Here is a 57671-nt window from a genome sequence, read left to right as displayed (position 1 = left end):
AGACCCTGACAAGAAGCTTAAGGAAGCGTTAAACCTAAAAGATGCGCTTGTTTTTGAATGTTTGGAGATGGCTTTAAGTGTTCATAAAGACGATAAAGGTAAAAGCAGCTTAAAAGTCTCTTACATTGGTGAGAACCAAGCCCAAGTGAGCGAATTTTGGTCGTTAACTACCAAAAACCAAAAACAGCGATTCAAAGATCAGTTTGTACGACCTCACCTTGCCGACAAACATCGCCCTTTTGATGACGCTTCACCCACCAAGGTCGTAAACAATCAGCATCGCTTTCGTCCTCCGCAGTTTGTTATTGCGAGAAAGTCTGGCCGCTTTTGGAAAATGAGAGATAAGATTTTTGAAGATGAGCTCTCGAACTAACCATTCATTTGGTGTTCATTTTTGATTCTGTATACTGAACTACAGAAAATCTAAAAGGTATGATTATGTTCAAGCATCCACTGATTGGTACCTCCACATTACTTATGTGCCTACTGGTCGCCTTTCCCAGTTCAGCAAAAAAACATGACCACCATGAACAAGATGGCCATGCGTTAGTACAAGACGAACATCGACCAGGTGCTAAGATTGAATTTGAAGAAGACCAAGATGAAGTCTTTGAGGCCGTCAAAAAGGGCTATATTCGCCCATTTTCTGAAATGTACGCGGCTGTCGAACGCGACCTTTATGGCCGAATTATTCACGTAGAACTCGAAGAAGATGACGATGTTTGGGTCTACGAACTCAAGCTCAATTACGACAACAATATCATCAAAGTCGAATACAATGCGGAAACGCTTGAGATGATATTGATTAAAGGACGTAACTTTAAACAAGCATTAAAGAATTAAACTAATAAGAAGAAACGCTGATGAAAATTTTAGTAGTGGAAGATGAGCCTCGTCTAGGTGAACAGATCATTGAATCGTTAGAACAAACTGGCTGGGTACCAGAATTGGCGCAAGATGGTATTGACGCGCTTTACCGAGCAACCTCTGAAGAGTGGGATGCCATCGTTCTTGATCTTGGCTTACCAAAGATTGATGGCTTAACGGTGTTAAAAGGCATTCGAGATGAAAATATCAATACACCGGTGGTTATTCTGAGCGCACGAGACACGTTGACTCAACGTGTTGAAGGTTTGAATGCCGGTGCGGACGATTACCTGACCAAACCTTTTGAAATGGTTGAACTTATTGCCCGTCTTCGCTCTCAGTTGAGAAGAGCGTCAGGCAACGCTTCACCAGTGATGCAGATTGGCAACTTAAGCCTTGATACCCGTACCTCTAAAGTGATGTGGCAAGGTCAAGCGATTAGCTTAACAGCCCTTGAGTATAAAGTTGTCGCGTACTTTATGCATAATCCAGAAAAGGTCATTTCGCGCACTGAACTGGTTGAACATATCTACAAACAAGACTTCGACCGTGACTCAAACACTATTGAGGTGTTTATTGGCCGTATCCGCAAAAAGATAGCGCCTAAAGTGATCAAAACCGTCCGTGGTTTAGGGTACCAACTGAATGCCGAATAGTAAGCGCTTTATACTTAAGCGACTCAGTCTCAAAAGCCGCCTTGTTCTGGCGGCTATCGTTTGGTTGACCGCGATGGTCATAGCCGTTGGGGTGTCCGTCCCCAACCAAGTGTTTAGCTACATGGTAGGCGATACGAAATCTCAACTCTCAATCTATATGGATGAGATTTCAGCCTCGCTAGAAGCGGATGAAAAAGGCAATTTAACCCTAACCACTAACCTTTCTGATCCTCGCTTCAATCGACCATACAGTGGCCTTTATTGGTCTGCGAAAACCGATTCTGATCTTCTTCGCTCTCGCTCACTTTGGGATCAAAAAATCGCCGTTAAGAAAGGAATCAAGAAAGAGTACCTCGGCGCTCGTGATGAGAAGTTGATTTATCTCCACACCACGCTGTATTACCCTGACTATGATGGACCCATTGAGGTGTTGATCGGTATTGATGAACAGCCGATTGAAGACACGGTTCAAGACCTAATGGGGCAACTTTGGGTTATTCTTGCGCTACTCTATTTTGGTGTCCTCGCCGTCATCATGCTTCAAGTTCAATGGTCTTTGCATCCGCTGACTAAAATGCATAAAGAACTTTCTCAATTGCGTTCTGGGGATAAAACTCAGCTTGATGAAGAATATCCAAAAGAAGTCGCGCCTGTGGTCTCTGACTTAAATGCACTCATCTTTCATTACCAAGAGCTGTTAGAGCGAGCACGGCATCATGCAGGTAACTTATCTCACGCCTTAAAAACGCCTTTGTCTGTGTTAAAGAATGAGATAACAACGTTCGATGATGAGCACCGTCAGCGATTGCAGCCCCCTGTCGAGCAGATTCAAAGCCAAATTGATTATCATCTTGGTCGAGCCCGCATGGCCGGATCTAAGAACATCCTCGCCGTAAGAGCAAACCCATCTGAACGTGTGGATGCGATTTCGATGGCATTTGATAAAGTTTACGCTTCTCGTGAAGTGACGCTTATTAACGAATTAGATTCCGACATCGAAGTTGCGGTCGATAAAACCGATCTCGACGAGATGGTAGGTAACTTATTGGAGAATGGTTATAAGTGGGCCTCTTCCATTATTCGAGTTCACTCTGAGCAAACCACAACAGGTGAGATCAATATCATCATTGAAGACGATGGCCCGGGGATTCCCGAGGACAAAATTCAGCAAGCAGTCCAACGTGGAGTCCGTCTTGATGAAACCACTCCTGGCACCGGTCTTGGTTTGAATATTGTTAGTGAAATGGCGCACAGCTATCGAGGCATCTTAACCCTTAGCCGCAGTTCGATGGGCGGGTTAAGAGCTCAACTGACCTTCAAGTTATCGTAAAAACGGCTCCGTATAACAAAACACCTGACCATTAAAGTCAGGTGTTTTTGCATCAAGATAAACCTAATTTATTCCACTTGAACAATACATTGCTCACTCAGTTGTTGATACTGGGACTGCATGATTGTTACGAATTCATCTGCATTGGCAAATCCGTTTATCGCCTCTCCCAGCACAACATCGCAGTTAAAAGGCACAAACATCGCCGTCCCTTTTGGTAAGGATGCCCCAAGGCCTCTCATGACCACCGGAACAACTTCGCATTGAGAATGGTCTTTGACTAGGTGATAGATGCCCTTTTTAAGCCCACTCATTACTTCCGGTTCGCCCCGGCTACCTTCCGGAAAAATAAGTAGAATCTCCCCTTGTTCTAAAGCTTTGTGGCACTCATCAAAAATGGCCTCTTTTTGCGCTTTAGAGGGCGCTCTGCGTATGGGAATAATGCCAATAACGTTCAGTGACAGCCACGCGACAACGGGGTTAGATAAAAAGTAATCTGCCGCCGCTACAGGGCGAACCTTGTGGATTAAGCTGATTGGAAACAGAGCCAACAACACCAATGTATCTAGATGACTGTTATGGTTAGCGGCTACAACAACTGGCCCTTTTGTTGGCAAGTTTTGTCTATTAATGATGTTTAAACCTAAGCCAACAAACACCAGTGGTTTTACAAAAAAGAGTATAAACAAGACTCTGAGTATCCTTGTCATAAATCCTCAATAGTACAAGTAGTAGATGTAGTGAAAAAACAGAGGTGCGGTAAACATTAAGCTATCAATACGGTCAAGAATACCACCATGACCCGGTATGAACTGGCTCGTATCTTTAATCTTCAAATCTCTCTTCACTGACGAAATGACCAAATCACCAATAAATCCACTAAAAGCAATGATGATACCTGCGACTAGGCCTTGAACACCTGTCAGAGGCGTTAGGTACGGGGCAACAAAATAAGACGCGCCAATAACCGTTAATGCCCCACCAATGAACCCCTCCCAGGTTTTATTCGGACTGACTTTCGGGACAATCTTATGCTTACCGAACGATTTCCCCCAGACGTATTGGCAAACGTCGTTAAACTGCGTGAAGATCAGCAAAAACAACAGCATTCCCATTGAGCCAGCATCTGGGTTCAAGCTTGGCAGAACGAGCAAATACGCCATATGACTGATACAAAAGACCGTAAGCATTAAGGCCCAATGAATAACACCCGCCGAGCGAATAAAACCTTTCGTATCCCCTATCAACACTGCAACCATTGGGAGGTATAAGAACATATATACAGGGATAAAGATGATGTACATACCGTACCAACCTATTGATAACCAATAGTATTGAAACGGAATGGATAGGTAAGCCCAGAAGATTACTCGGCGGTCAGTCATTCGAGTGGGGACAATAGAAAGGAACTCTTTGAGTGCCATAAAGCTCAAGAAACCGACAAAGAAGAGCGTATATTGCAAAGGCAGGTAGAGGACGACAAAGACAATGCCAATCATCCACCACCATGAACGAATACGTAGCTTCAATTCAAGATAATCGCGTTCTTTATGTCTCCTAGATAGCCACAAGTAAACAAGTGTACCGATAACTAGAACCAAGACGATTACGGCCATGATATACAGCGAGTGTAACGGAATACCTAACATTGTGACCCCTTCTCATTAGGCTGAACGTCTTCACTCGGACTTCTTGTTTTGTAATCAGAGATAAACGCAAGGCGTCGCCAAGTCGTGTAAACGCTACCAACTAACATCACCAATAATGCAGCATCCATGCTATACACGAAGATGTCGGGCAGCCCAACGAATGTATGCTGCAGGAACAGTAGTAGATACGTTACCGTTAATAGGGCCATTCTGTGCTGCTTTGCCATGGGTCCTCGAAAATCAGCAGGCGTCCCCATAGCCACACCCAAGACTCGAACATAAGCGGTCAAAACCGCCACTATTGCACTACTCCAAGCGAGTGGCATACCAAATACCGATTCTGTCGCGAACCCTGCGGCAATGATAAAGAGAGGATCAGCAATACGATCGGGGACATCATTATAAAGCTCCCCCGCCGGAGTTTTCTTTCCACCTTCGATCGCCACCATGCCATCAAATAAATTACACAACAAGCGCATCTGAATGGTGGCCGCCGCAATAAGTAACAGATAGCTTATCGGCGAAAAATGGTAGGTAAGCATCACGCCATAGCCAACTACGGCGAACACAATGCTCATTAGTGATATTTGATTTGGTGTGACGTTTTTGTTGCTCAGCCAAATGGCTACTTTTCGGGTGAGAGCAACATCACGAACGGCAAGCGGTCTGCGGTTGCTTTCTTCAACTGGGTCCTTGTCCATAAAAGCCTCATTGAATTGGATAATTTTCGTTCAGCAATACTTGATTCAACGCCATTATAGCTAAGTATCCTGAATTAAAAGGGCATAAAGAATAGGATGAAGTGTTATTCCCATCGCATCTTAAAAATTTTTGGAAAGAGTGCAATTTTCAGCCAGTCACATTATTCGAGTTGGCTCATCACGACTTAAGTATACGTTAATTCAACTCTGTCACTTTCTCGTTTGAATACACTTTATTCACTTTATCCCATGGGATTGGATCTAATACTGCTCCAATCTCGTCTGCCCTTTTTTGGATTCTTTTAAAGTACGAACGTTCTCGATAATCTTCTGCATTAAAGCCATGGGCATCTTCTCGCATTACACTTTCGGGCTTTAACTCTGTGACGTAAATTAATTCTCCACAACCTTTTAAAAAGACTTTCGCTTGACCGTTTGGTAAAAGTCCAAAGACAATCTCAGAGCGATAACAGCTTATTTCATCTCCTGAACGCCCGACATATGAATCCTTACTCACCATTAATCTTTTTATTTCTACATTTAAGTCAAATCGGGTTACATAAAACTGAATATTGGCAAGCGAGGTCCAATATAGGTAAACGTCATCAGGTAATGACTCTCTTTTTGAAACCTGTGCCCCCCTTACCATAGTAAAAGTGTGAAGGGGTAAGCCATAGCCATCATAACTGTTTATCCATTTCATCACGTTATTCATATCAGTCTTAGACATGAATTGACTAAATGCATGTAGCTGAGATATCCAATTTTCTTGATGATTTACCCCATATACACTGGTCACTTTGGCTGGATAAAGAGATGGTGAAGAAATGCTAACTCGCCATTCCGGCAAGATATTTTTTTCTGTAGAACCACTAACACTCGTGCTCATAGCAGGCAGAAACATAGCTAAATATAATAGCGACCTTTTAAGTATCTTTTTTACACTCATAACTCGCTCTTTCAAATTGTTGCGTTGATTCATTTAATAATGGCTTCATTCCAACAGTATCACTCGAAGAATGGTGATACAAATCGGAGTCCATAAACTCTTTTAACCTCTGCGATGTACTCAATGAGTTAATAATACCCTCATAATCACCACTTTTTGCGAGCTGTAATATATTTGCATTTAACTCAGTATATTTTATCGGACGGCCATTATTCTCGTTAGGTATATCTTTTACTAACAAATAGGCATCATCTGTCCATACATACCCATCGTCATCTGTTAGTGGGACTCCATGAAATTCCGCTAAACCATACATTACCCGTAGATACAATCGCGATAAGTCTCCTTCTACTTTTCGCTTGATGAACAACTTTCCTGTTACTTTCGTCCTGTTCTCGCCTAGCTTAGCTTCCTCTAAAACAACTGGAGCATAATCTGATTCTTTCCATCCACTTTTTAAATCTAGTTTTTTGTAGTCATCCAACGCCTGAAGAATATGCTTAATAACTCTTGTCTTTTCGAACCGACCAGAATAAGAGCGACTCACTTTCTTCACTAATTTCTGTTCCAACAAAGGCAGTAGATAGTCTTCTTGAGAATATGAACTCCTCGAGTGATAACCTCCTCCTATATCTGAATGAGCGCCTGGCAAGGTCAGTTCAGCAAATGTCTCATGTTCATTGATCCTATTTAAACTAAAATTCTCCCTACATTCAGTTTTTGAATTTGCGGTTAAATGAACAACTCTTCTGACTCGCGCAGGATCAAGCCAGAGCTTTACATCTCCGTTGTCAGTATGTGTGCTAAAGTCAAAATCAAGAATTGTTTTCGAGTCTAATGAGACGAGATGGACAACAGATGCCACCGTATCAAACACCCCAACAAACGTAACCTCGCAGCTCGCATCTTCCTTATCGGCTCTGTCCCAATCAAATGTTCTAGACAATCCAATTTTCTGCTTTGCACATTCCTCCGTAAAAGCTTTCGCAAAGTCACCTTTACAGCCTTCAAGAACAACATTGACAAAATGCCTTGCAGAAGCAGCTCCTCGGCTAAACCCAAATACGTCAAATTGAAGCTTCGATATTCCGTCAACTACAAGTGGTAAATCGTTTTCAAAGATGCTTTTAAGCACTGACAGTTGATCAACCAATTTTTCGGTCCCAACATTCACCTTTTCCACAACACCATACTTGCCTATTCCACTACCTTGACCAAATATCGACTCTTTTGCTGGCTGCTCATCAATCTCATTGCCTGTACCTATACCGGTAATATAATGAGCAAAGGAATATACATTCTGGTTTTCGAAATACTTATCTTGCGAATAACGCTCGAACAATTTCTGAATATTAGTAAGCTCATTGGTCGCACTGCCTGCAACCGTTTCTACATCATCGTCCTTGCTAGAAAACAGCTTTTGAAAGAAACCCTGCTCTTCTGGAAAAGCAAAACACTCATCGGATAGTTCGGTGACTGGAATGTTGTCTTTAGATAATCCTGTACGCTCTGAGATAAGCTCACATTCCGCCTCATACTTCGGTCGCCATTTATAGTAGTACTTATCAAGCTGTTTCTTTCCCCACTGAGCACTGAAGGTATTGTTGCCTGTGCCATCAAAGAACATTCCTATGCGAAGAGTAATAAAGTTGAAACCTCGTACCTGAAGAACATAGCTGTTGTCGGTAATGAGTTTGAATGGATCGGCCTTGCCTTTTTGGTGCCTGATCGGCAAGGTTTGCCCTTGGGTAAGTTCTGTTAAGTCACCAGCGGTCACTTCTAGGAAGGTAGGATTGTCGCCCTGTTTATTTGAGTATGCTTTCGCAAAATCGGCCGTAGGTTTCGAGTCAACATTAGGTTTGTGTTGTTCCTTTTGAGACTCGAGCAACCATTCATCACTGTCCAAGTGAAGAAGCATTGGCCCAGGCGCTAAACCTTCAAGGAAAATGGGATCTTCATTTAAGCTTATAGAAAACTCGTTTCCGGCTGAATCAACCAAGATCCCAGTTACATCGAGGAAGGGCTGGTTAAACTCATCTCTGACGAATATCTCGATCCAACGAGAGCAGTTCTCACACGGCAGAAAATACGGGCTGCTTCCAGTATCTAAACTCATGATATCCATACCTTGTTGATCGTTTCTAGTGTGTTTAACTCATCAAATGTCAGTTGAAAGGGCTGGGTAAGATCGCTCAGTTGCGTTTGTGTTCGCCTAGCAATTTCGACCATCACACACGCCTCATGAATCTCTGGCTCATAACCTTGCGTTTGTGCTTTCTCCAATGTCTCGACAATCAACATCTGAGGGTTATTCAGTCGAGCCATCATCTGCGGAAAGAGATTCCACCAGCGTCGTTCGATAGATCTTGCATGGACCTCAGCATTGTAGAGTGCTGCTAGATGATGCTCTTGGATTTTCCACCAAGGTTGTGTTTGTAAGCTGTAGGAGGTGACGGAGCCATTGACATAGCACTGAAGTGCATCCGCACTCACGGCTAATTGGTCAATATTGCCAAGAAACCGGTTTCGTTCGTCCTCTTCCATTGCTCTTAACATTGGCTCAATGACGTTGTTATCGTAATAACGAAACATGACCTCTTCACCGTTAAACGAAGCAAACAATAGGCTTCGAAGGTGGTCGACAAGAGAGTTGATAGAAGCCGTGCTCGCCAAACCAATCCCTTGACCCAATGTTTCTTCTTTTAGGTCGAGGAGCTCATTTGATACCGGAACGAGCCAAGGAGAAAGGCTTGTCACTTGCTCAAATAACGCTCCAGAAAACAAAGGTAATGACTCTTCAAAACCGAAACCAAATTCCTTTACAGCACGTTGATGAGCTTGACAGTCTGCAAGCCAATACGTTTGTATTTCGCAGGATCTAAACCAACCGGACAACATGAGTTATTCCTCTTCCAATGAACATGGTTTTACCAGTGGAATGTGACTCTCTTCTGCGACAAGCAGCGCTTGATGGCGCACCGCCTTTTTGACCTCAGGAGAGTCAGGAGGAATGATCCCTTTCGGCAAAGCTGCCATCACTCCATTGTATGCCGCCCCACTGCCAGCCGAGCCACCCGCATTTAAGTTGATGGCAGGCCCAACTAGGTGAACACCACTTCCGTCAACGCTCACAAAGCTACCGCCAACCTTAAGTGTCACTTCTGCCCCGGACTCAACCACCAGTTTCGCCCCAGACTGCAACACAATTTCGCGCCCAGATTTAGCACTGAACCGGCCAGCAACTTTTTGATTGAAGCTCGCACCGATTTGCTCACTTAAGCGATCTTTTATCGTTGTGTAGCTATCAGACGTGACCTTTAAATGAGCATCTTGCTTCACTTGCGTATATTGGTCGTTTCCTACTAGCAAGTGAGCATCATGGTGAACGTGCGTTGTATGATCATTGTTGACTTGTGCTTTCAAGTCTTTCTGAGCATGCATATAAACTTGCTCTGCTCCGCTGCTATCTTCAAAGCTCAACTCGTTAAAGCCAGAGCCTTGATAGCTTTCTGAACGAATGACCATTTTGGTTTTGTGCTTAGGGAGAGAATAAGAAGGTGAGTTATTCGCGTTGTGGGTTCGACCGGTCACCAATGGCTGATCAGGGTCACCATTAATGAAAGAGACAATCACTTCATGGCCGACTCTCGGTATCGCCATGACGCCATACTCGGAACCTGCGCTACTTTGAGAAACTCGTACCCAACAAGAGCTCAGTTCATTGCCATTTGAGTATCTATCCCACAGAAAATGGAGTTTTACGCGACCATATTCATCAGTATAGATGTCTTCATTTTCTGGCCCCACCACCACCGCAATGGTCGCGCCATCAGCTACTGGTTTTGTTAATGGTTCGCGCTTCCAAGCTTTATTGGCCGGTATAAGCAATGCCTCATTGTGGTAAGTTGTGGCACCTACACCGCCCTCTTCTTCAAGCGCTTGTGGTTGCGTTGCGGTGATTGAGAGTGCGACCACTTGCCAATCTTTCGTCACCCTTTCGCCTTCGCCGTCACCGAGAGTGAAGCATAACCCTGCTCCTAATCTCATTTCGTTGCTAAGCACTTGGCCTATATGCTGACTGCGTTGCAAATAATCTAACTGAGACTGACTGCGTATCTTTCCGCTTGCTTGATTATGGTAGCGACCGGGAAAGACAAAGTGTTCATAAGGCTGCCCATCATTATTGGCCGCCTTCTGCATAAATCGATGCTCAGGCTTTTTAAAACTGTATTCTTGAAGGACAGTATCACTTGAGGTGATCTGATGAGACTCAATCAGTTGAGAGATATAGGCTGCGCCCTCACTAGAGCCGGAATTGGGGTTGTATTCAATAGGGTGTGATAAATGCTCTAATCCCACATTCGAATCAGTAAATACGATCGTATGTTTCGAGACTTGATGAGAGAAACTATAAACCATGCCTTCTTCAGCCATCAAGCGATGCAGGAACGCTAAGTCTGTCTCTCTATACTGAACGCAGTAATCTCTTTTTTGATGGTCATGTTTTAGCGAAAACGCATAATCGAATATACCCATCTCTTGTAGAAGGATTGAAACTATTTCTGGGACAGAGACACCTTGAAAAATACGACTATTTTGACGTAGAGAAAGCCGCTCTAAGGAAGGAACAAGCACCATCGAGTAAAACGTATGATGATGTCCAGTATCACCTAAGGTGCAACAGCGAACCACCCCATGAACCACACGTTCTAAGATTCCGTTGCGATACAGCGCTAAGCGAGCAGTCCGATCAACTAAGTCCTCTGGCGTAATATCATGACGCCGACTGGCAAGATCGATGGTGTAGCGATAACCAATACAACGAGCACCGAGTTGGCTAATGTCATCAGATAGGGATTCTTGACCACGGAACTGATGCACGACAAACGTATTTTTTTCTATGCCATCAACTTCAACGTTAAAGTGCAATGTTGACATACCACTCCTTTGCGCGATTCTTTCGCTTTCCCGCTTTAATGAAAGAAAAGTAATCAACGCAAAGTTAGTGCCAAATGAACCGCGCTCCATATAGCGCCACATTGAAGGCATAGGGTGGCGAAATCAGGCAATCAACTGCCCAATTTAAAGCAACAAATCACCTGCAGGCAGAATTTTATTTTCCGCTAAATCGGTAATGATCAGGAGTCGACCATCGGTAAAGTAATCGTGCTCTTCATCTAAAACCACGGGCGTTAATGCTTCGCTCAACGACACTTGATGAGCACTAAAACCTCCCGCGACTTGCGCTAACAGCCTATCTCTTTCGGCATCAACGTTAGGGTCAACACTGTGCAATACCGTCACAATTCCAGAATACGGCGTAAGCTGTAATCCATCGTCATAGCTCAATGCCCCTAACCACAACTTTTGCTTCGTTTGTGGATCTCGCCCTGCTTGCCACCAACGAATATGGCTACGCTTTACTAAGTTCCCCGGCAGCTGAAATGCCATTTCTTGTGGGATATGATTCCAATAGAGATCAGAGACTGGCGGTGTTTTATCTTTGAGCAATTGAACATAGTCCATCAACTCTAAATCGTTGCGGGAGAAAGTTTTGTTTTCAATCCAACCTAACTCGTTCATTAACGTTTTTGGCGTTTCACCGTAGTAGACAACGTTAACGGCCTGCGCATCAAACACCGAAGATTTTCCCGGATAAACCTTAAGCGTCAAATGAGCAAGTTCTGTCTCTCTTTGAGCTAACTTTTCTGTTTTTGCTACCGCTTCGAGTTGATTATCATCCGCATAAAAGAAAAAGTGTGTGTAGTTGACATAGACCATCGATAACACCACAGCGAGCGTGAGCTTCGTAAACAGAAAGCGCCAGCGAAGCTTCTTCCCTATCCAATAAAAAACAAGGCACCCACCCAGTGCAAGTAAGGTCGGGATATGCTCGATGGTAAAGATCTTCGCTTGCTCAATGATCGGAAAATGTTCGACCCCATAAGAGAGCAAATAGCCCCACGCGACAAACTGGCCGACGCCCAATATCAGACCAATGGTCGAAAACAAAGTAAAACGTTGCCATGTCACTTTCTGACTTCCAGCGATAAACGGAACAACCCAAGCCACAGGCCCTAATAAACGCGCAAATGACAAAACGTAATTTCCTTTCTTAGTCATTAAATGACGACACTTTGCAATCGGTCGTCGAACTTTAGGTTGCCACTTCACCAGTTTTTTCTGAGCAGAAAAGCCAAATTTACGCCCGATCACGTAGCTCATTTGATCGCCGAGAAATCCACCCAGCAGCACGGCAATGAGCCCGGTGTATATCCCTTGATGTAACTGATACCCAGCAGCAATAAGAAATGGCTCACCGGGCACAAATAAGTTGGGGCCGATCAAAGCATCAAGTAGCGCCCCAACAAACAGACTGAATCCTTCAAACATCTCCAATCACCTAGCCATTATTGCTCTTTGTAGTGACCGAATTTGTATTCCATTTCGTTGTTTCTCATCTCTCCGAAGAACAGACGACGTAGATTCGCTTTAAGATACGTTGCGCCCATTTTGAACACCCCATCTTGATCAAGACGACGGGGATCAAAGCCGAATGTCAGTGGTAAAAAGCGGAAGCGCCATGTTTTGCTTGCACGTTTTACGTAATCGCAGTCTTCGCAGAGTACGATCTCTTCATCGAAACCGTTCAGTTGTTCATGGACTCGTTTTGTCGAGAAAATACAGGCACCCACTGCTGTTGGGAAAACGAACTGAGTCGTGAACAAGCCCAAATTAAACAGACCGTAACCAAACTTGTGTACCAACGGCAAATCTTTCGCCCCCATGTACACACCGGCGACCTCTAGCTGCTTTTGATCTAGCTGACTCACCGCATTGGCTAGAAAGGTTGGATCAAGTTGCACGTCCGCATCTAAAAACAGTAAGCGTTCGTGTTTTGCTAATGAAGCCCCCGTGTTTCGACCTAGGCTCACGCCGCGTGTCTCCATTTTGTGAACAGTAAGTGCTGGCAAAGAGGATTCATAAGCCGCAACCACTTCTCTTGTTGCGTCATCACTGTTTGAATCAACAACGATCACTTCAAATTCTTTGTGAGTCTGCTTACTTAGATCTTCCATCAAACGACCGATTCTCTTTTCTTCGTTTAGTGTGATAACTACAATGCTAACTGGGCTCATGGTGGGCTCCTCAATTTGTTCTGAATAGACGTTTTTCGTTATGTTGACGACTAAGTTACACTCCCCTGACTTAACCGCGGGTGAGCGTTCTATTCAGATTGAGTTCATAGAGTGAAGAAGGTAGGCGAGACGGCAACTGAACTAAACTTAACCGTTTGATTCTATATGCGGTTAAATTGGCTCAGAACTGCGAATATCAGTTGCGAGTATAGGTAGAGAGTGGTAGTATCCGCGCTCGCTTACAGAGTTACTACCAATTTCTCTTGAGCGTTTACCACACATGACAAGGTCGCATTGTTAGTGTGAATATGAATATCTTAAATTTTGAGAGTAATACTATGAAATTTGAAGCAGTAGTACGTACTGAACTAGGTAAAGGTGCGAGCCGCCGCCTACGTCACGCTGGTAAATTCCCTGCAGTTGTATACGGCGGTGAAGAAGCAGCAGTTTCTATCGTTCTTAACCACGATGACGTTATGAACCAAATGGACAAGCCAGAATTCTACGAAGCAATCACTCTAGTGATCGACGGCGCAGAAGTTAAGGTTAAGCCACAAGACGTACAACGTCACGCGTTCAAGCCAAAAGTTGAGCACATGGACTTCATCCGCATCTAATTCCCTACCAGGAATTAATTCGGATTAAATCCAGCCTTTTGCATATAAGATAATCGGCCTTACCATCCGAGAAGTCTAAAAATTCGAAACCCCGATGCTACCAACATCGGGGTTTCACCGTTTTTGAAGCCTCAAAAACGCTCTCAATTTTCTTCAAATTACGGTCTCACCTAATTTGTTCTTTAACTCTAGAACATATCTGAAAGTGCCTTCAATACCAAAGTGTCCGGTTTGCACTTCCTTAAGTTGGCTACTTAAAATATTCGGAGAATCAATTTCACAATTCGCTACAACTTTGCCATAGGTCTGTACTTTAAGGCTGTCGAAGTCGATAGCTAGATTGTTCTTATAGATAAGACAATCTATTGCATACTAATTTTACGAGGAGTTTACCAAGGCCATCACACCTAACAGTATAAAAATACTACCGGACCACCTTGAGAAAAAATCAACCCAGTTACTTCTTGCTTGAAACTTTTTCTGTAGATGACTCGCCATCAAAACACTTAAAAGATCAGCGCTGCTAAACATTAAATTCGTAACAACTCCCAAAATAAGTAGTTGGAGCCAAACAGCAATACTTCCTGCTTCATTCACAAACTGTGGAAGAAAAGCAAGATAAAAAATTGCGGCTTTAGGGTTCAGAACATCTACAATGACACTATCAATGAACGTTCTTTTAGGGGAGGTAAGGTTGCTTTCAAAAGAAGTTATACGTACTTTCTTTGTTAGATAGATGCGGTGGAAACCTAACCAAATAAGATAGAGAGCTCCTAGCTTTTGAATGGCAGAATAGAGAGAAGGATTAGCTAAAAGCACCGAAGACAAGCCTAATACAGCCAATATCACATGAAAATACCCCCCTATATGAAGGCCAAAAGCTGCCATAATTCCTACTTTCTTCCCTCCTGACACTGCTTGAGCAATACTGTAAAGCATTGCAGGACCCGGCATAAACGCATATAGCAACGTAACAAATAAGTAGGTAAACAATTCTGGAATTGAAATCATTGTCCACCCTCCAAGCAATATTTAAAGTCAGAAAATGTTGAAGCTAACTCAACTACTACATTACGCGCCTCCTTCAAATTGTAATTACCTTGTAGAACGCCTGCGACTACCTCAGCTAAAACAACTATTTGACTTTGTGTGACCCCTAATCGAGTAATTTCTGTTACACCAAAACGTATCCCGGATAACAACTCTCTATCTTCAGGGAGTGGGACTGCATTAGCAAAAACCCCAACATCAGCTAGACGATAGCATGCTAAACGAGCACCTTCTTCTTGAGTCCATTTCACAACAACTTGATGAGTTTCGGTAAAGCCTTCATCAGAGCAGAGGACATCCAATCCGTGCGCCTGTAAGTTACTAGCAAGTTGCCTAGCATTAAGTATCCCCTGCGCCATATATTCATGGCCATACTCCTTTAATTCTAAGCATGAGAGCGTCAGGGCAGCAATTCGATTAAGTTGATGTGAACCAGTTAGCTTTGGGAATATAGTCGTGCTAACCGGAGAAGAAAACTTTTCCGAATTCCAACAAATCATTCCTCCCTGAGGGCCACTAAACGTCTTTCCTGTCGATGCAGTGTAGATATCAGCTCCCAAAGATAAAGGGTTTGGGTAAACCCCACCAGCTATCAACCCTGCTTGGTGTGAGCCATCAAAAAGTAACATCCCTCCCCAACGAGAAATAATGTCTTTTATCTCTTTTACAGGAAAGGGAAAAAGATTGAGACCTGCACCTAAACTCACTAATTTCGGTTGTCTAAACTTAGCCATGTATTCAAAGGCGTTTAAGTCAATTTCGAGGGTATTCGGATCCACAGGAAGCTCTGAAATGGAGTAGTTCAAGATCCCCGGGGGGCCCAAATTATGGTTACTAGAGTTACCACCATAAAATGTATTGAGGGTGGACATGTCTGATACTTTGAAGTGGTTTTTGAGAACTGCGTAGACAACTGTATTAGCATGAAGCCCTCCTAAAAGCCTAGGGTCTGCATGATTACATTCAAATAATTCCTTAAGTAATACTATGCAAAGCGCTTCTATTTCATCAGCTTGATCAAGCCCCGTAAAAAAACGGTTATTTCGTCCAATAGATCCGCCTGAGGCTCTAGACCCCAAGTCACAACTTAGTAGTCGCCGAGCTTGTGAACTCATAGGGCCTTCTGCTGCCACAAGATTTATTCCTGTCTTCACTCTCACAGTATCGTGTCGCTCTATCAGAGCTCTTAATTTTTGATAGAGCTCTTTAGAAGTCGAACACCCAAGTAAGACAGAAGCATCATTCAGAATATTCATGTCATGCATTTGTTTGTTGATAATCACTTTCTAACCTCCCTTCTCACGTATAACTATTACGTGTGTTAGAGAGATCCTTACCAGAGAGCAGTAAGCTAGAATGTTTTGTGATATCTATGTTTGAACCATCAGTAAAGTCGCCCAAATGTCGAAGTGGATAAATTTCCGTATCCGTTGTCGTCACTCTAAAATTAATGCCAAACCGGTCATTAGCAGATGTATTAGGAAGAGAGCCATGCATAGTTCTTTCTGTGAAAATAACAAATTCCCCTTTTTTCATAGGGATCGTCACTATATCTTCTTGGCTCTCGTCTACACCCAATGTTTTTTTTGCAGGTAGTTTTGCAAGCTCAGCTCGAACATAGGCTTTAACATCCTCGAATGTTTTCCCACTAATTTGATAATTTTCAAAAAGCCCGCTGGTATCAACGTCCAATACTAATGTGTAATTATTCGCCCTTTCGACAACGTCTTCGATTGTTTTACAGTCAATAAAAGGATCATGCCAGAACTCAGATTCTGTCATCGGAACCATGGTTTTAGGATATTGTTTTTTATGTGAACCACGAATGAAGCGCAACGGAGCACAATCAAGCTCAACATCAGTAAGAGCGACCCAAACTGTTAAATTCCACCAATGATCTCGCCTTTCTTGTTTGGGCCTTAAACTAGGCTTATTATTGCCAATTTCTTCACCATCGAAATCCCCCCACTCTTGGTGCCAGCCTGTACCATTCTCACCAGATTGCTTGTGAAAAATTTTTGAGCGCCAAAGAGCTAGATCACCTCCAATTAGAGACTGTAGCTGTGGGATCAAAGCTGAATCTGTGATCAACTCTTTAATTTCCGTCGATACTAAATGCCAATCCCGGACAGAGTAACGACCATACAGAGGATGAGGCTCTGGGCTTTGAGCTATCTCCCTAACTTCCTTTAAAACATCTTTAATTAATTCGACATTTGCGAACCTCGGTAATGGACCTATATAGCCATCTCGGTGAAAACGCTTGATTTGCTCTCTCGTCAATCCTTTACTCTGTTCCATGATTAGCTGCCTGCCCTGCGGTGTAAATTAAGAGCTTCCAACCTAAAGTCTTTCATTGAATAGCCTAAAATTATTAATTTATAATTTATATTTAGAGAAAAGCTTTAGTTCTCGCTAAATGAGTTTGTAACGACTTGACGAATTATTTCCAAATGGCACTACCCTAATTGCTCCACTAACCTAGAGCCTATTTAACAATTACTGTAGTGGTCTAATAAAGCCGGACACCATTTTAGATGTTAAGATACACTCTCAGCTAAAAGCGTTAAAAAAGAGGGAATTAGCCTGATGCGCAAATCAGATAAGAAGATCGAAAACCAGATTCGAGAAGTGTTAACCGATGTTTGTGAAGATACACTAAAAGGCTACGATGGTTTTCTCTGGGTGACGCATACGGTCAACTACTCTTCATTTCCACAGAGCTTAAAAATTATCTGCGTATTCGACACCAATCAAGATAGAGCAAACTTTTTGCAAGGAGAAGGCCCGCAGCATGTCTCTGCAACGGTCCAACAAGCGTTTAGTAAGGTTGGAGTTCAGCTAAAGAACGTCGCTAAACTAATCAGTTACGAAACTCAGCAAAATCGTAAGTGAAATCATCAATGAAAGTGAATTAGGTTGTTACGAGTACTAAGGCTTTATATTTCGATTTTCGATACAAAGCCTTAGGTAAAGTGCCAGTTCGCCGCTTTCAGCTGACTGGGTTGCTTTCAGTCTAAACGGGTAATAAAGCTTTGCTCGTCATCCACAAAAGCGACAAAACCACCGTGATAGATAAACACTCGACCACGCCCCTCAACTAAGCAGGCAAGCTGCGGATTCAAGTCTTCTTCGTTATCCTTTCTTTGAAAAGTACCGGTATCGGTAATTACGCCGTTGAGATTAGGTAGATATCCAAAAGTGCGTTTGGCTTGATCGATCAGGCTAAGTTCGCTGTCAATAGAGAAGCAAGAAGGGATCGGCCCAGCGTCTTCGATAAATATAGGTTTCAGTTCTTCAAAAGCGGTAATCACCAGCCAGTCAATACCGTTAACGTGATGGATGAACATAGAGTTTCTCAATAATTCTGATGCGCAGATTGTATCACCATCAGGGTAGCGCCTTGTAGAGGTTCAGTGGCTAAATCTCAGAACGCATGGCTCTCACGCCCTACCCAGTTGAATAACTTTCGCTACTCAAGTCGCTCACTAAGTCACTCACTAAGTCACTCAAACAAAAGCTTGCGAAACTCTACGCACCAAGCAATGGTAAATGCTTACGCTGCTGATAGGTTAATGCGAGCTCTAAGCAATGTTTAATGGGTGCTTGAGGTAAAGGCTCAGATAACGTTAGAACGATCGCCCTATTGCCTTGGAATCTTAGCACTTCGCCATATAACTCTCGGAACGTATCCACTAGCTTGGTCTGACAATGAAAAAACAGATAATAGTCGTTGGGCGATTTTAGCTTCCAGTCCATTCTAACAAGGCTTCCTGCCTTAACGTTGTAGCTCGGCTCGCCCCATTTTAGGGATTCGTCAACCTCGCCTGCATCGAACTCCGCAGCTATTGCGAAGAGAAGTTCTCGCAGTTCAATGAGTCTTAGACGAGCATGTTCTGGGTATTGTTCGAAGTGATTTTTGACATCCTTGTCCATTGGGTTTCCCTAATTAAGATTCTGCTCGCTCTCTGGCCCGTTTATTCATGTTACCTCTACGGACTCTTTTTATCATCTATCCTTAACGAGAATCACTTCATAAACGCTCGTTTGTTGTTTGCAAGCATGCTAAGACAACTTATCGGGTTCGCTCGGCCATTCGCTTTGTTCTCCGTTTGTAGAAAGAGGCACTAGCGCTTTGTCAGGCTTGGCGTATTCCAGTCGAAACAATCGTTGAGTCACATGGTAGCTGTCTAAGCCGCTGATCGTCACCCACTCCATCCCCTCTATATCTAAATAACCATCGGGTTGAACAATCTCTCTCGGAAGATGAATCGCCTCAATCTGACCAATCACCATTTCGGTATTATTGCTCCTAATTGTCTGGTGCTCTTTCAGACTCAATGCGATTTTTACACTGCTTTCTAAAACAAATGGCGCGGCGAATTCGTTGTCAAATTGAGGGGTCAGACCCACTGCTTCAAACTCACTTTGGTGCTTAGGATAGCGCGCTGACGTTTGGTGTGCGAGTGAGGCAAAGTCAGCTTCGACCGAATTTAAGGTAAAAGCACCAACCTGGAGGATGTTTTCCAACGTGTGCCGTTGCACCGAGTTAGGACGACTGATAAAGCCTAATAAAGGCGGATTGGAGCCGAGATGAATCACTGAGCTGACGATAGCAAGGTTGGGTTGCCCTTCCGCATCAACCGTAGCCACCATATTTGCACTTTTGAAGCCACTTAAGCTGTTGATTAACCTCGCACGATACCGGCTTTCCATATCGGCAATTTGCTTACTACTGATTTTCTGTTGCTGCATGAAGGATTCCGTCCAAAAAAAGGGCAAAGCGATGCTCTGCCCAATATGCATTAAATAGAACGATGGGTTTATTTAGGAAGGATGACTTGATCAATCACGTGGATAACACCGTTGCTCGCTTTCACGTCCGTTGCTACCACGTTGGCGTTATCAACCATTACGTTGCCATCCATGACTTTAATCATGACATCTTGGCCTTGAACGGTTGTTGCTTTGTCTAGTTTAACGACATCTGCTGCCATCACTTTGCCAGCCACAACATGATAGGTGAGAACCGCTACAAGCTTGTCTTTATTCTCTGGTAGAAGTAGAGACTCAACCGTTCCCTCTGGTAGTTTAGCGAAAGCTTCATCAGTCGGTGCAAATACCGTAAATGGACCTTTGCCCTTCAACGTATCGACCAAGTCAGCGGCTTTAACGGCAGCGACAAGTGTAGTGAACGATCCATTCTCCACCGCAACATCAACTATATCAGCCTTCATACCGTGGTTGTGAGCCTGTGCAGGTAAGATAAATGTGAAGAGTGCGATTAAAGCTGTCGCAAGTGAAAGTGTATATTTAACCATGAGTCCATCCCTTAAGTGAGGAGCTAAGCTCCATTAGCTGTTGTCTTACTTCGCTAACCTCTACGGGCTTAATTTACAAACAGATCAATGGCGGATTGTATTTAAAGTGGGAAAACACATGCGCAAATACGACAAAGGCGCACAGAGAGTGCGCCTTTGCTTTAACTAAAACTAGAGACCGAGAGTGAGACTAGTACGCCAACTCATTTCTTAATTTTTCGAAAAATGCAGGGAACTTGGTTCGAATATAACGCTGCTGATCGACCATAATTTTAAACGTTGGCCCTTTCTTCAGTTGAATGATCACTTCTTCGTTATCAAAACGTAACACCGCGCCTTCAATTTCAACCATATCCTCTTCGTTGAGATTGAGTACGCCTTTCACGCTCAATCCTTTATACATTTCCGTTAAAGGATTAGTGACCATGCGAATGCCGCCCTCAGAAACTTCTGTTACCTGAAACATCTCGTTGCCGAAGCGAACAAACGGCCGAGCTCGTTTCGGATACTTCAAGCGGTAGTATTTACGTTTCTGATCCACGCTATTCATTCTTTTGTCCTATATCTTGTCACTTACATACCAACCAAAGTAACAATCTCGTCCTTTTAAGTGGTCATAGTCAGCAAGTCATCTTGCTTAAATCTCGATGCTCATGCCTATAAGTATAGACATCACCCACTTCAATCAGGCGCTATATCATCCTATTAACGAGTATCTTACCTAATTCGACAAACTATTTCTTAAAATATTTGACCTTATGCTGACAACTTGACCACTGTTGGGTCTTTTTAAGATTGGCGGCATGGGCACTCCTTCAATGGACACGTCCCATCTGACTTTTTCTGACAAATGGTTGTTACCGCAACATCACTCTTTACATCGATGTTATGTTGCTGAGCCAATACTGCGACCGGATTGATGAACAAGGCCTCTTCTGGCGCTTCCAATTCTTCTATACCCATTGGCAGCTTAGCTTTTACGCCACCATACCCACTGCCACTTCCCGCACTTCCGCCCGAGTTAAGGTTGATGGCGGCCCCCACTAGATGGACTCCACCAGCATCCACTTTAATGAAGCTGCCTCCTGCTTTGATCGTCAAGGCGCTTCCCGCATCAAATACGATTTTGTTCCCTGCTTTTAGATGAATCTCATCACCGCTATCAATAACCGTTTTCTGGTTCACTTTCTGCTCAATAGACTGACTGACGCTGACACTCTTATTGCTTCCAGTTTGTTCATTGAAACTACCGTCAATGGAGAGGTGTCGATGTTTTTTCGTCAGTGTGTAGTTTTCTGACTCAACCGTGAAATGTTGGTCATTGTCGACATCTAACACATGATCATTTTGTACTTTGGAATCCCAATCTCGCTGCGCATGAAGGTAGAGTTTTTCTTGATTGGCTTGGTCTTCAAAACTCAGTTCGTTAAATCCATCGCCTTGGTAAGAATGAGTGCGGATAACCGTTTTGGTTTTGTTGTTAGGTAAAGGATAAGGCGGTCTGTTCACGGCATGATAGGTGCGACCTGTAATGATGGGCTGATCCGGGTCACCATTGAGAAATGTTACAATCACTTCGTGCCCGATTCTCGGGATGGTCATCATTCCATATTGGCTTCCTGCCCACCCTTGGCTGACTCGAACCCAACATGAACTCTGTTCGTTGGCGTTGGAGTACCTGTCCCAATGAAAATGAACTTTCACTCTTCCATGCTCATCGCAATAGATCTCTTCCCCGTCAGGGCCGACAACCGTTGCAATCATTGGCCCATCTACCCTAGGCTTAGTCATGGACTTAGGCTGCCAAACCAAATCGGCAGGAATCACTTTAAAGGTGTTGTGATACGTGGTGATGCCACTGCCCCCTTCTTCTTCCAACGCTTGAGGCTGTGTGCCTATGTGCTCAACTGAAACAGCTAGCCACTCTCGGTTCACTTTTGCGCTGTGATGTCCAGTGAGCTCAAACTTACTTCCCGCCGCTAAATTAGGACAATTACTTGCCCCAGACGCTGTTTTAGATTCATTCCGAAGTTGATTAAGGCGAGTAGTGGTAATCAGTTGGCTCAGTTCATCACTTTTAAATCGTCCCGGGTAGTCAAAATGCTCATACGAATCTGTTCGTTGATGATTGATTTCTTGACCACTGACAGGGTTAGAGAAAGAGTAAGAAGGCTTTTTGAAACTGCGGTCTAGAAGTGTCACATGGCTGACATCAGAACGTGTTGTCAGCGCGAAGTGGCGCACATAGGGTTGGTTGGCCAATCCTCCGCTGAGGTTATTGTAAACCAGCGGTTCAACACGCTTAGTTAGAGGTTCACTGGCATCGGTAAATATCACACTATGTTTGCCGCGTTGGTGGCTAAAGCTATACACCAACCCCTCTTCTGAAGCTAAGCGATGCAAAAAGTCCAAATCAGACTCTTGATACTGAACGCAAAACTCTCTCTGAGGGTGAGGATTCTTGAGCATAAATTGATAGCCACTCACCCCCATTTCAGACAACAACAAGGCGATGATTTCTGGCACCGTTTTAAATTGGAATGAGCGCGAATTTCTTCGCAGCGACAGCCGTTCGATGGCTGGAACGGCAACGAGCTGATAGTGCGTATGATTATGGCCAGTATCGCCCACAGAAAACCGGCGTACTATTCCGTTCAAACGTTGGACACACTCCCCATCCATAAACACACCAAAGTCGAGTTCACGATCAACAATGTCTCTTTCGTTAATGTCAGATCTGCGGCTCGCGAGTTTGAACTCATAGCGAAACCCATTACACACCTGACCTTGCTCATCCTGTGTTTGAGAGAGCGACTCTGAACCACGGTATTCGATAACACGTAGCGAATCGGGCGGAAGGCCATCAATATCGATATTGAAAGTTAAGATTGGCATTAAGAGTTCCTTCTATATGGCCCGAGCACTTAACATAAAAGAACGATGAAGCAATCTTAATACCAAGGAAAATAGACAAGATTTCAATAGCTTAAAAAGAGAAAGACTCTCTTTAAGTAATAAGTTGTTGTGATTAAGCAGTTATCTGCCCAGCTTGACGAATAACCGGTTGCCTCTCTTTAGTTAGAGACAAGACCTTGCTTTTAAAACGGTCGCCGAGGTTTGTAAAACCTGTCCGATATTTATAGGAATATTCTCTTTACATTTTGAATGAAGAAGCTTAGATTTCGCTCAATTTCTAACAACTTGAGGTCATTATGTCTGAGCAACGTTTAGGCAATGCAATGGCTGCCTTTTCCTTTTTACTTTGGGGCTTGCTGCCTCTTTATTATCAGTTCTTACCGTATGCGGCGACCGATGAACTCATCGCGATAAGATTGATCGCCTCGGTTCCTTTTGGCGCTTTGATCGTTTTAGCAATAACGAAACGCATGCCCAGCTTAAAGGCAATTTGGGCTGATAAACGGTCTTTATTGTTTTCAACGCTGGCGACCGTGATGATGTCTATTTCATGGTGTGCGTTTACTTGGGCGATGACCAACGACAGAGTGATCGATGCGAGTTTAGGCTTTTTCATTAGCCCGATCACCATGATGGCGTTGGGTGTTTTCTTTTTAAACGAAACGCTTTCGCTTGGTAAAAAGGTCGCTTTAGTATTGGCTTGTATCGGTTTGAGCTACCAGATCATTCATTACGGCAGCGTGCCATACATTGCGTTAACCATGGCCATTTTTTTCACTTTTTATGGTTGGTGTAAGAAGAAATCGTCTTATGAATGGAGTACAGGGCTGTTTGTCGAAGCGTTAGTTCTTTTACCTATCGCTTTACTTTATATCCTGTTTAAAGAGTACACGATCGGAACGGTTTCCCTTCACTCCGGTATGCAAACATTCTGGCTTTATGTCGGGTCAGCACCCGTCACATTGCTGCCATTGGTCTTCTATTCTATCGCGATTCGACTGACCTCTATGTCGACCATTGGCTTAATGCAATACATTGAACCGACCATTCAGTTTTTCTTGGCTGTCTATCTATTCGGTGAGCTGTTTGATGAGGTTAAACTGGTGAGCTTCAGCTTCATCTGGGCCGGTTTGATATTTACTATTTTTGATAGTTTGCGTTACCGATACCGAGCAAAATTCAGATAAGCCTATTGAAAAATCCCCTGCGACTTACTTATATTTAGTCGTCGCAGGGGATTTTTCAGAAATTCAAATTGATACTGCCTTGCCAGATTAGCCCTGCCGCCACAAGGGCACCCCCCCCCAAGATACACGCACCTAATTTTTCTTTTCCTTGGAACGCCGACACACCCTGCTCTTTTTTCGCTTTCACGTAGAAATAGAGCCCTGGCAAATAAAGTAGTGCCGACAAGAGTAAGTAATCTAGGCCAGACGCATACAGTAGCCAAAGTCCATAAAATGTAGCACCAATACCAATCAGCAATAAGCTGCCTTTGTCTTTTTGTTCAATGGCAATTTTCAGGACGAAAGCACCAATCAGAAAATACGGCACTAGAATCATCTCTGAGGCAATGATCAACAATGTGTCATAAGTACTGCCAGCAAACATCACGAATACAAGCGAAACTTGAATCCAAACGTTCGTCAATGTCAGTGGCCGTACTGGGCTCCCCGCTTTGTTTACCTTGGCATAAGCTTTAGGGAACATGTTTTCTTTGGCACACAAGTATGGCGCTTCTGAAGCGAGAACCGTCCAACTCAAGAATGCACCACAAACTGAAATCAGTAATCCAACGCTGATAATGTATTGACCCCAAGGACCCAATATATGAGTCAGCACCTTCGCCATCGATGGGTTTTGATAGCTTGCTAGCTCAACAGGTTTGATTACGCCCATCGACAATAAGGTGACAAATACATAAATCGCGAGTGCGGTTAATAAACCCAGGATCGTTGCGCGGCCAATGTCTTTACGATTACGCGCTCGACTCGACACCACCACAGCGCCTTCAATACCAATGAATACCCAAACGGTGACCAGCATTGTGCTCTTAACCTGTGCCATTAGGTCGTGACCTTCACCGAAATGAAGCCCAGTAAAGTCGAGGGTGAACGTGTTCCAGCTAAACGCAAACATCGTAGCCACAATGAAGATCATCAACGGAACCAGCTTCGCGTACGTAGTCACCATATTGATCAGAGCTGCGGTTTCAACACCACGAAGCACTAACGCATGCACCATCCAGAGCAAACAAGAAGCACCAATGATCGAGATGAGCGTATTGCCTTGGCCGAAAATGACCTGATCTGGCGTGTCGAACAGCATACCTAACGTACTGAACACAATGACCAAGTAAGAAACGTTGGCCAACATGGCACTTAGCCAGTAGCCCCAAGCCGAGCAGAAACCAACAAAATCACCAAAACCATCTTTTGCGTAGCCAAACACACCGCTATCAACATGCGGACGCTGAGCGGCTAGTTTTTGAAATGAGAGTGCGAGAAAGATCATCCCGACACCTGTAATCGTCCAGCCAATTATTACCGCAGCAGGGCTGGCAACAGACGCCATATTCTGAGGCAAGCTGAAAACACCAGCACCAATCATTGAGCCAATAACGATCGCAGTTAATGAGCTCAAGCCGAGTTTATTATCCATTATTATTTCCGGGATTACCGTTTAAGGGGTGCAATAGTACGCCTAATTGCGCGCAAAGGTTAGAGGCAGCGTGATCCATATCGCGCACATTAAAGTCGAATCTTACCTTTCATTGTCACCGATCAATTCAAATGGCGCATTATAGTCATTTTACGAAAGGGATTTGTGAGCAGTTCTAATTATTCACTGATATATGACGATGCCACGGAGGTTTTAACTAATCATTTCCTAATTAACAAGCATAATTATCTAACCTAAAAGTATATTAGCCGCAGACCCTGGTACATTTCTAAGCTAAGCGCACTTTTTACCTTCGTGTCTAAAAATTTGTTCTAGACTGAAAGTAATAAGAGTAAAAACGCTCTGTTACGCATCTTTTACTTCCTGCTTGTACGGCCGCATTTCGCGGCCAATTTTTTATTCTGGCAATAAAAAAGCAGCCATATGACTGCTTTAAAACTCATCTAATTAGTGACTGGCCGCATCACTGCGGGATCCAAACTCAGCTTGCTGATAGAGCTCGGCGAGCGTCTTATCTTTTCTTGTTTTGTTACTGGCAGATTTGGCTGAAGAGTGATAGCTCTTATCGTTAAGTGCTTTTTCATGAGCTTTTGCTGATTGGATAAATTCAGGATCAGCCAAAGCTTGCTGACGTAGGCGGTTAACGCGTTCAATGGTTTCTAATAACATAATACACCTCCAATTACCTGTATTTATATCCAGTATAGTTCATTCTCATCAAGGATCAAGAAGCACTGGTCTTTTATACAGTTATTTTCACTAACTCTATGAATATTGAGGTTATCAGTAATGTTTTCTTAAATAAAAATTGCAAGATCTATTTGTTTAATTGTCAAAACCTATTAAGACGCATCGTTATTGCCTATCACAGTTATACAAAAGACCGATTTTTCGAATGAGCGCCGAAGGCATAAGATCCTCTCAGATTAAAAGAAAATGACAAATCCAGAGAGTGATCATTATGAAAGCATTGGTTGTTGAAGGCGGAGCGATGAGAGGCATCTTTGCTGCAGGCGTATTAGACACATTTATTGAAAAGGACTACTACCCTTTCGACTTTGCCATTGGTGTTTCAGCTGGAGCATCCAACTTGGTCGGCTATCTCGCAAAACAATATCACCGCAGTTATAACGTGATTACGGAGTTGGCCACTGATTCTCAGTTTTATAACCCTCGTCGTTTTGTCAAAGGTGGGAATCTCGTTGATGTAAATTGGTTAGTATCCGAATCGGAGAAGCGTTACCCAGTCAATACAGAGGCACTGTTTTCCAACACTCCTATGCTCGCGACAACAACCAATATTGATACAGGCTTGGCAGATTACTACCAGGTTACCCCGTGCAACTTAGAGCAAGTATTAGAGGCAACAGCAGCCCTGCCGCTAGCTTATAAGCGTACCCCATGCTTCTCAGGTGGCTGTTATACCGATGGTGGCGTGGCAGATTCGATCCCGGTTATTGAAGCTTATCATCAAGGGGCAAAAGAGATCACGGTTATCCTCTCGCACCCATTGAGCTACGAAATGCCTAAAAGCAAAAGTTCTTGGATCATCAAACGGTTGTTAAGAAAATACCCGATGATTGGGAAAGCGATGGCAGAGCGATCCACTCGCTATAATCAAACGCTTGAATTTATCCGTAATCCGCCTCAAGGCGTGACTGTACGAGTGATTTCACCGCCTGAAACGTTTCGTATTAAGCGATTGACGATGAATACATCGCTACTCAACGAAGGGTATGACATGGGATTGAGTGAAGGGAAAAAACACCTTGCCAGTCGACAAGGCGTTTACGGTTTAACAGACGAGAATTGTCACTTTTGCCTATAGCGTTCGATCAGTGTGCGATATCTAATTGGTTGTTCTTAACACCGTTAACACGGAACCAGCCGGCAATACTGAATCGCTCGGCGTTTGTCGGCAGCACTTCGTGAGGGAACTGCTCAGAGAAAAAGACAAACAAACGCCCCGCTCTCGGAGGAATGGTTGCGATCTTATTGTCATCAAGATCGTAAACCACCAGCTCACCTGCATCTTCTTCAGACCACGATTCGTTCATATAGAACACGGTCGTTAAGCGGCGATTTTCATTACCTTTGAAGCAATCTAAATGCTTTTGGTAAAAATCGCCTTTTTCATATTTGGCAAAATGCGCTTCATACTCAAACAACCCTAAGAAGAAATGGCGGTTAGCTTCTAAGCGGATTTGCTCCATCTTATCAAGGAAACCTGCAACCGGCTGCCCCATGTCACGTGTTAGCCATTGGATTTTATCACTGCGAATGGAGCTCTCACGCATCACGTCATCATTACGACCAATACGCGCTTTGTTCCAATCTTCAGGTATTGAGTCCCTAAGCTGCGCAACTTCCTCTTCGCTTAAAAAATCATCCCAAACATAGTAGCCTTGCGTAAATAGCGCATCGATCAATTGATTCATGTCGCGTTGGTATCCAAACTTAAAAGTGAGGACGCCTTATACACAAGTCAGCCAATCTCGCACAATTCAGGTTTCTTGTCGTGACGACAAAGCAACCCTGCACGCTACAAGCTACAAGCTAGAGAGATTTAGAGGAACCGGTTCACCAAGCCAATAAGCAAAATCAGTATGATCTTTAATGTCATCACCCGTCAGCGCATGAACGAGCACTGAGAAGGTGCGTCGGTGTGCTTCTAGCCAAGGGATCAATTGCTCGAAATCTTGGTGAGTAAACGTAATCGAGAAACTCCACTTCAGATGTGGGCCGACATTTTTTTGGTTAAAGCGGCCAACCGACAGATCGAATTGTTCACTCACCGCTTGGCGGAGTTGCTGCGCTTCGTCAGAGGTTGATTCATCAAAGTAGATGTGAGCGTGATAGTCACTGTGTATGTTTTTTGGAAAGGGCATAGTTATTCGTTTTTATGAGTGTCGAAGCATTCTATCACTTGTCTTCCCCTTCCCCGAAAAGACTTACATTCATTACAAAAAAGCCAGAGCAAGGCTGCTCTGGCTAAATTATCAACTCAACGTTTAGATGTTGCTGGTTAGGAACTGGGTAATCGCCTCTTCTGCTGCCTTTCCTTCTGGACAGTGGCCTTCATCGCCATAAAACTCCACTTTACCTTGAGACGATAAGGCGGCTGTTTTCTTCATATCTTCTGGAGATGAAACCATATCATCTGATGTGTTGATCACAAGTAGTGGTGTATCCATACGCGTTTTGCCATCAAAGTAGCCCTTTGTTTTCAGTGACAGTGGCACCGTAAACTGACCAAAGCTTTCTAGGTCATTAATATCAGCACCAACACGAGTACCAAACGACTGTGACGTCATGAGCGGCAGCTCTGGGAACAAGAAAGGTTTTGTCAATAAACCATCAACAACCGTACAACGCGCGACAACTGCTTTAAGCTCTGGCTGCTTGATTGCAAATTCCATTAGCGGAATACCTGCGCCCGATGAAGAGAGTGCGCCAATACGGTCACTATTGATACGCTTATCGGCTTTGATAAATGCTAATGCGCCATCGTGAGTCAGTGTTTCAGTGCCTACTGACATCACGTTGTTACGGTTAAGGCCCGCACCCGGCATATCAAACGACAGTACAGCAAAACCACGCTCTACCACTTGGTCAATGGATTTTTTGTGTTCCACTAAGCTCTTATCTACACCACCAGTCCAAAGCACAGCCGCTAGGTTGTCAGATTTGTCTTTCGGTAAATGCAGAAGGCCAGTTGCGCTGCCGCCGTCAGCCAATGGAAACTCAACACGCTCCACCTTTTCACCTGAGGCTGTCGCGGCCAGTACATACGCATCAACGGATTTGTCTAGCGCCGCCAGTTCATGATCGGTATGCAGATTTGGGTAGCTTGCAATCATCCACAATGTTGATGCTTTGCGGTAGTTGGTTGCAGCGTCTGTACCTTTGTTCGCTAAATCAAAATGGTGTTGAGCCTGCTTAGAGAACTCGTAAGTCCAGTAACCTGCTTTGTTGTCATTGCTTTGGTCACGCAAAGTTAAACCACCATTGATATGCTCCAGTACTGCGTCAACGTCCGCCGTTGTCACACCCATTTTGTTCCAATCTTCTAGGCGAAGTTCGCGGTACCAGTTTTCTTGGTTAGCAACAATATGAGACGCACCACGAAAGTTCTCATGGTTCGCCTTGTTCGTATCTTGAGAGGTAAGGTCTGCATTCGCATGAGCGCCTGCGGCACAAATAAGTGAAACTAGAGATGCGATAAGCTGCTTTTTCATTGTTCTTTCCTTTGGACTTTTCTGTAGGGACCAGGGAAAGATACCTGACGGCATGTGAAATAGATGTTATCGACATATTTTTCATATTTATGATTAGCTAACTGACTATCCCCTGTTCGAGAGCAAATTTAGCCAGTTCAGCCGTACTATGAAGATCCAGCTTGTGTTTGATGTTTTGTCGATGAGTCTCAACCGTTCGATAACTGATATTCAGCAAGGTCGCGATTTTCTTGCTGCTGTTCCCCTCTGCCACCAGCTTCAATACCGCTTCTTCTCGGCGACTAAGTGGGTTTGGTTTTTGAATAGAGGGAATGACTTCTTGTGAGAAAAGCGTTTGTGTCGCTGATTCACAAAAATAGGTCGAGCCTAGATAGACGGTTTTTATCGCTTGAACCATGCGCTGAGCACAGATCTCTTTGAGCATATAGCCCACAGCCCCAACCTGCATCACTTTCATGATGTATTCTCGGTTGTCGTGCATGGTCAGCATCAGCACTTTGACATCTGGTTGCGCGTCTTTGATGATTTGTGTGGCATCAATACCATTCATGACCGGCATGCTCACATCCATCAATACCACATCTGGACAAAGGCGCTTAACCACATCAATAGCTTCCAATCCATTGCTTGCTGAGCCAATCACTTCAATATCAGCTTCTGTCTGCAAACGTGCAATAAAGCCATCTAATACCACTTGATGATCATCAACAATCACCACTTTAATTGGGTTATCCATACACCAATCCATCCAATTCAAGTAATACGGTAATTTCAGTGCCAAATCCTAGGTCACTTTCAATTTCAAAATCACCACCAATGAACTCTACCCGTTCACGCATGTTTCTAAGCCCGATCCCCTGCTTGCGAAGCGCAGTATTAACGTCAAACCCGACCCCGTCATCGGTAATAATCAGCTGGAGCATATTGCCCATCTGCTGCAAAACCACGCTGACTTTGTTTGCACTGGCATGCTTTTCAATGTTGGTCAGCGACTCCTGAGCCACACGGTACAAGGTGGTCGCAATTTCTGACTTCAACTTGCCTTTCTGGGTCGAAAGAGAGGCCTCAATCGACACGCCCGAGTGAGCTTTGAAATCCAAGAGCAAACTGTTGAGTGCCGCTTCAAGGCCGATATCATCAAGTGCGCTGGGTCTTAAGTTATGCGAGATATGCCTAACTTCATTGATTGCAGTCATGAGCGATTGTTGAGATTGAGAAATGTGTTGTTGTAGTGGCTCGTCATCAATTTTACTCGCTAGCAGTTCTAGGTGGCATTTACTCGAGACCAGCAACTGATTGATACCATCGTGCAGCTCTCTGGCGAGGTGCTTCTTCTCATCCTCTTGGAACATCACCGTTTTGTGGGCCAACTCTTTTAAGCTTTTATCGGCGAGTCGATGTTCGTGTAGATTGACCGCGAGAGTGATCACCACAATGACGCCCACTGTCACGCTCACAATGACAATGACCGAGAAAAAGGTCGTTTCGATGTTTTTGTTTACCTCAGACTTTAACTTCGCCACTTCATAAGCAATGTCTTCAATGTATAACCCAGTGCCGATCATCCAGTTCCATTTGTCTAACCAAGCGGCATAACTGAGCTTAGGAACGTTAACGCCCGTAGATGGTTTCTGCCATAAATATCGGTGATACCCACCGCCAGTCTTAGCTTGATAAAGAAGAGATTCAATCAGGTGATTGCCATTTTCATCTTGAATATGCAGTAAGTTTTGGCCAATTAGGTCAGGTAGAATTGGGTGGACAAGGTTGGTTCCAGACTCATCGTAAACAAAGAAGTAGCCATCTTGATCTTTGCCGTAACGCAGCTTGGAAAGAATCGCTTTAACCTCTGCTTGCGCGGCCTCTTTGGGCAAGCTGGTGTCGTTATAAATATGAGAGATGGCATCAAAGGCGAGCGAGACATGATCTTTCAGTGCGGTCTCTTTTGAACGGATTAAGCCATCTTCAAAGATCTGCACTTCTTTATCACCCAGCGTTTTCGCTTGATGAATCGCGATCCAACTCGTCATCGCTGTGACTAACAGCAATGGCAATAGGCTGAGTAAGATCAACTTGGCTTGAAGAGGCATTCCTTTCCTCCAAAATAACAGGGGCTGCTCACCACCTTGGTAAGCAGCCCCACTGTATCAGGACTGAGCCTATTTTCGTAACTTAGCGATCACATTCCATAAAATTCTGGGAACACCAACAAGCTTGCCAAGACGAGAATCTGAATCGCGATAAATGGCATCACACCGCGGTAGATGTCTCGAGTCGTCACCCCTTTTGGTGCGACTCCTTTTAGGTAGAACAAGCTGAAACCAAAAGGTGGGGTTAAGAACGACGTTTGTAGGTTCATCGCAATCAAGATCGCAAACCATGTCATGTTAATGCCCATAATTTCAGCCACTGGTGCCAAAATTGGGACGATGATGAAACAGATTTCCACGAAGTCGATGAAGAAACCTAAGATCAAAATGACCAACATCGTGATGATCAAGAAACCCCACTTCTCACCCGGAATTTGCGTCATCCAATGTTCGACTAACTCATCACCACCTGTATACGTAAAGGCCATTGAGAATGCCGTTGCACCCAACAAAATAGCAAATACCATCGCGGTCACTTTTACGGTCTCTTTTGACGCTTCATACACCATCGACCAACTAAACTGACGGTATAGCAGAGCTAGAACAATCGCCCCAGCACCGCCTAGAGCCGCCGATTCGGTTGGCGTAGCAACACCGGCAAAGATAGAACCCAGAACCACAACAATCAACGCTAGCGGCGGGATCACAGCTTTGAGTGCCGTTATCACTTCTTGTTTACGGCTAATGGTGCCATCACTTGGAATGGGCTGCGCTGCTTCAGGGTTTAGCTTCGCATAGATAAGAATGTAAATGACATACGCGCCAACCAGAACCAAACCAGGCCATACTGCCGCTTGGAAAAGATCCCCAACCGGTACACCTAACACGTCACCAAGCAGAATAAGAACAATAGATGGAGGAATGATTTGGCCCAATGTGCCTGACGCACAGATGGTGCCACAGGCTAAGCCTTTATCGTAGTTGTACTTGAGCATCACTGGTAATGAGATAAGGCCCATTGCCACCACCGACGCACCAACCACACCCGTTGAAGCCGCCAATAACGCGCCAACTAATACAGTCGAGATTGCGATACCACCGCGAACCCCACCAAACAGTTTGCCCATCGACTCCAATAACTGTTCAGCCAGACGTGTCTTCTGCAACACAAGGCCCATAAAGACGAACAACGGAACGGCCATCAGAACCGTATTTTCCATGATCGACTGGATGCGGTAAGGCATAAAGGCAAACATCTCCATGCCTTCAGCCCAAACACCAAAGATAAGCGCGATACCACCAAAGGTAAACGCCACCGGAAAGCCAAGCAGCAAAGCAAACAAGGCTACAAAAAACATGACAATACCAACCATGACTGTCTCCTTATTTCTGCTCTTGTGAATAGATGAGGTGAGGGTTGAAGATCTTATTGAGAGAGTGCAACAGCAAGCCAATGCCGCTGATCGCCATAAATAAGAACGACAAAGGGATCATGCCTTTAATGATCCAGCGATAAGGTAACCCGCCAGGATCGCCGGAAGTCTCGCCTAACAGATAACTTTCTTTAACGAAGCCAATGCCGTAGTACGAAACAAGTAAGCAAAAAGGTAACAGGAATATCAGCGTGCCTAGCAAATCAATGATTGCCTGAGCTTTGTGCGATAAACGCTCGTAGAAAAGGTCAACGCGCACATGTCCGCCCGCTTTAATCGCGTAAGGTACACCGAGTAAGAACACGGCTGAGAATAGATGCCATTCCATTTCTTGAAAGGCAATGGAAACATCGTTGAATACATAACGCATCACAACGTCATACACTACGTTCAGTAGTAATAGGATAAACAAGATGCTTGATAACCACCCGAGGAAGTCACCAAAGCGATTAAACACTCGCTCGATATAGATTAGGCTTCTCATTCCTTACTCCGTGGAATTTGAAAATGGCGCCACTTTAATGTGGCGCTCTTAGGTAATGTATTTCTTGGGCTTGAGCTGGAACAAGTGACAATGTCACTTATTCCATATTGGTTATTATTGAGCTTGGCTGTTTAAGTAAGCGCGGTGAGAAATATCTGTCCACGAACGTACCTGCTGTAGGTAGTCAGCTTGAGACTGTTGAATGGTTTTCGCCAATTCGTCTTTCTCTGCGTGCTTCGCCAATAGACGGTCATTCGCTTCTTTAAGAGCACTCATTACTGCTGGTGGGAAGTCTTTAACCTGTACATCAGGATACTCAGACTTCATTGACACCCAGTTCTTACCACTTTCGTGCGTTGCTTGAGTGTACATATCGTAAGCGGCTGTGCGCATTGCTACACGTAAGATTTCTTGTAGATCTTCAGGTAGACCTTCGTAAACACGCTTGTTAACTAGGAATTGAAGCTCTGAACCTGGCTCATGCCAACCTGTGTAGTAGTAAGGGGCAATTTTGTGGAAACCCATACGTAAATCTAGCGATGGACCAACCCACTCTAGTGCATCAATCGTGCGGCGTTCTAAAGAGGTGTATAGTTCACCTGGGGCAATGTTGGTTGGTTTAGCGCCTAGCTCCGCTAAGATCTCGCCAGCGAAACCAGGGATACGCATCTTAAGACCTTGCAAGTCTTCGACTGAGTTGATTTCTTTTTGGAACCAGCCACCCATCTGAATGTCTGTGTTACCACCAGGGAAAGAAAGAAGATTGTGTGGAGAGTACACCTGATCCATCAGCTCCATACCACCACCATGGTAGAACCATGCGTATTGTTCAGCTGGTGTCATACCAAATGGCATTGAAGTGAAGTATAGCGTGTTTGGCACTTTGCCTTTCCAGTAATAAGAACCAGAGTGGCCCAAGTCGTACTGACCTGACTTAACCATATCAAAGATGCCCAATGGCGCTTTGTGCTTGTTCGAAGAGTCAATTGTGATCACTAGGCGACCATTCGACATTTTCTCTGCCATTGCAGCCATGTTTTTCGTTGCATCACCAAAGACTGGGAAATTCGGCCCCCAAGTTTCTGCCAGTTTCAGTTTGTACACCTTGTCTGGCTGACTTGCCGCTTTTGTCTCTTGTTTTTCTTCTTGTCCACAACCAACCAATAAGGCTGAAGATGCAATGACAGCCAAACTGCCCTGTACCACTTTCTTTAGGGATGAATTCAATGATCTCATGTTCACTTCCTTTGTTATCAGACTCTACCTTCAAGTAGTGTCTGTCTCACTGATATAGGTTCTTTCTCACTGATAGAGTGGAATATCATTGGGCAAGAAGAAATCAGCGTGAACACGGAGAAAATTTAACACTGTCTTTAAAAATTAGACTAAAGGCGTACGTAGTAACACGTAAGAACAATGACCCCTTAGAAACATAATGAATTTAAAACAATATGTTAGGATAATTGGGTTCATCAAAAAACTGAGGGAAATACGTAGTGATGAGATCAGTGAATTTATTGATGAAATAGTTAGAAGTGTGACCAACGCATAAATGACAGAGATGAAAAAGCCCCGACAATGTCGAGGCTCTCAAGGTTTGTAATCCAATAAGCTGGATTGAGCTAGAGGCAATTAAACTGCTTTGTAGATAACTTTGTTGCCTGCTAGTTGCTCTTTCACTACTAGGTTTTCTTCTAGAAGTTTTTTAAGAGCGCCTGTTGCCCAAGAAGCCGCTTTTGCATCTTCTTGACCAGCTGCTAGACCGATACCTTTAGGGTTGATACCTTCAGCGTTGCTAACAACGATATCTAGCACTTGTTGCTGCTTTGGAGTAAGCGCAACGTCAGTTGTTTTAGCCGCAGCTACAACTTTCTCCGCAGCTGGTTTAGCCGCTACTTTTTTCTCAACTGCAGGCTTAGCTTTCTTTGTTGCTTCAACTTTCGCAACTGTCGCCTTAATGCGCTTTTGCAGTTTTAGCTGCACTTTACGCTTATGAGCAAGTCTCATCGAGTATTTCTCCATTTCACTGCATACGGAGCAGTGGTGAAAATTTGAAGCGCGATTTATACCAAAAATTTGGTCGTATTTACAGGGTATAAGGTGCTTTCTGCCACAAAAATACGTGATATCTCAATGTGAGGCTACAATTTAATCAATAGAGATAATGAAACAAGTTAAACTACTGATTATATAAACAGATGTCCGTTATTGGTAAAAGTGGAGTCTTGATGGAAACCATTCACCTCACCAATCAGCCCTTTATTTTCTCGACAGTGACGCTCCGTTGGTTAGCTGGAATGTCGGCGATTTCCAGTTTGGTCCTTCTACTTTATTTCCCAAGTTGGCAACAAGCGGTTCTAACCATTGTCGCCTTTGCTGCACTGATCGGCTTTGGCTATGTGTTAATACTAAAAAGCACCGTACGTTTCACGCTGACAGCGACACATTTTCAGCAACACCTGTTTAAAGGAGGATGGGTCGTACAATGGAGTAATGTCAGTAAAATTGGCGTGTGCACGTATGAGCAGGAAGGTTGGCATCAACCCCTGCCTTGGATCGGGATCAAGCTTAAGCATTATTCTCCCTACCTAACGAGCATCTGTCCACGAATTGCCACTGAAATCCTACTGAGCCAAAGAGCCCTACTCTATGTGGGTGCGAAGCAGTATCAACAGGTCGAACGTTTTGAAGATATCGTTTTAGACTCTAGTCGCTATAGCAGCAGTCAAGGCCAACAATTTACTGGGCTACAAGCGATGCTCGCCAATCGGATGGCCTACCAACGCGAATACTTCGATTACGACATCTTCATTTCAGCCCAGGACCTCGACCGAGAAGCAGAAGAGTTTGTTGGGATAACTAGACGATACTTGGCCGCAGCTAACCGAGATCCCAGCTAAAGCAGCTCCAACTTGCCTATTTCTGGCAAGATCAAAAAAGGCCGCACTGAGCGACCTTCCATTCAACTGTACACAGTGTTTAGTACAACGGCATTTCATCCGCCACAAATGGGTTAGACGCACGTTCACGACCAAACGTAGACTCAGGGCCGTGACCCGGAACAAAGCGAACGTCATTGCCCAGCGGCCATAGTTTGCTCTTAATCGAGTTAATCAGAGTATCGAAGTCCCCTTTCGGGAAATCTGTACGACCAACCGAGCCGTTAAACAGCACGTCACCAACAAATGCCAACTTAGCGTCATCGCTAAACAACACAACGTGACCTGGAGTGTGTCCCGGAGTATGAATCACATCGATAACTTGATTGCCAAATGTAATTTTATCGCCTTCGTTTAACCATTGATCAGGTTCAAACGCTTCTGTTAGTGGAAAACCAAACATTTGGCTTTGACCTTCAAGACCTTGTAACCAGAAGTTGTCGTCTTTATGAGGGCCAACAATACCAACGCCGCCAAGTTCACGAGCAAGCGGCTCTGTACCACCCACATGATCAAGGTGACCATGTGTCAGCACAAGGTTTACCACTTTAACGCCAAGTTCTTTAATCAGCATCGCCAGTTGCTTAACATCACCGCCTGGATCGACAACGATCCCTTCCATTGTTTCATCACACCAAACAATAGAGCAGTTTTGAGAAAAGGAAGTAACAGGAACAACTTGATACTGAAGAGACATACATTAACCTTGTGAGATTTCCAAACTGGCTGAACTATGACATTAGCGCCGCTTTTTGACAACTCCCAAAGCGACACTGACAGGCATTATGCCCAGTAACGAACCGGTCCAGTATCAACATGGATAAAGTTACTTCCTGGGTAGTAGCCTACTCCACCAAACTTGAGCTCACGTGCGACATCACGGACACGTTTTAGGTTTACGCCATCCAAACGAAAATCGATCGCTTGGCCTAGCATGTGATAGCTCTTTTTCGCTACACCGCTAGATTTGCCACGCAACGCTTCATTCGTTGCCGGAGAGCGGTAGCCAGAAATGATTTCAACTTCAGCTTGAACGCCGAGTTCCTGTTGAATTTGACTAATATGATCAAACAATCGCTTATCCATTGGGTGGACTTCGTTGCGTCTAAAGTCACGACACAAATGATTCAAACGACCCAACTCTTTCGCTACGTACTTGGTACCATCAAAGTAACACGTTTCTAATGCTTCTCGTGTATGCAAATTCGTTAGAGCAAGAGAGCGAGGTTGATCAGGATAAGAGGCAAACGCTACGCTTGGTGCACAAGTCGCAACAACCAAGCCACTTCCGGCCAGTTTAAGAAAATCTCGTCGGGAAAAAACCACGTTAAAATACCTTCACAAATAAGTTTCAGAACAGTGTCGAGTGGCGACACTACATAACTCTTTCATGAAGTGCAAATGCATAAAGTATGCTCAATTTGCCATTTAGTGGATAATTATCCGTTTAATTATTGAACTAAAAAGCAAAATTATTAATCTACAAAAATGTAAATTAATATTTTCCGTGAACAGCTATATCAAACTGTTTCCGTCTAGGCGGTAAATGTCTTCCCTATAGTGGACATTGCCTTCCTCATACCATGCCGTTTGATAGATGATATGTACTGGAATACGATTTCTGAGCGGGATCGCGTGATTTGATTTTGGCTCTGACGTTACGTTCTCTTCGCGGATCACGCCATAGGTATCAATGAGTCTATTGGCAAATACATCTGCGTTTTCAACACGAATGCATCCAGAACTAAATGCTCGTTGTTCTTCGCTAAATAGCCCTTTGCTTGGCGTATCGTGTAGATAGATAGCGCGGCGGTTTGGCGTGTTGAACTTGTACAGCCCCAGAGCATTGTGGTTGCCTGAAAGCTGAGTCATCCGATAAGGAAAGGCGCTTGGTGTCAAGTTATCCCAATCTATGGTGTCTGGGTTTATCTCATCTTTTGAACCCCATTTCGGAATGATCTTGATGTTCTGACGAGTAAGGTATTCCCTATCCTCTTGAACCTTCGGAATAATGTCTTCAACCATGATTTTCCAAGGCACATTCCATGTTGGGTTAAGAATCAGTGAGTCTAGGCGAGTCGTCATTAGTGGGGTTGGCCGAGCAATTTTTCCGACCACCACTTTCGACTCAAACACTTCTTGCCCGTCGTCCCAGTAGGTCATTTCAAAGCTCGGCACGTTCACGACAATGATGGTGTCTCTAGCGGTTGGCCAATATCGAATACGCTCAGCGTTAATGGCTAATGTCGACAGTCTTTGCTCTAGCGGTAAGTTAATCCATTTAATGGTATTCGGGCCAATGACACCATCAGGCTTCAGCCCATGAAGGCGTTGGAACTGTTTAATCGCAGGCTCAAGAGATTTGTCATACCAAGTGGCTTCTTTGTCTACGTCAATCAAATCAACATCAACAATCGCGAGGCGCTGCAGTAAGACGTCACGTTGCTCTATTTTGTCGCCTACTCGCTTCAATCCGTACTGCTGGTAAAGCGGCAAATCCAATTTTTGAAAACGAACAACGTTCAGATAAGTATCGATGAGGTTGTGGTAACCATCTGAGTCTGGGGTGAAAGATTCGATCAGTTCGGCCAACTCTTGGTGGATGACACTGCGTTTGAATGCGATTTGAACGCTCACTGGAGGAGGAGGAAGAGTGCCGGTTAGTCGTTGTTCAAAGAACCAATCTTTGCCCTGTGATTGCGCTAATGTGGCGTAGCTTAAATAAAGTAGCGTAGTGTCTGTCGCAAGCAAGTCATATTCATACCAACGGTTGCTTTTACGGTAAAAGTTCAGATAACTCAGTTGACGATTGAATAGCGAACTAAAGCCGGCCTGTTGAATGACTTCGAGCTGAAACTCAAGCTTACTGCTCTGTTGAAGATCAAACCAAATAAGCTGGTTATCATTGTCACGATAGATTGAATCCAATATGTCAGGATATTGCAGTAACTTGTGCACCTGACTTTCAGGCGTTATCCATCCAATTTGATTGAAGTACTGACTCGCAAAAGTGGTTGATGGTAACAAGCACACCACCAACAACCAATAAATCCGTTTGACCATCTACTCATCCTCATCGAGTCGAACTATAAGTATGGCAGAGTTATTCGATAGTCAAACGGCTTGTTTTTGAGACTGTCGTAAAGATCATAGAAATCAACGTCTGTATTAACTGATTACTGACCAGTGGTTATCCCATTGAACACCTGAGCGAATCCTGTGTTTGTCCCCCGGTCTACGTTGACTGACAACGCCCCCCGCCCCAGAACTCACCTTGAACACATCTCCTTGTACGACCACACCAGAGGCATCAGGCAGAGATGCCTGCTCAACGAGCTTCCGAGTGTGTTTAGACCAAATACCATAACAGTTCCCTCGGGGAGACGTGGCTAAAATCCACTCATCCGTCGCCGCAATGCTCGCAATGTAGTGATTAAACCGCGCCCATTGCTCTGGCTCAGCTTGTAAAGGTAATAGTTCACCGCCTAATGTGTGCATGGCCAACAGAGATGGATATTCATCCGGTTCACCGCGATATTGCTGGCCACATAGCACGGTTTTGGAGCCATCATGAGCAAGGTGACGAATGCTCAATTTATGGTCAGGCAACCCAACTTGTTCGATCAGCTCTCCATTCTTATCCAAATAGCTAAGACTTGGTGACATAGAATCTAGGTTGAGTGGCTCTCTGCCGTTAGTATGAACGCCGCCGACACCAATCGCTAAGGAGTCGTCTGGCATAAGAATCACTTCATGAGGCCCAAGACCAAAACCGGTAAATTCGGTGACTTTTTCGTAACCCGCAATCACGTCATAAACCCCAATAATGCCTCGGCTTGTGTTGCGCTCTCCTTCCGTAGCAAACAACCACTGTCCATCATGGGAGAACACGCCATGACCATAGTAATGACGATGGTGGTCTGCCGCTCGAAGCTTGATCGACTCACCCGTTACATAGTCAAAGACCTGAAAGAAGGTCCCTGGTCGGCGGCCAAACGCGACGGCATGCTGATGCTTTGAACACGAAGCCACACCATGCCCTCTCTCTGGGAGTGCGATACTTTTGAGTGGCAAGCCATTTTCATCGGCAACAACGGCTTGGAATCGGTCTCGACCGACAATCGAACACCCGATGAGCGTTGGCTGCTGAGTTTTCTGTGACGTTGTTACACACCCTGCCAAAGGATAAGCCGCCCCAAATAGAGCGGCTTTCAAGAGTGAACGTCTGGTTTGATTAGTCACCATCTGTTGCGTTAAACCCTATAATGACCCCAAGCTCTATCGCTACTTCTTCATGAATCAAGTACTTGAGTTGTTCTAGCTTATTGTACTGTGAGTAAGCATATTGATAGCCTGGTTTGGTTTGCAGCATTGAGAACAAGCTCTGTTCTGCAGGCCATGTCTCGACTGTCATCGCAAACTGATTAGCGATTCGATCAGCCAACTCCGCTTTGCCTTTTTCTCTAAGCAGCGCATCAAGCCCCTGACCATTCGCGAAGTAGAGAGCTTGCATCGCTTCAACATTGGCTTTTAGGTTTTGCATAGACGTTTCTGAGCGCCAAGACTCCGAAAAATAAGGGCGAGGCTTACCAAAATTGGCCAGAGGTCGGCTCATTTTCTTCATACTGTACTCAAGCTGGTTCGAAAGCAGCGCAATGTATTCTGACTCCCACCGTTTTTCATCCAGTTCCACCCATGGATTGGTTGACCAAGCCTGAGCAATGCTTGCCGTATTTAACTCAATATTGGTCGTAATAGAGGTTGCCGTTGAGCAAGTTTGTGCGTTATCAATCAGATCTGACCCTTTGTCATACAGCAGCCATTCAATTGAACCAAGGCCTTGTACAGTCACGCTTTGTTGGGCAATATCCTCTTGCGTTGCTGATTGATCTTGTCGAATCAAAGCACTCATCTTGCGACCCGTTGTATTCTTCTTGTCTGGCCAAAACTGGATATTCCAACTTTGCGCCAAGGCTTCTTCAGGACCTCGTTCTTGCCCCTGTAGTGCCATCCAACGAACCATGGTCTCATGCCACGTTTGTTTCACTGCCTCAATGTCAGTGTTTGAGGCACAGTAAAATGACATCACTTGAGATAACGTTTTTGACTGAGCCGCTAGAGCTTGTGCAGACCCATATTCGACTTCGTAAACACCTTGGCTAAGGTGATTGGTTTTTTCTGGTTTATCGCTGGTGTCTGAGCTAGTCTGACAACCACTAAGCGCCGTTAGAACCGCCACTGATAAGGCTAGTTGTTTGTACTTCATCACTCGATCCTATAGCGAATTTAAGAAAGCGACCAAGGCTTCTCTTTCTTTCTTATTGAACTTAAGCACTTTTTGTTTCGTAGCTTCGGCTTCGCCACCATGCCAAAGCACCGCTTCTAGCACATTACGAGCACGTCCATCATGAAGTAAATTGGTATGCCCATTTACCTCCTCGGTATAACCAAGCCCCCACAAAGGTTGAGTACGCCACTCTTGCCCATTCGCTAAATACTCAGGGCGATTATCGGCAAGGCCTGGTCCCATATCATGCAGAAGCATGTCGGAATAGGGATGAATGATCTGATTCGACAGTGCAGGTAGTCCTTCTCGTTCACCCGTTTTGACGCCTGTCTTGTGGCAACTGTCACAACCGACTTTCGCAAACAGTTCTTGACCATGTTTGACTTGAGGATCATTGACATTGCGACGGATTGGCACGGCTAGATGCTGCGAGTAGAACTCGACAAAATCGAGAATATTGTCACTGACTTCCGGTGAACCACCATTGGGTAAATCAGCACAGATCGTTTGATTCGCCGTACAATTCTCATTTGGGAAAAGGCGGCTTGTTAAACCGACATCGCCATTAAATGCCGCAGCGTTTTGCTGCATCAAATTAGGTTGCCCTGCTTTCCAACCAAAACGACCAATCGCAAAGTCGTTTGCTTGTACGTCCCAAACTACGTTTGCTTTGCCCGAGATGCCATCGCCATCTTGGTCTTGTTCATCAGCCCACGCCTTTAGCGTCTCATCAGGAATACTTTCTAGTAATCCAAGACCAATCATTGGTGGTGCAACACGAGCTGACATTTGTGTATTGGGGTTCATCTCGCCATAGCCTAAATTGGTAATGGAAAGATTCGGCTTACGGAGCATGACTTGGGTACCGTCAGCAAATCTAACTGGCACATCGTCGTATGTGATCTTAATGCTGCCTTCCGGCGTGTGATCCTGCAGTGCGAAATCTTGAAGTTGACCACCATAGGTTGGCTCTGGAATCACACCATCTTTAATAAATGCTTTCTTCTGCGCCGGTGTCATTGCTGGAATACTAAGACGCACTAACATAGACACCGCATGGCGATCGCCCGGCTCAGGGGGGTGCCCTCGTCCATCTTTGATGTGGCAGTTTTGACAACCATTGGTATTAAACAGTGGCCCTAGACCATCACGGGCGTCAGTAGACGCAGGGGCTTGGACCCAAGGGTTTCTAAAAAAACTGTTACCCACACTGAAATCCAAACGCTTGGACATTGGTAGGTTACCCGCAGGCAAAGAGAACGCATTCGCACCATCTTTCTTCACAGAAGTATTACCCCCTGACTTAACGTCATAGGCTAACACTGAAGACGACGTGCTAAAGATTAGTAAACTCGTGAGAGCGGATTTGATGTACAACTTCATTTTGATGACTCACTACCGGCCAATAACCGCAAGTTTTAAATGGGAATAATTCTCAAAAAGCTTTATCTCTAAAACATCAAAAGGGCTCAAATGAGCCCTTTGTGTTCGCTGCAGTCCAGATTAAAACTCGTGGTCTGCGGTGTCTGGATTCAGACTTGTGATGCCAACGATTTTCGCAGCACGCTCAATTTGTACTGTCTGAGCAACCAGTGACATGATGGTGTCATTAACCAACGCATTGCCTTGTGTGTTACCTGCAGCAATCAGCTGATCAAAGAACTCGCCGTCTTTTTCTGCTGATGTCACTAGCTCACCTACTTGAGAACGCGTGTTATCAAACTGCTTTTGAATTTCTTTCGCTGCTTGCTTGTCTTTCTGAGCGACTAGATCGTGTAGACTTGGGCCTGACAATAGAGTGCCATCTTCACGCTTGTACAGACCAGTGTAAACGTTGTAGATGCCTTGCTCATTGTAGTAGTGAGAGTTGTGCGTGTTATCAGAGAAACAGTCGTGCTCATCTTCTGTTGAGTTGGCTTCAAGCGCCACTTTCATACGCTCACCCGCTAACTCACCTAGAGAAAGTGAACCCATGCCAAACAGCATTTTGCGTAAGCCATTGTCTGCTGAATCATTGAGTAGCTCTTCACGGTAGTTGCCTTTCACACCTTCAGACCACTGGTTCTCCATCCACTCAAGGTCTTGGATCAGAAGCTCTGCCGCTGCTTTTAGGAAATCACCACGACGGTCACAGTTATTGTTTGTACATTCAGAGCCGACAACAAAGTCTGTGTAAGCACGTTGACCCGCACCTGCGTTAGTGCCGTTTAAGTCTTGGCCCCAAAGCAAAAATTCAATCGCGTGGTAGCCTGAAGCTACGTTCGCTTCAGAACCACCGACTTCGTTCAGGTCAGCGATCAGTTCAGGGGTAATTTTTGCCACATCAAGAGTTGATGCACCAATCGTTAGTTTTGTGTTAGCGACGATATTTGCGTTCGCACCTTCATTACCAAGCTCATATTGGTAGTCAGCAGAAACGTAATCAATTAGACCTTCATCCAGAGGCCACGCATTAAGCTGCCCTTCCCAGTCGTCGACAATAGCGTTACCAAAACGGAACACTTCAGACTGTTGATAAGGAACACGTGACTCTAACCAAACTTGCTTTACTTGCTCGAACTTTTCAGCGGTTGGGTTTGCTAGGAAAGTTTCGATTGACGCATCAAGCGCCTTTGCCGTCGTTAGCGAGTCAGCGAATACCGCGTGAGCAACATCAGCGTAGTGCTCCACTACCTGTTCTTTGGTAACGGTAGTAGCAGCAAAAGTAGAACCACTGGCAATAAGAAGTGAAGCCGCGACAGATTGGGCTAATAGCGTTTTTACATTCATGAAAAAGCATCCTTGTTGAGCTTAATAATTATTCTTCTTTGTGAGTGCTAATTATTATCATTTGCACTTATGGGTGTGAATAATACAAAGTTACAATTTTTTTGCAAGCGACAAACAAAAAAGCCTCACAAAAGTGAGGCTTTTATCAACGTATATTTTTCAGTACGTTAGACGTCTAATTGGTGCTTTCCGTGCGCAGCTTTAGCTTGCAAGTAGCTTTCGTTGCCGTCTTTTACATGGGCCAATGTATTGACAACTTCTTGAATTTCAACGCCATGTTCTTTTAGTTCACGAATCTTTTTCGGGTTGTTAGTCACAAGACGAATCGATTTAATATCGAGTGCTTGAAGCATCTGAGCCGCTTCAGTGAAATCTCGTAGATCGTCACCAAAGCCTAACTGGTTGTTAGCTTCGTAAGTGTTCATGCCTTGGCTTTGCAGTTTGTAGGCATCAATCTTGTTGTACAAGCCAATACCTCGGCCTTCTTGACGTAAGTAAAGGATGATGCCGCCTGATTCCGCCATTCGATTAATGGTTTCATCCAATTGTTCACCACAATCGCATCGGGAAGAGTGGAATACATCACCAGTCAAACATTCTGAGTGCATTCGAACCAGTGGCGCTTCTTGAGTCTTGTCAGCTTGTTTAAAAATCACAGCAACATGCTCTTTGTCCGTTTTCAATCCATGAAACGACAAAATCTCTGCGTTGATGTTACTGTTTGCACCGACTTTGAAATCGACTCTGGCTCTTACTTCCGCCATATCTATACTCACTTGAATCTCTGGTTTTGTTATATCTATCGTGGCATTCATCTAAATGCTCCGCTTTGCTGTTAACTATGGGGACTAATACTCGACAATTCAACGTTTAGTTCACAATTGTTATAATATAACATTTCTTTATTGAGGCAATAAAAAACCTCACCGAGGTTATCGTGAGGTTTTAACGGGATTCTTTCGATGTTCTAGTCTTGCTGACTTTTCCAAACAGACAGTTCAATCCAAAGCGTTTCTAACTCGCGCAGTTCTTCTTCACTAAGTAAGGACAATGTCGGCTTTGTTTGAGGCAGAGCGTAAGCTTGCACGGCTTGGATTCGCGCGTAAAAGTCATTACGTAATTGAGATACATTTAAATTCACCACACTCCCCCAAAACTCATATTCTTGCCAAAACTGACTGTTAAATTAAACTAATCGCAAAAATGATAACAAATTACAGTATAAACGTAAATAAAACTGCAATATATGGGGTTAAAGTCACATTTACACCCTTTTAGACTCTTTACAATTCATTGGCTTAGATGATCAACTTTGATCATTTAGAACAATTCCACCTCGTCTAGTCGATCATCATCATTTGATCGAGTGTTAACCTGATACATATCTTCATAGCACTTCACTTGGTTTCGCCCTGACTCTTTCGCAAAGTAGAGCGCTTTGTCAGCGTGATCCAGAATCGTCGGCAAATATTGACTGCGGGAAATTGAGCACAATCCACAACTAAAAGTAACATGGTTTACTTGTGGAAAGCGGTAGGCTTCTATCAGCAAACGGAACGCTTCCAAGGCTTCTAAGACTTGATGCTTCTCTTGAGGAGGAAACATAATGACGAACTCTTCACCTCCGAAGCGAAACAATTGCTCTTGATGACTAAAGAAGTTTTGCAGTTGCTGGGCAAACATCAATAGCACTTCATCCCCTATCATGTGTCCAAACTGATCATTAACAGCTTTAAAATGATCGAGATCTAAGATCGCAATCCACACAGCAACGGCGTCCCCTTGATCAGACTGTTCACCGAAACATTGCGAAAGCCTTTCTTCTAAAGTTCGCCTATTGAGTAACCCCGTCAATTTGTCTCGTTCACTTTCATGCAAAACAACCAGGTAGTTACGGTAGATTTTTGCAAAACCATCCATTAACAACTCATATTGCACGGGTGATTGTGTCATCGTGACGGTAAGAAGCGCTGAACTGCAATCAGAAATTGAGATAGGACATTTCCAAACGTGGTTTCCAGCCGCATCGTTCTCAATACAGATAGTTTCATTAAGGTGATCGTGACAGGAAACGTGGCTTGCTGGTATATCATAAATCCATTGGTAATCTTGCTTATCGTTATCACGAACTACGTGTGCAATCACGATGGCGGTCGTTCCAATATAGTGTGTTAAGCTCGCTTGGCAAATTGGCAGCATTTCGGAGAGCGTCGCGATCAAGCAGTGACCTAAAGAAATACTGTTTCTCTGCTCCGTAATCTCGATGACGGAATGCAGTATCTTGTCTTCCATCGCTTATCCTTGTGAAGGCGTTTGTCTGTTTGAGTATAGACACAACACCAAATAGTCACAAAGTTGCATAAAAGAATATAACCAATGGTTCTTCTCAGTGATCCCTCAAAATAAAAAAGAGCAGATAAACTGCTCTTTTCTCGGGTTTAGCTACGATGGCCTAACTTAACATTACCTTTACTGTCGAACCACAACGCTTCTTTTCGACGGCGACCGATGAGGACTGGTCCATCATCATAGAACAAGAAGTTCTTCCAATGCTTTTTGAAGATTGACCACTTAGTTTCAATCACATTGTATTTTTCGTAGCAAAAGTAAACGGTCACGTCGTCTTGCCAATCGATAAAAGCAAGCACCTCTTCCGGCAGATCAGCCTCATCCGATTCCCATTCGCTCATCCAGCTCACGGTTTCTTTCCAGTTCGACTCTTTCATTGGCCAATCTGATGAACTAAATCGATCGGCATCTGGGCTTTGAACGCTGATATTCTCTTGCCAAAGCTGCGATGCGCGCAGTTGTGTCATCGGCTTTATTGCCTCTAGATCCGCGTCAGGAACCGGCATTGACTGGTGGGTGAAGATCCATTTTCTTTGGTATTCATCCAACGTTAAGTACGACATTAATAAACCTCTAAATGCACTAGGCTTTAAGCCAACCGTTTTTGGTCGCTTCTTCAATAATTTGTTTCGCTTTGTTCCAAAGCGCTTGTGAACCAAGCTCAATCTTCTGGTTCACGGTTAACGCTTGCTCGCGTGTTACACCGTGCTCTTGCCAGCTTTGCCCTTGGTTATGGTAGTTGAGCAGCATTGGAATAATTCGATCCAGAGCTTTAGCAAATTTGGCATCATCGGACTCTGCACTTTCAAATTCTAACCACAGCTCATGGAGTTCCTTACCCTGCTCTTCAGGTAACAGGCCAAACAGTCGTGTCGCTGCAGCAAGTTCTTTCTCTTCTTGCTCGGCTGAAGCGACTGCATCATAAACAAAGGTATCGCCAGCATCAATTTCAACGATGTCATGCAGAAGCAACATTTTGACGACACGGGCAATATCAACAGGCGCATTGGCGTGCTCTTCCATTAAAATTGCCATCAATGCCACATGCCAGCTGTGCTCTGCGCTATTCTCTAACCGTTTCTCTGCACTCTTTACACGTGTGCGTCTTAGTACAGACTTAAGTTGGTCCAACTCCATTAAGAGGGCCAGTTGTTTCTCTAACCTTTCCATCTAAAGCTCCTCCCAATTTGGGTTTACCAAGGATGTTAAGTTATGGTCTTCCCATTCACCATTGATCAATAGGTATTTTTCGGCAAAGCCTTCTTGTTTAAAACCAATGCGTTCCAACACAGACTCGCTACGTTTATTACGTGGCATATAACTCGCCATGATGCGGTGCATATTCTGGATCCGGAACATATAGTTCGTGGCCAGTTTCACTGCTACCGTCATGACGCCCCGCCCTTGAGCGCCATCTGCAAGAGAATAACCCATATTACAAGCATGGAACGGAAAGCGAGAAAGGTTGCTAAACGACACGGTCCCAAGCATTTCATTGGTGTGCCTATCGATGATAAGAAGGTAGTAACCTAATCCCATTCGATGCAATTCATTCAACTTAACAAGTCGCTGAGTCCAACCGGCTTCGGTATAAAACGCCTCTTCGCGCTTTGGTTCCCAAGATTTAAGGTGCTCTTTGTTGGCAATAAAGTAATCGGAGATTAACTTACCATCTGTTGGCTCTGCAGTACGTAGAACGATCTCACCCTCTACCTCATAAACCTGCGTTGGTGTGCTGATTCTTTGCATTTAGTTCTTACGGATTCCATATTCGCGTAGCTTATTTGCCACGGAAGTGTGCGACACATTCAAACGCTTGGCGAGCTTACGGCTTGATGGGAACGATTGATAAAGTCGCTCCAGTACCTGTGATTCGTAATCCTTCATGATGTCATCAAGCGAACCATCTAGACTCAATACAGGACCGTTGGCACTCGGTGTATCGAGCTGAGGTAGGTGGAAAAGATCCGCAGTTAGGTCTTCACTTTCTAGCTCGGTTAACGCTCTAAGCACCATATTTTCTAATTGGCGCATGTTACCTGGCCATTGGTAGCTCACTAGTTGGTCTACAAGGCTATCCGCAATTTGTGGTTTCGCTATCCCCAACTGAGAAACGTATTTTGCCACAAACAACTCCAGTAATGGTGCGATGTCGTTCGAACGTTCGCGCAGCGGTGGAATCTGCAAAGTCAGAACATTTAAACGATAGAATAAGTCTTCACGGAAAGAGCCTGATTCAGCAAGGTCAGCGAGGTGATGTCGCGTGGAAGCGATCACTCGAACATCGACATGAATCTCATCTTCTTCACCAACACGTCGGAAAGTCCCATCTTGCAGCAAACGCAGTAGTTTGATTTGCAGATGCGGGCTCATTTCGCCAATTTCGTCGAGGAAAACCGTTCCGCCATTCGCTTGCTCAAAGATGCCTTTATGACCTTGCTCATGGTTGAACGAGCCCGGTGCGTGACCAAACAGTTCAGTTTCAGCAACATCGTCTGGCATGGAGGCACAGCTTAGGACAAGGAAAGGGTTCATCCCACGGTGCGAGCGATTATGGCACGCACGCGCCAGCATCTCTTTGCCCGTCCCCGTTTCACCTTGAATCAATAAAGGCTGATCAAGCATTGAGAGTTTTTTAGCCTGACTGATCAACGCTTTGTGACGGTTCGACACGCCAACAAAATGTTCAAATCCAAGATTGTTGTGCAGGGGTAAAGATTCATCAAACAGTGGTTTGTCTTGGCTTGAGCGAATAATCATTACGGTACTTGCAAGTACCGATTCGCTCGCTTCGTTGGTAATGTAAACTGGCATGATTTCCATCATGTAGTCTAAACCACGCACCACCACTTCTTCTCTCTTACGAGTGATGTTTCCCTCAACCCAGTGGGAGAAGTTGAAGTTTGGCAACAATGATGAAATCGGATGGCCGTTAATCTCGCTTTCTTCACTATCAAATAAGGTTAACGCCGCATGGTTTGCCATGTCGACATTGCCTTTAAGATCGATGGCAAGAACCGGCTCTGGGAGATTATTGAGAAGAGAAATAAGCTCATTGTTATGACGTTCAATTGGCATAAACTGAATCTTACGAACGTCTTTTACACCCGAGATACGGCGGATTTGAGCCATTAACTCGCTAAAGGTATCAAAATCGATATCTGGGCAGTTTAGGTAAATAATGCCCGTTACATCAATTTCGATGCCGCGGAGGTCGATACTTTTGGAAGCAAGAATATCGAGTAATTCACGAGTCAGACCAAGTCTGTCTTCACAGGAAACTTCTAGGCGCACAAATGAGTCCCTAACTAAGGTGTCACGAAAAGTTGACAGTAGTTTCTCTTAAGCCTAGATCCTCGTCAAGCAAACTGATATTACCTGCTTCACATTCGCACTATTTGATTGTAATTGCGGTTACTTTTTCAACGATACGTTTGCGAATCGCCCCCAGTTTTACCTGACGTTCTTTGTGCCAAGGAATTGGGCGCAGCAAAGCCATCGCTTTTAAACCAAGTCGAGCGGTTAAGATACCCACTCCCAGTCCCTGACCTGCTCTTGCTGATACTTTACCTGCCAAGTCCATTGACATCAGATCCATGCTCGCATCAACGGCCAACTCACTGGCCCCCGCTGCCGCCATGTTGATGAAGGTCGCTTTAAGCAGTTTCACTCTCGACCAATAGCCAAGTTCGACACCGTAGACATCAGCCAAACTGTCGATCATTTTGAAGTTGCGCCACGCCACCAGCAGCATATCTGCAACCGCAAGTGGACTGATTGCCACCAAAGCCGCGGACTCCGTCGCATGTTGAGACACAATCTTTGTCGCTTGTTTATCTTGTTCTGCAACCACCATTGCATCATACATATCAAGTATTTCCGCATCGCTGTGTGATTGGTTGATGCTGTTGATCCAGCGATCGTAGCTTGGCGATTCGCGCAGTATTCCAGCCTCTTGGGCAATACTTTCACAAAATACTTTACCCTTGCCGACACTGTCAGAGTGCATCAAGGTTTCACTTTGCTCTTGTACGCTAAAGTGATTGCGCAGTTTGCGTAGCTTGAATAACTCTTTACCGATCGCCCCTACACCCAGCAATGAAATGGTTGAGATCAAGCCAGCCCAACCAAGCGCGAGCCAATCAGCACTTTGTAATGCTGTCACAACCGAATCGACTGCTTGCCAACCAAGCAACACGGCGAATGTTGACACCAACCCTGTCGCTAACCACTTAGAGCCAGATTTTGGCCGAATAACCTGAGTAAGGTTATCTTCAATCGCTGCTTCACTATTCGATTCAACTTCGACCGGAGTAAAAGTTTCTTTCTGATCAAACTGCTTTTGGGCAGTGAGCTCAATCTGCTGTTCTTGGTTATCTAGATTGTCATCAAACGGCTGATCAAATTGCTGTTTTTGTTGTAATGGACGGCTATCAGATTGATTCATTTCAGCTTGTCTCCAATTAAATACTCGACCGCTTTATCAAGTCGGATATGAGGTAAAGGATCATCCATTGAGCCTTGTTTCGGTCTAAAGGCGGTGAACTCAAAGCCTTGTTGTTGCCAATAACTTTGTTCTGGGAGCTTTTTCGGCACTTCACCTGGAAAAACCGTAATGGTTTGTTCATCTAACGTCGTGCCTTTGAGTGCAGGGTACGTTTGATCGCCTTGGGAAATAAACCCAGACTGCGTCGCTTGAATTGACGCTATGGTCATACAGCTCATCTCGATGTTTTCATACGACGCGGTTTGCCACGCCGGATGAACCATCTGTTGAAGCAGCGAAACCAAATTGGTGTGTTGCTCAGGCGTGACATGATCCGCTTTGGTGGCAGCAAACAGCACTTTGTCGATTTTAGGTGCGAACAAGCGTTTGAGTATGTTGCTACGACCGTAACGGAAGCTATGCATTATTTGTTCAAGAGCTTGGCGCATATCATGGAATGACTCATAGCCCTCGTTGAGCGGCTGTAAGCAATCCACCAACACAATTTGACGATCAAAGGTCGAGAAATGGTGCTTATAAAACGCTTTAACGACTTTTTGCTGATATTCATGGTAACGAGCTTTTAGCATCGCAAGGTTCGTCCCCTTTTGTGCTTTCTCGCTGTCATCGATTCGGCAAGGGAAAAACTGTAATACAGGCGCACCTTCAAGTTCACCGGGTAACACGAATCGTCCCGGTTGTACCCAATGTAATCCCTCGTCTTTGCACGAATGCAGAAACTCCGTGTAGCTTTGGGCCACTTCAGCAATGGCTTTTTCATTCAGTGGAGCCGATAAGTCCAATGTCTGTAGTTTGTCTAACCACTCTTCAGCTAATTCTTTACGCTTACCTTTGAGCGCATCAAACTGAGTTTGAGACCATTGTTCAAAGTCCATATCGAGTAGCGGTAAATCGAGCAGCCACTCACCTGGATAATCAATAATGTCGATGTGTACTGTCGATGTGCTGCTGAACAGCTTTTTGGTTTTCTTTTTCGGCTTGTATTTCAGTGCTAAACGAATTTCGCTCACGTCTCGGGTTGGCTCTGGCCAAGATGGTGGCGTAGCATGTACCTGCTCCATCGCTTCATCATAGAAAAAGCGCGGCACCATCATATTCGCTTGAGGCTCACGCTTGGCACCGATAAGGCGCTTCTCACGGGCCGACGCAAGCAATGGCAAGTTATCGTGGGTAGACGTATGAAGTAGCTGATTGACAAGTGAGCTGATAAAGGCGGTTTTTCCTGCTCTGGATAGACCCGTCACTGCGATACGCACATGGGAGTCCATACTGCGGTGGATCAAATCGTTCACTTCTTGCTTAATGTGCTTCATTCATAATCTCTTTTTATTCAATCGATATCAGCTTAGCGGATCCAATATTAATCTTATATGAACAAAAAAGCCTCCGATAAAATCAGAGGCTTTTTAACGGATGAGGGTGAGCCCCTAATCGTCTTCAATCAGCTTATAGATAACAAACAGTGCAATTTCAAGCAGACCAAACAGCACACAAGTAATCGTGACGTATTTTTCATCAAAGATACTGATGCCGTGAAGAATGAGGTCATAACCGACAAAGGCACCCACAACCACTGCGATGATCAGTTGTAGGATTTGGATAAAACGTGGCATTGCTGCTCCTGACGTATAAATTTCAGATGAAGTGATTATATAAACAAAAGGTGCAGCTTATGCTCCACCTTTGTCAAATATTCGCTAATTAAATCAGCTATTTCTCACAAGTTTTACAATCGAATCAGCAATTACGCTTCCATCTCTTGGATTTTCACCTTCCAAGTGTCTGGGCCGATTTGGTGTGCGTTTGCCCCTTCAGAGTCAACCGCAACCGTCACTGGCATATCTTCTACTTCAAACTCGTAAATGGCTTCCATACCCAAATCTTCAAACGCAACAACACGTGCTTTCTTGATCGCTTTTGCAACCAAGTAAGCCGCACCGCCCACAGCCATTAGGTAAACCGCTTTGTGTTTCTTGATTGATTCAACCGTTGCAGGACCACGCTCAGCTTTACCGATCATGCCCATGATGCCGGTTTCTTCTAGCATCATGTCGGTAAACTTATCCATGCGTGTTGACGTTGTTGGGCCCGCAGGACCTACCGCTTCATCACCAACAGCGTCTACTGGGCCAACGTAATAGATAAACTTACCTTTGAAATCAACGCCTGCAGGTAAGCCTTCACCGTTTTGTAGCATGGTTTGAATACGCTTATGCGCCGCATCACGACCCGTTAGGATTTTACCTGTCAGTAGGACCGTTTCACCAGTCTTCCACTGTTCAACGTCTGCTTGAGTCACTTCATCTAGGTTAACACGGCGAGTGTTTTCACCTGCTTCCCAAGTGATGTCTGGCCATTCTTCCAGTTTTGGTGGCGTTAAGTCTGCAGGGCCACTGCCATCAAGAGTGAAATGAACGTGACGAGTTGCCGCACAGTTCGGGATCAAACACACTGGCTTAGATGCTGCGTGCGTCGGTGCTGTTTTGATCTTAACGTCAACAACGGTTGTTAGACCGCCAAGACCTTGTGCGCCGATACCCAACTTATTAACGCGGTTGAAGATATCTAGTCGTAACTCTTCTTCTGCGTTTTCAGGGCCACGATCGATAAGCTCTTGAATATCGATATGTTCCATCAGTGATTCTTTTGCCAGTACCGCCGCTTTTTCAGCCGTACCGCCAATGCCTATACCTAGCATACCCGGTGGACACCAGCCCGCCCCCATTGTTGGCAGTGTTTTTTCAACCCACTCTGCCACATCGTCAGAAGGGTTTAGCATCACCATTTTGGTTTTGTTCTCAGAACCGCCGCCTTTAGCCGCAATTTGAATCTCAACGTTATTACCCGGAACCATATTGATGTGAACAACCGCAGGCGTGTTGTCTTTGGTATTGATTCGCTTGCCTGCAGGGTCCATAAGTACTGAAGCTCGCAGTGGGTTATCAGAGTTGGTGTAAGCTTGACGAACACCTTCATCGACCATCTGTTGAACCGTTAGGTCAGTCGAGTCCCATTGAACACCCATACCGACATTCACAAAACACGTTACGATACCCGTATCTTGACAGATTGGACGATGGCCTTCTGCCGACATGCGAGAGTTAATCAGGATTTGAGCAATCGCATCTTTCGCTGCTTGGCTCTCTTCACGGTGATAGGCTTTTTCTAGGGCTTGAACAAAGTCTAGTGGATGGTAATAAGAAATGTATTGAAGCGCATCAGCAACACTGCTGATCACATCTTGCTGGCGAATTACGGTCATTGCGTACCTCGTTATTATTAGTGCTTCCTTTTTACAGCCGAACAAAACGTTTACTTATCTGTTTTTATGTTGGTAAACGCTGGTGTAGCGACTTTTGATGCCAATATGATACTCTTGCTTTCCTCAACACGCCACGTAATCAACGATCTCTTTGTCACAAATTAAACAAATGAATAACATCACGCCAAATTGCTTAGAAATCAAACCGATCGACTATCAAGACGATCTTGCGATCCAATATTTTGCGAACATTGAGTCACTCCCGTGGGCGATGTTGTTACGCTCCCCTTCGTCGACTCACATCGATAGCCGTTTTGATATTTTGGTAGCAAAGCCAATTGCAACCATTACAACCAAAGGCTTAGAGAGTGACATCACCACACCAGAGGGCAAAGAAACCTCTCAGACCGACCCGTTTGAGCTGATTAAGCAGCTGCAAGCTCAGTACCTAGCGGATGTTGAGTATTCAGGCGACCTGCCCTTTATTGGGGGTGTCTTAGGCTATTTTTCGTATGATTTAGGTCGCCGTGTTGAACATATTCCCACTCTGGCAGACGAAGACCTAACCACGCCAGATATGGCGATTGGTTTGTACAGCTGGGCGTTGGTTGTCGACCATCAAGAAAAGAAAGCCCATATCGTGGGTGAGAACGTTGAGTCACACTTATCTTGGTTGCGTGCGCAAAAAGCCGACGACAAGGAAACATTTACGCTAAGTGGTGACTGGCAGTCAAACATGACCAAGGAAAGCTACGCAAGCCGATTTGCTCAAGTACAAGAATACTTACTCAGTGGTGACTGCTATCAAATCAACCTTGCTCAGCGTTTTAAGGCCAGCTACGAGGGCAGTGAGTGGCAAGCCTACCAAAAACTTGAGAGCGTCAACCAAGGCCCATTTTCTGCGTTTGTTCGTACCGAGCAAGGGGCAATTTTAAGTGTGTCTCCAGAACGTTTCTTGCAGGTAAAAGATCGAGAAATCGAGACTAAGCCGATTAAAGGCACTCGCCCTCGCAGTGAAGACCAAGCGATTGATAAGCAAGCGGCTTATGACCTCGCTAATGCCGAAAAAGATCAAGCTGAGAACTTGATGATCGTTGATCTGCTGCGTAACGATGTCGGTCGTGTGGCTAAGCCTGGTACAGTGCATGTCCCTAAGCTGTTTGATATCGAGAGCTTCCCAGCGGTTCATCATCTTGTCAGTACCATTCGAGCGGAGTTAGATGAGCAATACTGCCCTGCGGACCTGCTTAGAGCCTCTTTTCCGGGCGGTTCAATTACGGGTGCACCGAAGATTCGAGCGATGGAAATTATCGAGGAGTTAGAGCCTCACCGCCGCAATGCTTACTGCGGAAGCATTGGCTACATTAGCCGACATGGCAGAATGGATACCAGCATCACGATTCGTACTCTGGTTGCGGAGCAAGGAAAGCTTCATGTTTGGGCGGGCGGCGGTTTAGTCGCAGACAGTCAGTGCGAGGCGGAATATCAAGAGACGCTAGACAAACTGAGCCGAATCTTACCGGTGCTTGCCAACTAAATTAAGATGGGCTTAACGCAGAGTTAAGCCCATTTTTCTATCATTAATCGTAAATCTTTTGCGGTATATGGCTTGGTTAGAATGTCGTCCATACCGCTTTGAATACATTTCTCACGCTCTTCCAACGTGGTACCTGCCGTCAACGCAATAATCGGTAAAGCACACTTTTGTTCTCTCAGATAAGCCGTTGCCTCGAAACCATCCATTTCTGGCATCCGGCAATCCATAAACACCAAATCGTAGCGATTGCCCCCTACCGCTTTTATCGCTTCGATGCCATTGCTCGCGATGTCTGGCGTAATGGAGAGCTTTTTCAGCATCTGGTTGATAATCACTTGATTCATGCGAATATCATCAACAACCAGTACGGATAAATGCTCGATGGGTTTTTCGCTCTCATCAAGGTGTTTCTTTTTACTTTCGGCCTGAGTGACCACCGCTTGTTTAAGCGGGATCATGACGTCAAATCGACTGCCCTTGCCGAGCTCACTGGTCAAGGAGATCGTCCCTTTCATTAGCTCGATAAGATTTTTACATATTGCCAACCCTAACCCGGTGCCTTCAAAGTTCCGTTTTGCTGTGCGATCTGCTTGCACAAAGGGCGTGAACAATGCGGCCTGAGCTTCTTTCTTTATGCCAATTCCTGTGTCTACTACCGAGATAAACATCTGATTATCTTGCCACTTGGCGGTGACATTCACCCCTCCGTCGCTGGTAAACTTCACCGCATTGCCAGCCAAGTTCACCAGAATTTGGCCAATACGTTCAAAATCACCAATAAAGGCTTGGGGAAATGCACCTTGCTCATCGATGGAAAACGTAATCCCTTTCTCTCTCGCTTTTGGTTCAAAAATCCCGTAAATCATTTCGCGGAGGTCTTGCCAATGGAACTGAGAGGG

General features: G+C 44.6%; 58 protein-coding genes (2 of these 58 running past the window's edge). 10 read left to right on the top strand and 48 right to left on the bottom strand.

Annotated features, from left to right (window positions below):
* From radD to EJ063_RS08010, 4 genes are all read left to right on the top strand, one after another.
* A protein-coding gene (gene radD, locus EJ063_RS08025; RefSeq protein WP_126573742.1) for a DNA repair helicase RadD crosses the window boundary here: on the top strand, positions 1 to 373 show its 3' portion. The gene continues 1367 nt to the left of window position 1, outside the view; the window shows 373 of its 1740 coding nt (coding positions 1368–1740); the start codon falls outside the window, past its left edge; its stop codon occupies positions 371 to 373.
* A 104-nt stretch (positions 374 to 477) separates the two neighbouring features.
* Positions 478 to 843: a PepSY domain-containing protein gene (locus tag EJ063_RS08020; protein ID WP_244225172.1), complete on the top strand. Its 366-nt coding sequence runs from the start codon at positions 478 to 480 to the stop codon at positions 841 to 843.
* Positions 844 to 863: 20 nt separating this feature from the next.
* Positions 864 to 1523: a response regulator transcription factor gene (locus tag EJ063_RS08015; RefSeq protein WP_126573738.1), complete on the top strand. Its 660-nt coding sequence runs from the start codon at positions 864 to 866 to the stop codon at positions 1521 to 1523.
* Positions 1513 to 2853, top strand: a complete 1341-nt coding sequence (locus EJ063_RS08010; protein WP_126573737.1) for an ATP-binding protein — start codon at positions 1513 to 1515, stop codon at positions 2851 to 2853. The genes EJ063_RS08015 and EJ063_RS08010 overlap by 11 nt, the downstream gene beginning before the upstream one ends.
* A 68-nt stretch (positions 2854 to 2921) precedes the next feature.
* Here the strand turns inward: EJ063_RS08010 and EJ063_RS08005 are convergent, their stop codons facing one another.
* The 9 genes from EJ063_RS08005 to EJ063_RS07965 form a co-directional block, all read right to left on the bottom strand.
* Positions 2922 to 3563, bottom strand: coding sequence for a lysophospholipid acyltransferase family protein (locus EJ063_RS08005; RefSeq protein WP_126573735.1), 642 nt, complete (start codon positions 3561 to 3563; stop codon positions 2922 to 2924).
* A 6-nt stretch (positions 3564 to 3569) separates the two neighbouring features.
* Entirely contained in the window at positions 3570 to 4502 is a 933-nt protein-coding gene (locus EJ063_RS08000; RefSeq protein WP_126573733.1) for a phosphatidate cytidylyltransferase, read from the bottom strand.
* Positions 4496 to 5203: a CDP-alcohol phosphatidyltransferase family protein gene (locus EJ063_RS07995; protein ID WP_126573731.1), complete on the bottom strand. Its 708-nt coding sequence runs from the start codon at positions 5201 to 5203 to the stop codon at positions 4496 to 4498. Before EJ063_RS07995 ends, EJ063_RS08000 begins: the two co-directional genes overlap by 7 nt.
* A gap of 196 nt (positions 5204 to 5399) precedes the next feature.
* The gene (locus tag EJ063_RS07990) at positions 5400 to 6152 is read right to left on the bottom strand and encodes a DUF2931 family protein (RefSeq protein WP_126573729.1); all 753 of its coding nucleotides are present in this window, start codon (positions 6150 to 6152) and stop codon (positions 5400 to 5402) included.
* The gene (locus EJ063_RS07985) at positions 6130 to 8268 is read right to left on the bottom strand and encodes a T6SS phospholipase effector Tle1-like catalytic domain-containing protein (RefSeq protein ID WP_126573727.1); all 2139 of its coding nucleotides are present in this window, start codon (positions 8266 to 8268) and stop codon (positions 6130 to 6132) included. Before EJ063_RS07985 ends, EJ063_RS07990 begins: the two co-directional genes overlap by 23 nt.
* Entirely contained in the window at positions 8265 to 9050 is a 786-nt protein-coding gene (locus EJ063_RS07980) for a DUF4123 domain-containing protein (RefSeq protein ID WP_126573725.1), read from the bottom strand. The genes EJ063_RS07985 and EJ063_RS07980 overlap by 4 nt, the downstream gene beginning before the upstream one ends.
* Positions 9051 to 9053: 3 nt before the next feature.
* The gene (locus EJ063_RS07975; RefSeq protein ID WP_126573723.1) at positions 9054 to 11090 is read right to left on the bottom strand and encodes a type VI secretion system Vgr family protein; all 2037 of its coding nucleotides are present in this window, start codon (positions 11088 to 11090) and stop codon (positions 9054 to 9056) included.
* A 144-nt stretch (positions 11091 to 11234) separates the two neighbouring features.
* Positions 11235 to 12545: an LssY C-terminal domain-containing protein gene (locus tag EJ063_RS07970; RefSeq protein WP_126573721.1), complete on the bottom strand. Its 1311-nt coding sequence runs from the start codon at positions 12543 to 12545 to the stop codon at positions 11235 to 11237.
* A gap of 17 nt (positions 12546 to 12562) precedes the next feature.
* Complete coding sequence (locus EJ063_RS07965) at positions 12563 to 13291, bottom strand: glycosyltransferase family 2 protein (protein ID WP_126573719.1); 729 nt, start codon at positions 13289 to 13291, stop codon at positions 12563 to 12565.
* 338 nt (positions 13292 to 13629) lie between these two features.
* On the opposite strand from EJ063_RS07965, the gene rplY reads away from it, so the two are divergent.
* Positions 13630 to 13908 (top strand): 50S ribosomal protein L25, encoded by a 279-nt coding sequence (gene rplY, locus EJ063_RS07960; protein WP_126573717.1) that lies wholly within the window; start codon positions 13630 to 13632, stop codon positions 13906 to 13908.
* Between the two features lie 378 nt (positions 13909 to 14286).
* On the opposite strand, the gene EJ063_RS07955 is transcribed toward rplY, so the two are convergent.
* Genes EJ063_RS07955 through EJ063_RS07945 form a run of 3 tightly spaced genes read right to left on the bottom strand, consistent with a single transcriptional unit; the run spans position 14287 to position 17259 of the window.
* Positions 14287 to 14919: a LysE family translocator gene (locus EJ063_RS07955; protein WP_126573714.1), complete on the bottom strand. Its 633-nt coding sequence runs from the start codon at positions 14917 to 14919 to the stop codon at positions 14287 to 14289.
* The gene (locus EJ063_RS07950) at positions 14916 to 16241 is read right to left on the bottom strand and encodes a serine hydroxymethyltransferase (protein WP_126573713.1); all 1326 of its coding nucleotides are present in this window, start codon (positions 16239 to 16241) and stop codon (positions 14916 to 14918) included. Before EJ063_RS07950 ends, EJ063_RS07955 begins: the two co-directional genes overlap by 4 nt.
* Before the next feature lie 16 nt (positions 16242 to 16257).
* Entirely contained in the window at positions 16258 to 17259 is a 1002-nt protein-coding gene (locus tag EJ063_RS07945) for a phytanoyl-CoA dioxygenase family protein (protein ID WP_126573711.1), read from the bottom strand.
* Between the two features lie 288 nt (positions 17260 to 17547).
* On the opposite strand from EJ063_RS07945, the gene EJ063_RS07940 reads away from it, so the two are divergent.
* Entirely contained in the window at positions 17548 to 17853 is a 306-nt protein-coding gene (locus EJ063_RS07940; protein ID WP_126573709.1) for a Fis family transcriptional regulator, read from the top strand.
* Positions 17854 to 17969: 116 nt separating this feature from the next.
* Here the strand turns inward: EJ063_RS07940 and EJ063_RS07935 are convergent, their stop codons facing one another.
* From EJ063_RS07935 to tssI, 6 genes are all read right to left on the bottom strand, one after another.
* Entirely contained in the window at positions 17970 to 18308 is a 339-nt protein-coding gene (locus EJ063_RS07935) for a cytosolic protein (RefSeq protein WP_126573707.1), read from the bottom strand.
* Positions 18309 to 18489: 181 nt separating this feature from the next.
* Positions 18490 to 18894, bottom strand: coding sequence for a DUF1801 domain-containing protein (locus tag EJ063_RS07930; protein ID WP_126573705.1), 405 nt, complete (start codon positions 18892 to 18894; stop codon positions 18490 to 18492).
* Between the two features lie 129 nt (positions 18895 to 19023).
* Positions 19024 to 19713, bottom strand: a complete 690-nt coding sequence (locus EJ063_RS07925) for a flavin reductase family protein (RefSeq protein ID WP_126573703.1) — start codon at positions 19711 to 19713, stop codon at positions 19024 to 19026.
* Between the two features lie 68 nt (positions 19714 to 19781).
* Complete coding sequence (locus EJ063_RS07920; protein ID WP_126573701.1) at positions 19782 to 20279, bottom strand: fasciclin domain-containing protein; 498 nt, start codon at positions 20277 to 20279, stop codon at positions 19782 to 19784.
* 190 nt (positions 20280 to 20469) lie between these two features.
* Positions 20470 to 20829: a PilZ domain-containing protein gene (locus tag EJ063_RS07915; RefSeq protein WP_126573699.1), complete on the bottom strand. Its 360-nt coding sequence runs from the start codon at positions 20827 to 20829 to the stop codon at positions 20470 to 20472.
* A gap of 239 nt (positions 20830 to 21068) precedes the next feature.
* Positions 21069 to 23174 (bottom strand): type VI secretion system tip protein TssI/VgrG, encoded by a 2106-nt coding sequence (gene tssI, locus EJ063_RS07910; protein WP_126573697.1) that lies wholly within the window; start codon positions 23172 to 23174, stop codon positions 21069 to 21071.
* A gap of 317 nt (positions 23175 to 23491) precedes the next feature.
* Here tssI and rarD point away from each other — a divergent pair, with 317 nt between their 5' ends.
* Positions 23492 to 24382, top strand: a complete 891-nt coding sequence (gene rarD / locus EJ063_RS07905; RefSeq protein WP_126573695.1) for an EamA family transporter RarD — start codon at positions 23492 to 23494, stop codon at positions 24380 to 24382.
* Positions 24383 to 24437: 55 nt separating this feature from the next.
* Here the strand turns inward: rarD and EJ063_RS07900 are convergent, their stop codons facing one another.
* Complete coding sequence (locus tag EJ063_RS07900) at positions 24438 to 25856, bottom strand: basic amino acid/polyamine antiporter (protein WP_126573693.1); 1419 nt, start codon at positions 25854 to 25856, stop codon at positions 24438 to 24440.
* Between the two features lie 468 nt (positions 25857 to 26324).
* The gene (locus tag EJ063_RS07895; protein WP_126573691.1) at positions 26325 to 26546 is read right to left on the bottom strand and encodes a hypothetical protein; all 222 of its coding nucleotides are present in this window, start codon (positions 26544 to 26546) and stop codon (positions 26325 to 26327) included.
* 286 nt (positions 26547 to 26832) lie between these two features.
* Between EJ063_RS07895 and EJ063_RS07890 the strand changes: the two genes are divergently transcribed.
* The gene (locus tag EJ063_RS07890; protein WP_208640366.1) at positions 26833 to 27705 is read left to right on the top strand and encodes a patatin-like phospholipase family protein; all 873 of its coding nucleotides are present in this window, start codon (positions 26833 to 26835) and stop codon (positions 27703 to 27705) included.
* 7 nt (positions 27706 to 27712) lie between these two features.
* Here EJ063_RS07890 and EJ063_RS07885 read toward each other — a convergent pair whose 3' ends face one another.
* From EJ063_RS07885 to EJ063_RS07845, 9 genes are all read right to left on the bottom strand, one after another.
* A complete protein-coding gene (locus EJ063_RS07885; RefSeq protein WP_126573687.1) occupies positions 27713 to 28315 on the bottom strand; it encodes a 2OG-Fe(II) oxygenase in 603 nt (200 codons plus the stop codon).
* 111 nt (positions 28316 to 28426) lie between these two features.
* Positions 28427 to 28765: a DOPA 4,5-dioxygenase family protein gene (locus EJ063_RS07880; protein ID WP_126573685.1), complete on the bottom strand. Its 339-nt coding sequence runs from the start codon at positions 28763 to 28765 to the stop codon at positions 28427 to 28429.
* A 123-nt stretch (positions 28766 to 28888) separates the two neighbouring features.
* Positions 28889 to 30115, bottom strand: coding sequence for an alpha/beta hydrolase (locus tag EJ063_RS07875; RefSeq protein WP_158675995.1), 1227 nt, complete (start codon positions 30113 to 30115; stop codon positions 28889 to 28891).
* 97 nt (positions 30116 to 30212) lie between these two features.
* Positions 30213 to 30851 (bottom strand): response regulator, encoded by a 639-nt coding sequence (locus EJ063_RS07870; RefSeq protein WP_126573682.1) that lies wholly within the window; start codon positions 30849 to 30851, stop codon positions 30213 to 30215.
* The gene (locus EJ063_RS07865; protein WP_126573680.1) at positions 30844 to 32205 is read right to left on the bottom strand and encodes a cache domain-containing protein; all 1362 of its coding nucleotides are present in this window, start codon (positions 32203 to 32205) and stop codon (positions 30844 to 30846) included. Before EJ063_RS07865 ends, EJ063_RS07870 begins: the two co-directional genes overlap by 8 nt.
* A gap of 89 nt (positions 32206 to 32294) precedes the next feature.
* A complete protein-coding gene (locus EJ063_RS07860) occupies positions 32295 to 33578 on the bottom strand; it encodes a TRAP transporter large permease (protein ID WP_126573678.1) in 1284 nt (427 codons plus the stop codon).
* A gap of 10 nt (positions 33579 to 33588) precedes the next feature.
* Entirely contained in the window at positions 33589 to 34122 is a 534-nt protein-coding gene (locus EJ063_RS07855; RefSeq protein WP_126573677.1) for a TRAP transporter small permease subunit, read from the bottom strand.
* Positions 34123 to 34236: 114 nt separating this feature from the next.
* On the bottom strand, positions 34237 to 35358 hold the full coding sequence (locus EJ063_RS07850; RefSeq protein WP_126573675.1) for a TRAP transporter substrate-binding protein: 1122 nt from the start codon (positions 35356 to 35358) through the stop codon (positions 34237 to 34239).
* A 396-nt stretch (positions 35359 to 35754) separates the two neighbouring features.
* Complete coding sequence (locus EJ063_RS07845) at positions 35755 to 36129, bottom strand: MarR family transcriptional regulator (RefSeq protein ID WP_126573674.1); 375 nt, start codon at positions 36127 to 36129, stop codon at positions 35755 to 35757.
* A 221-nt stretch (positions 36130 to 36350) separates the two neighbouring features.
* Between EJ063_RS07845 and EJ063_RS07840 the strand changes: the two genes are divergently transcribed.
* Positions 36351 to 37022 (top strand): DUF2982 domain-containing protein, encoded by a 672-nt coding sequence (locus EJ063_RS07840; RefSeq protein ID WP_126573672.1) that lies wholly within the window; start codon positions 36351 to 36353, stop codon positions 37020 to 37022.
* A 79-nt stretch (positions 37023 to 37101) separates the two neighbouring features.
* Here the strand turns inward: EJ063_RS07840 and EJ063_RS07835 are convergent, their stop codons facing one another.
* The 18 genes from EJ063_RS07835 to EJ063_RS07755 form a co-directional block, all read right to left on the bottom strand.
* Positions 37102 to 37758 carry an MBL fold metallo-hydrolase gene (locus EJ063_RS07835; RefSeq protein WP_126573670.1) on the bottom strand — a complete coding sequence of 219 codons (657 nt, stop codon included), beginning with the start codon at positions 37756 to 37758 and terminating at the stop codon, positions 37102 to 37104.
* An 86-nt stretch (positions 37759 to 37844) separates the two neighbouring features.
* Positions 37845 to 38387, bottom strand: coding sequence for a peptidoglycan L,D-endopeptidase MepK (gene mepK, locus EJ063_RS07830; RefSeq protein ID WP_126573668.1), 543 nt, complete (start codon positions 38385 to 38387; stop codon positions 37845 to 37847).
* A gap of 189 nt (positions 38388 to 38576) precedes the next feature.
* Entirely contained in the window at positions 38577 to 40124 is a 1548-nt protein-coding gene (locus EJ063_RS07825) for a L,D-transpeptidase family protein (RefSeq protein ID WP_126573666.1), read from the bottom strand.
* A gap of 105 nt (positions 40125 to 40229) precedes the next feature.
* Positions 40230 to 41306, bottom strand: a complete 1077-nt coding sequence (locus tag EJ063_RS07820) for a DUF1513 domain-containing protein (protein ID WP_126573664.1) — start codon at positions 41304 to 41306, stop codon at positions 40230 to 40232.
* Entirely contained in the window at positions 41296 to 42327 is a 1032-nt protein-coding gene (locus tag EJ063_RS07815) for an imelysin family protein (protein ID WP_126573662.1), read from the bottom strand. The genes EJ063_RS07820 and EJ063_RS07815 overlap by 11 nt, the downstream gene beginning before the upstream one ends.
* A 9-nt stretch (positions 42328 to 42336) precedes the next feature.
* Complete coding sequence (locus EJ063_RS07810; RefSeq protein WP_126573660.1) at positions 42337 to 43731, bottom strand: di-heme oxidoreductase family protein; 1395 nt, start codon at positions 43729 to 43731, stop codon at positions 42337 to 42339.
* Between the two features lie 120 nt (positions 43732 to 43851).
* Positions 43852 to 45117 (bottom strand): imelysin family protein, encoded by a 1266-nt coding sequence (locus EJ063_RS07805; protein ID WP_126573658.1) that lies wholly within the window; start codon positions 45115 to 45117, stop codon positions 43852 to 43854.
* A gap of 167 nt (positions 45118 to 45284) precedes the next feature.
* Complete coding sequence (locus EJ063_RS07800; protein ID WP_126573656.1) at positions 45285 to 45932, bottom strand: GTP cyclohydrolase II; 648 nt, start codon at positions 45930 to 45932, stop codon at positions 45285 to 45287.
* 152 nt (positions 45933 to 46084) lie between these two features.
* Positions 46085 to 46258 carry a hypothetical protein gene (locus EJ063_RS21005; protein ID WP_167469888.1) on the bottom strand — a complete coding sequence of 58 codons (174 nt, stop codon included), beginning with the start codon at positions 46256 to 46258 and terminating at the stop codon, positions 46085 to 46087.
* A gap of 179 nt (positions 46259 to 46437) precedes the next feature.
* Entirely contained in the window at positions 46438 to 47409 is a 972-nt protein-coding gene (locus EJ063_RS07795; RefSeq protein WP_126573654.1) for a GGDEF domain-containing protein, read from the bottom strand.
* Positions 47410 to 47555: 146 nt separating this feature from the next.
* The gene (locus tag EJ063_RS07790) at positions 47556 to 48029 is read right to left on the bottom strand and encodes a DUF2947 domain-containing protein (RefSeq protein ID WP_126573652.1); all 474 of its coding nucleotides are present in this window, start codon (positions 48027 to 48029) and stop codon (positions 47556 to 47558) included.
* 19 nt (positions 48030 to 48048) lie between these two features.
* Entirely contained in the window at positions 48049 to 48636 is a 588-nt protein-coding gene (locus EJ063_RS07785; RefSeq protein WP_126573650.1) for an HD domain-containing protein, read from the bottom strand.
* The gene (gene rimJ / locus EJ063_RS07780; protein WP_126573648.1) at positions 48637 to 49215 is read right to left on the bottom strand and encodes a ribosomal protein S5-alanine N-acetyltransferase; all 579 of its coding nucleotides are present in this window, start codon (positions 49213 to 49215) and stop codon (positions 48637 to 48639) included.
* Positions 49216 to 50760, bottom strand: a complete 1545-nt coding sequence (gene tyrR, locus EJ063_RS07775) for a transcriptional regulator TyrR (protein ID WP_126573646.1) — start codon at positions 50758 to 50760, stop codon at positions 49216 to 49218.
* Between the two features lie 100 nt (positions 50761 to 50860).
* Positions 50861 to 51913, bottom strand: coding sequence for a YcjF family protein (locus EJ063_RS07770; protein ID WP_126573644.1), 1053 nt, complete (start codon positions 51911 to 51913; stop codon positions 50861 to 50863).
* On the bottom strand, positions 51910 to 53286 hold the full coding sequence (locus tag EJ063_RS07765; protein WP_126573642.1) for a YcjX family GTP-binding protein: 1377 nt from the start codon (positions 53284 to 53286) through the stop codon (positions 51910 to 51912). The genes EJ063_RS07770 and EJ063_RS07765 overlap by 4 nt, the downstream gene beginning before the upstream one ends.
* Before the next feature lie 114 nt (positions 53287 to 53400).
* Complete coding sequence (locus EJ063_RS07760; protein ID WP_126573640.1) at positions 53401 to 53586, bottom strand: hypothetical protein; 186 nt, start codon at positions 53584 to 53586, stop codon at positions 53401 to 53403.
* A 131-nt stretch (positions 53587 to 53717) separates the two neighbouring features.
* Positions 53718 to 55235, bottom strand: a complete 1518-nt coding sequence (locus EJ063_RS07755) for a fumarate hydratase (protein ID WP_126573638.1) — start codon at positions 55233 to 55235, stop codon at positions 53718 to 53720.
* 169 nt (positions 55236 to 55404) lie between these two features.
* Between EJ063_RS07755 and pabB the strand changes: the two genes are divergently transcribed.
* A complete protein-coding gene (gene pabB, locus EJ063_RS07750; RefSeq protein ID WP_126573636.1) occupies positions 55405 to 56772 on the top strand; it encodes an aminodeoxychorismate synthase component 1 in 1368 nt (455 codons plus the stop codon).
* A gap of 23 nt (positions 56773 to 56795) precedes the next feature.
* On the opposite strand, the gene EJ063_RS07745 is transcribed toward pabB, so the two are convergent.
* A protein-coding gene (locus EJ063_RS07745) for an ATP-binding protein (RefSeq protein WP_126573634.1) crosses the window boundary here: on the bottom strand, positions 56796 to 57671 show its 3' portion. Its footprint extends 822 nt past the window's final position; 876 of the gene's 1698 nt are visible here — the last part of the coding sequence; its start codon lies beyond the right edge, outside the window; the stop codon is at positions 56796 to 56798.

The organism is Vibrio aquaticus (assembly GCF_003970385.1).
Taxonomy (GTDB): Bacteria; Pseudomonadota; Gammaproteobacteria; order Enterobacterales; family Vibrionaceae; genus Vibrio; species Vibrio aquaticus.
Note: the sequence above shows the minus strand (reverse complement) of the source record. Positions and strands in the feature narration are given on the sequence as shown.

Excerpts from the sequence above, each read along its gene's own strand:
- EJ063_RS08020 (WP_244225172.1), top strand. The coding sequence starts at position 478 with ATGTGCCTACTGGTCGCCTTTCCCAGTTCAGCAAAAAAACATGACCAC.
- EJ063_RS08015 (WP_126573738.1), top strand. The coding sequence starts at position 864 with ATGAAAATTTTAGTAGTGGAAGATGAGCCTCGTCTAGGTGAACAGATC.
- EJ063_RS08010 (WP_126573737.1), top strand. The coding sequence starts at position 1,513 with ATGCCGAATAGTAAGCGCTTTATACTTAAGCGACTCAGTCTCAAAAGC.
- EJ063_RS08005 (WP_126573735.1), bottom strand. The coding sequence starts at position 3,563 with ATGACAAGGATACTCAGAGTCTTGTTTATACTCTTTTTTGTAAAACCA.
- EJ063_RS08000 (WP_126573733.1), bottom strand. The coding sequence starts at position 4,502 with ATGTTAGGTATTCCGTTACACTCGCTGTATATCATGGCCGTAATCGTC.
- EJ063_RS07995 (WP_126573731.1), bottom strand. The coding sequence starts at position 5,203 with ATGGACAAGGACCCAGTTGAAGAAAGCAACCGCAGACCGCTTGCCGTT.
- EJ063_RS07990 (WP_126573729.1), bottom strand. The coding sequence starts at position 6,152 with ATGAGTGTAAAAAAGATACTTAAAAGGTCGCTATTATATTTAGCTATG.
- EJ063_RS07985 (WP_126573727.1), bottom strand. The coding sequence starts at position 8,268 with ATGAGTTTAGATACTGGAAGCAGCCCGTATTTTCTGCCGTGTGAGAAC.
- EJ063_RS07980 (WP_126573725.1), bottom strand. The coding sequence starts at position 9,050 with ATGTTGTCCGGTTGGTTTAGATCCTGCGAAATACAAACGTATTGGCTT.
- EJ063_RS07975 (WP_126573723.1), bottom strand. The coding sequence starts at position 11,090 with ATGTCAACATTGCACTTTAACGTTGAAGTTGATGGCATAGAAAAAAAT.
- EJ063_RS07970 (WP_126573721.1), bottom strand. The coding sequence starts at position 12,545 with ATGTTTGAAGGATTCAGTCTGTTTGTTGGGGCGCTACTTGATGCTTTG.
- EJ063_RS07965 (WP_126573719.1), bottom strand. The coding sequence starts at position 13,291 with ATGAGCCCAGTTAGCATTGTAGTTATCACACTAAACGAAGAAAAGAGA.
- rplY (WP_126573717.1), top strand. The coding sequence starts at position 13,630 with ATGAAATTTGAAGCAGTAGTACGTACTGAACTAGGTAAAGGTGCGAGC.
- EJ063_RS07955 (WP_126573714.1), bottom strand. The coding sequence starts at position 14,919 with ATGATTTCAATTCCAGAATTGTTTACCTACTTATTTGTTACGTTGCTA.
- EJ063_RS07945 (WP_126573711.1), bottom strand. The coding sequence starts at position 17,259 with ATGGAACAGAGTAAAGGATTGACGAGAGAGCAAATCAAGCGTTTTCAC.
- EJ063_RS07940 (WP_126573709.1), top strand. The coding sequence starts at position 17,548 with ATGCGCAAATCAGATAAGAAGATCGAAAACCAGATTCGAGAAGTGTTA.
- EJ063_RS07935 (WP_126573707.1), bottom strand. The coding sequence starts at position 18,308 with ATGTTCATCCATCACGTTAACGGTATTGACTGGCTGGTGATTACCGCT.
- EJ063_RS07930 (WP_126573705.1), bottom strand. The coding sequence starts at position 18,894 with ATGGACAAGGATGTCAAAAATCACTTCGAACAATACCCAGAACATGCT.
- EJ063_RS07925 (WP_126573703.1), bottom strand. The coding sequence starts at position 19,713 with ATGCAGCAACAGAAAATCAGTAGTAAGCAAATTGCCGATATGGAAAGC.
- EJ063_RS07920 (WP_126573701.1), bottom strand. The coding sequence starts at position 20,279 with ATGGTTAAATATACACTTTCACTTGCGACAGCTTTAATCGCACTCTTC.
- EJ063_RS07915 (WP_126573699.1), bottom strand. The coding sequence starts at position 20,829 with ATGAATAGCGTGGATCAGAAACGTAAATACTACCGCTTGAAGTATCCG.
- tssI (WP_126573697.1), bottom strand. The coding sequence starts at position 23,174 with ATGCCAATCTTAACTTTCAATATCGATATTGATGGCCTTCCGCCCGAT.
- rarD (WP_126573695.1), top strand. The coding sequence starts at position 23,492 with ATGTCTGAGCAACGTTTAGGCAATGCAATGGCTGCCTTTTCCTTTTTA.
- EJ063_RS07900 (WP_126573693.1), bottom strand. The coding sequence starts at position 25,856 with ATGGATAATAAACTCGGCTTGAGCTCATTAACTGCGATCGTTATTGGC.
- EJ063_RS07895 (WP_126573691.1), bottom strand. The coding sequence starts at position 26,546 with ATGTTATTAGAAACCATTGAACGCGTTAACCGCCTACGTCAGCAAGCT.
- EJ063_RS07885 (WP_126573687.1), bottom strand. The coding sequence starts at position 28,315 with ATGAATCAATTGATCGATGCGCTATTTACGCAAGGCTACTATGTTTGG.
- EJ063_RS07880 (WP_126573685.1), bottom strand. The coding sequence starts at position 28,765 with ATGCCCTTTCCAAAAAACATACACAGTGACTATCACGCTCACATCTAC.
- EJ063_RS07875 (WP_158675995.1), bottom strand. The coding sequence starts at position 30,115 with ATGAAAAAGCAGCTTATCGCATCTCTAGTTTCACTTATTTGTGCCGCA.
- EJ063_RS07870 (WP_126573682.1), bottom strand. The coding sequence starts at position 30,851 with ATGGATAACCCAATTAAAGTGGTGATTGTTGATGATCATCAAGTGGTA.
- EJ063_RS07865 (WP_126573680.1), bottom strand. The coding sequence starts at position 32,205 with ATGCCTCTTCAAGCCAAGTTGATCTTACTCAGCCTATTGCCATTGCTG.
- EJ063_RS07860 (WP_126573678.1), bottom strand. The coding sequence starts at position 33,578 with ATGGTTGGTATTGTCATGTTTTTTGTAGCCTTGTTTGCTTTGCTGCTT.
- EJ063_RS07855 (WP_126573677.1), bottom strand. The coding sequence starts at position 34,122 with ATGAGAAGCCTAATCTATATCGAGCGAGTGTTTAATCGCTTTGGTGAC.
- EJ063_RS07850 (WP_126573675.1), bottom strand. The coding sequence starts at position 35,358 with ATGAGATCATTGAATTCATCCCTAAAGAAAGTGGTACAGGGCAGTTTG.
- EJ063_RS07845 (WP_126573674.1), bottom strand. The coding sequence starts at position 36,129 with ATGAGACTTGCTCATAAGCGTAAAGTGCAGCTAAAACTGCAAAAGCGC.
- EJ063_RS07840 (WP_126573672.1), top strand. The coding sequence starts at position 36,351 with ATGGAAACCATTCACCTCACCAATCAGCCCTTTATTTTCTCGACAGTG.
- EJ063_RS07835 (WP_126573670.1), bottom strand. The coding sequence starts at position 37,758 with ATGTCTCTTCAGTATCAAGTTGTTCCTGTTACTTCCTTTTCTCAAAAC.
- EJ063_RS07825 (WP_126573666.1), bottom strand. The coding sequence starts at position 40,124 with ATGGTCAAACGGATTTATTGGTTGTTGGTGGTGTGCTTGTTACCATCA.
- EJ063_RS07820 (WP_126573664.1), bottom strand. The coding sequence starts at position 41,306 with ATGGTGACTAATCAAACCAGACGTTCACTCTTGAAAGCCGCTCTATTT.
- EJ063_RS07815 (WP_126573662.1), bottom strand. The coding sequence starts at position 42,327 with ATGAAGTACAAACAACTAGCCTTATCAGTGGCGGTTCTAACGGCGCTT.
- EJ063_RS07810 (WP_126573660.1), bottom strand. The coding sequence starts at position 43,731 with ATGAAGTTGTACATCAAATCCGCTCTCACGAGTTTACTAATCTTTAGC.
- EJ063_RS07805 (WP_126573658.1), bottom strand. The coding sequence starts at position 45,117 with ATGAATGTAAAAACGCTATTAGCCCAATCTGTCGCGGCTTCACTTCTT.
- EJ063_RS07800 (WP_126573656.1), bottom strand. The coding sequence starts at position 45,932 with ATGAATGCCACGATAGATATAACAAAACCAGAGATTCAAGTGAGTATA.
- EJ063_RS07795 (WP_126573654.1), bottom strand. The coding sequence starts at position 47,409 with ATGGAAGACAAGATACTGCATTCCGTCATCGAGATTACGGAGCAGAGA.
- EJ063_RS07790 (WP_126573652.1), bottom strand. The coding sequence starts at position 48,029 with ATGTCGTACTTAACGTTGGATGAATACCAAAGAAAATGGATCTTCACC.
- EJ063_RS07785 (WP_126573650.1), bottom strand. The coding sequence starts at position 48,636 with ATGGAAAGGTTAGAGAAACAACTGGCCCTCTTAATGGAGTTGGACCAA.
- rimJ (WP_126573648.1), bottom strand. The coding sequence starts at position 49,215 with ATGCAAAGAATCAGCACACCAACGCAGGTTTATGAGGTAGAGGGTGAG.
- EJ063_RS07770 (WP_126573644.1), bottom strand. The coding sequence starts at position 51,913 with ATGAATCAATCTGATAGCCGTCCATTACAACAAAAACAGCAATTTGAT.
- EJ063_RS07765 (WP_126573642.1), bottom strand. The coding sequence starts at position 53,286 with ATGAAGCACATTAAGCAAGAAGTGAACGATTTGATCCACCGCAGTATG.
- EJ063_RS07760 (WP_126573640.1), bottom strand. The coding sequence starts at position 53,586 with ATGCCACGTTTTATCCAAATCCTACAACTGATCATCGCAGTGGTTGTG.
- EJ063_RS07755 (WP_126573638.1), bottom strand. The coding sequence starts at position 55,235 with ATGACCGTAATTCGCCAGCAAGATGTGATCAGCAGTGTTGCTGATGCG.
- pabB (WP_126573636.1), top strand. The coding sequence starts at position 55,405 with ATGAATAACATCACGCCAAATTGCTTAGAAATCAAACCGATCGACTAT.